We start from the raw sequence: 56792 nt of genomic DNA, 5'->3' as shown, positions 1-56792 counted from the left end.
CCGGACGCAACCGCGCCCACCGGGCCGGGTCCGCCACCATCGCGGCCAGGTGCGGCCCGGACCACTTATAGGCGCTGGTGACCAGGAAGTCGGCACCCGTGGCGGCCAGGTCGGTGGGGCCGTGCGGCACCGAGTGCACCCCGTCCACACAGACCAACGCACCGGCCGCGTGGGCCGTCGCGGCGATCGCCGCCACGTCCGGCATGGTGCCGGTGGCGTTGCTGCCGGCGGTCACCGCCACCAGCCGGGTCCGCGCGCCGACCAGGTCGGCGTACTGCCCGGCGGGCAGCTCACCGGTGGCCGGGTCGAACTCGGCCCAGCGTACGGTCGCCCCCGCCGCCCCGGCCGCCTGCACCCAGGGCCGCACGTTGGCGTCGTGGTCGAGCCGGGAGACCACCACCTCGTCCCCGGGGCCCCAGTCCGCGCCCAGCGTCCGGGCCAGGGTGTACGTCAGCGCTGTCGCGCTCGGCCCGAGCACCACCCCGTCCGGGGTGACGCCCAGCAGGTCGGCCACCGCCGTCCGGGCCCCCGTGACCAGTTCCAGTGACCGGCGGCCGGGCAGGAAGGCGGTGCTGCGGTTGCCCACCGCGATCCGCATCGCGTCGGCCACCGCGTCGATCACCGACCGGGGGGTCTGGGTGCCACCGGCACCGTCGAAGTGGGCGAAACCCTCGGCGAGCGCGGGGTACGCGTCCCGGGTGCGGGTGATGTCGAACGGCATGCCCGGACCCTAGCCCGCGCACCCGACCCGAAGATCCAGCCGGGTGCCGGGGTGGGCGGCGTCTCGTACCCTTGGTCGGGTGACGAAGCGAAGCGCCACCACCCCCACCCCCCTCCGGCGGACCGCCGGCCTGCTGGCCGGCCTGGCGCTCGGCGTGGCGGTGCTGGCCGGATGCAGCTCCGACGGCGCCGACACCGACTGCGGCCTGGACGCCTGCACGGTCACCTTCGACCGGGGCGTGGACGCCCGTGCCTCCATCCTCGGCGTCGAGGCGAAGCTGATCGGCGCGCAGGGCGACCAGGTGACCGTCGAGGTGGCCGGCGAGCAGCTCTCGCTCACCATCGGCCAGCAGGCCACCGAGGTGGGCGGTTTCGCGGTCACCCTGGACAGCGTCACCGACCAGCAGGTGCAGATCCGGGTGGCGCGCAACGCCGGCAGCTGACCTGCCCGGGAGCGCGGCACACCACGTTTGGGGATCTCCGCAAACGGAGATTGTGGCCCCATGTCACTCACCCGGAACGCCGAAGCCACCGCCGCCCGCACCGCGGACAGCCGCTGGCTGGAACTCCTCGCCCGGGCCGGTTTCATCGGCTACGGGATCGTCCACCTGCTCTTCGCCTGGGTCATCCTCCAGATCGCCTTCGCCGGCTCCGGCGAGGAGGGCAACCAGAACGGTGCCCTGCGCGCCCTGGGCGCCCAGCCGATGGGCAAGTTCCTGTTGATCGCGATCGCCGTCGGCCTGATCGCGATGGCCATCTGGCAGGCCCTGGAGGCGGCCGTCGGCCACCACGCCAAGCGCGGCAAGGAACGCCTCTTCGAGCGGATCGCCTCGGGCGTCCGTACCGTCGTCTTCCTCTGGCTCGCCTGGACCTCGATCAAGGTGGTCCAGGACGCCAGCTCCAACAGCGCCGACCAGCAGGAGCAGTTCAGCGAGAAGCTGATGGCCTCCAGCGGTGGCCGTGGGCTGGTCGGGCTCGCCGGTCTGGTGCTCGCCGCCGTCGGCATCGGCATGGTGATCTACGGCTACAAGAAGAAGTTCGAGCGGAACCTCAAGACCAACGAGATGAACGGCAAGACCCGGCAGACGGTCCGCCGGCTGGGCATGGCCGGTTACATCGCCCGGGGTGCGGTGTTCGCCGTCGCCGGTCTGCTGATCGTCGTCGCGGCGATCAACTACGACCCGGAGAAGGCGCGTGGCCTGGACGCCGCGCTGCGTACCCTGCGGGATCAGCCGTACGGGCCGTTCATCCTGGCGCTGATGGCGCTCGGCATCGCCGCGTTCGGGGTCTACTGCTTCTTCCAGTCCCGGTTCCGCAAGATCTGAGCCTGGTCGATACCGGAAACGCCGGGCACCATTGGGCCTTTGCCCGATAGCGATCAGCCCGGCCGGAGGGAGACAACCACGTGCAGGACTACCTCGAGACGATCGCCGCCGCGGCCACCGCGGCGGCGATCGCTCTGTTGCTCGTCGAGGTGGTACACCGGGTGATCAGGCGGCTGGGCCGCCGGTCGCACCTGATGACGGAGCTGACCACGCACGTGCACCGGCCGTTGCAGGTGGCCGGCACGGTGGTGGCCGTCCAGTTCGCGGTCCGCTGGACCACCGGCTACGCGGTGGGCACCGGGTGGCGGCAGGCCGTGCTGCACGTCCTGGTGCTGGGCGTGGTCGCCGCGGTGGCCTGGCTGGTCGCCTCGCTGCTGGTGGTGGCCGAGGACACCGCGCTGGCCCGGTTCCTCCGGGTCGACGTGCCCGACAACCGGCACGTCCGGCGGGTACGCACCCAGGTGGTGCTGCTGCGTCGGCTGACCATCGTGGTGATCGTGGTGCTCGCCGTCGGCGTGATGCTGATGACCTTCCCGGCGGTACGCGGCGTCGGCGCGGGCGTGCTCACCAGCGCCGGTGTGGTCGGCGTGGTCGCCGCGCTGGCCGCGCAGAGCCTGCTCGGCAACGTCATCGCCGGCCTCCAGCTCGCGTTCAGCGACGCCGTCCGCCTCGACGACGTGGTGGTGGTCGAGGGGGAGTGGGGCCGGATCGAGGAGTTGACGCTCAGCTACGTGGTGGTCCAGATCTGGGACGACCGGCGACTGATCCTGCCCACCTCGTACTTCACCAGCACCCCGTTCCAGAACTGGACCCGGACCGAGGCGGCGGTGCTCGGCACCGCCGAGTTCCACCTCGACTGGTCGGTGCCGGTGCAGTCGATGCGGGAGGAGCTACGCCGGTTGGTGGAGGGCACCGACCTGTGGGACGGCCGGGTCTGCGTGCTCCAGGTCACCGACGCCACCGGTGGCGCGATCAAGGTGCGTGCCCTGGTCAGCGCCGCCGACGCGGGCAGCCTGTGGGACCTGCGGTGCCTGGTGCGGGAGCACCTGGTCGGCTGGGTCCGGGACCACCGGCCGACCGCGCTGCCCCGGACCCGCGCCGAGGTGGGCGACGCCGCCGGCAGCCTGCCCTGGCAGTGGGTGCCGCCGCGCCGCCAGGTCAACCGCCGCGCCGAGGGGGAGCTGCCCGACGACGCGCGGGTCTTCGGTGGCAGCGACGACGGCGACGCCCGCAGTGAGGCGTTCGTCGGCCCGGACCAGGACGCCCGGGGCGAGGCCGTCACCGTCGGGGCCGACCCGGGGGCCGACGCCCGCCGCTGAGCCGTCCGCAGCCCGTACGGCCCCCGCGACCGCCGGTCGCGGGGGCCGTGTCGTACCCGCTTCGGCGTTTTGCCGGACGCCCCGGCCCGACCTGCGGTCAGATGTGGTTGGTCACCGTGCGCAGGATTGCAGGATTGACGGACGGCGGCTCCGGGCATACAGCGCGGTGATGACGAAAGGAGGACAGCATGGCTGACGTCGCGAACCACCGCACGTCCCGGACCGGGAGCGAGCCGTCCACCGCCGAACTGGTGCAGCGGGCCACCGAGCAGGTCTCCCGACTGGTCCGGGACGAGCTGGCCCTGGCCCGGGCGGAACTGACCCAGAAGGGCAAACACGCCGGGATCGGGATCGGCCTGTTCGGCGGCGGTGGAGCGCTGGCCCTGTACGGGCTCGGCGCACTGGTCACCGCCGTGATCCTGCTGCTGGCCCTGGTGCTGCCCGCGTGGGCGGCGGCGCTGATCGTGGCGGTGGTGCTCTTCCTCGTCGCCGGGGTGCTCGCCCTGGTGGGGAAGAAGCAGGTCAGCCACGCGGTCCCCCCGATGCCGGAGGCGACGGTCCGCAGCGTCCGTGCGGACGTGGACACGGTCGCCGCCGCGGTGAAGGACAGGGGACGGGCATGACCGGCACGACGGGCAGCAACGGCAACGGCAACGGCACGGGCGACACCGAGGCGCTGCGCGAGGAGATCCGGCGCACCCGGGTGGAACTGGGCGAGACCATGGAACTGCTGGCCGCCAAGGCCGACGTCAAGGCCCGGCTGAAGGACTCGGCGGAACAGGCGCGCGAGCGGGTACGCGAGCAGGCCGCGTCGACCGTGGCCCGGGTACGGGAGCAGGCGGCGCAGAGCGTCGACCGGGCCCGGACCCAGGCGTACGACAGGTCGGTGGCGGTGCGGCGCGATCCGGTGCCGTGGGCGACGATAGCGGCAGGTGCGGTGGCCGCCGTGGTGGTGTTGTTGATCGTTCGGGGGAGGCGCAGGTGAGCAAGGGCATCGGCAGGACCGCGTACAAGCCGGTCGGGGTGGTGCTGGGACTGGCGGCCGGCGCGCTGGCCGGGGCGATCTTCCGGCAGGTGTGGAAGGCGACCGCCGGGGACGGCGAGGCACCCAACCCCACCGACGAGGACCGCCGCTGGGGCGAGATCCTCGCGGCGGCGGCGTTGCAGGGGGCGATCTTCTCGGTCGTCCGCGCGGCGGTGGACCGGGGTGGCGCGGTCGGCGTCCGGCGGCTGACCGGGCGCTGGCCCGACTGACCAGCCGCGACCGGCCGTACCCCTGGTGACCAGCCGCGACGGCTGTCCTACCGGATGGTGATGACGACCTGTGGCCCCTCGTGCGCATCGACGGACGGGGGGCCTTTCGCCCGGGTCGGACGACCCGGCCAGCGTGCGTCGGGCATCCGTCAGGTCACATGTCGGAGAATTTCGTCGATTAGGCTGTGCAAGGTTTTTGGGTACGTGGTTTGCTGATCCCCGCTGTTGCGAGACGGTGTCGGCACGGAGCGTTCTCCCGCTGTGGGGGCCCGCCCGGGTCGTCGCCGCCCGCATACGGCCAATCGGCCGCACAGCGTGCTCGGCCGCCGGTTTTAGAAGGAGATACACATGGCGCAGGGAACCGTGAAGTGGTTCAACGCTGACAAGGGCTTCGGCTTCATCACCGTCGACGGCGGGGGTGCTGACGTGTTCGTCCACTTCTCGGCCATCCAGACCAGCGGCTACCGCACGCTGGAGGAGAACCAGCGGGTGGAGTTCGAGATCGCCCAGGGTCAGAAGGGTCCGCAGGCCGAGCAGGTCCGCCCCCTCTGAGCGAAGCCGGTCGGCATCCGCCGGCCCGGGTGGTCCGGCCAGCCGGATCGACGAGAAGCCCCGTGTCCCCTCAGGACGCGGGGCTTTCCGCATCGGTCGGTCCCGCTCCCCGCCGGGCCGCAGCCCGGCAGGGCATCAGGGCAGCCGGCGGGCCCGCAGGCCGCGCCAGAGCAGCACCAGGCCGGCCAGCATCAGCAGCGGCCCGACGACGGCCCACAACCGCTCGTCGCTCATCAGGCTGCCGTCGACGTACCCGAGGCCCTGGACCGTCCAGACGGCGCCCACCACCACGGCCAACAGGCCCAGGGTGAGCGTGAGCCATCCCCTCACCGGTCCCCCCTCCGCAGGCCGGTCGATCCGACCCGGTCACCAGGATGCCGGCCGGACCGCGCCGAGGCGACGACCCGGCCGGCGTGGCTCACCACCGGTCGTGCACCCGGGGCCGGACCAGCTCGTCGTAGACCGACCGGACGGTGTCCAGTTCGGCCCCGGTGAGCGCGGGTGAGCCGGCCGCGGCGGCGTTGCCCCGGGCCTGCTCCGGGTTGCGCGCGCCGGGGATGACCACCGTCACCCCGGGCTGGTCGATGACCCAGCGCAGGGCGAACTGGGCCATCGTGCGCCCGTCGCCGACCAGCGGGGCGAGCCGGCGCACCACGGTCAGGCCGAGGTCGAAGTCGACGCCGGAGAAGGTCTCGCCGACGTCGAAGCTCTCCCCGTGCCGGTTGTAGGTGCGGTGGTCGTCGGCGGCGAAGGTGGTGTGCTCGTCGTAGCGGCCGGAGAGCAGGCCGCTGGCCAGCGGCACCCGGGCGATGATCCCGACGCCGGCCGCGGCGGCGGCCGGCAGCACCTCGTCGAGCGGCTTGAGCCGGACCGCGTTCAGGATGATCTGCACGCTGGCCACCCCCGGCCGGGCGATCGCGGTGAGCGCCTGGTCGCAGGTCTCGACGCTGACGCCGTACCCGGCGATCCGCTTCTCGGCGACGAGGGTGTCGAGGCCGTCGAAGACCCGGTCGTCGGCGAAGACCTCGGTGGGCGGGCAGTGCAGCTGCACCAGGTCGAGGGTGTCCACGTCGAGGTTGGCCCGGGACCGGTCGGTCCAGGCCCGGAAGTTGTCCAGGGTGTACGCCTGCGGCGTCTGCGGCACCCGGCGGCCCATCTTGGTGGCGACGGTGAGCCCGTGTCCGGGGTTGTCCCGCAGGAACCGCCCGATCAGCTGCTCGCTGCGGCCGTCGCCGTAGACGTCGGCGGTGTCGAGGAAGGTGACGCCGGACTCCACGGCGGCGGCGAGGACGGCCAGGGCGTCGCTCTCGCTGACCTGTCCCCAGTCCGCGCCGAGCTGCCAGGCCCCGAGGCCGACCACACCCACCTGCCGGCCGAGCCGGTCGAAGCTGCGCTGTTCCATGCCGTCGAGCCTAGTGACCTGCTTGCCGGGGCGCAGCGCCGGCCGTACCTTGTAACAAAACGTACGTACGGTTTGGGGGTTGGTCATGTGGGATCCGGGCACGTACCTGCGCTACGACGACGAACGGTCCCGCCCGTTCCACGACCTGCTGGCCCGGGTCGACGCCGACCGGCCGCGCGCGGTGGTCGACCTCGGCTGCGGTCCGGGCACCCTGACCGCGACCCTCGCCCGCCGCTGGCCGCACGCCCGGATCACCGGCCTCGACTCGTCCCCCGAGATGATCGACCGGGCCCGGACCCTCGACACCGCCGTCGACTTCACCGTCGGCGACGTCACCGACTGGCGTCCCGCCCCCGACGTGGACGTGCTGGTCGCCAACGCGGTGCTCCAGTGGGTGCCCGACCACCAGGCCCTGCTGCGCCGCTGGGCGCACGCGCTGCCGCCCGGCGGCTGGCTGGCGTTCCAGGTGCCCGGCAACTTCGCCGGCCCCTCGCACCGGGCGCTGCGCGAGGTCGCCGAAGACCCCCGCTGGGCGGCCACCGTCCGGCCGCTGCTGCGCGAGGACCCCGTCGACGACCCGGTCGGGTACGCCACCGCGCTGACCGCCGCGGGCTGCGCGGTCGACGCCTGGGAGACCACCTACCTGCACCGGCTGCCCGCCCCCACCGACGCCGAACACCCCGTGCTGACCTGGCTGGACGGCACCGCCCTGCGCCCCGTGCGGGCGGTCCTGGACGACACCGCCCTCGCCGGGTTCCGCGCCGCGCTGGAGAACCTGTTGGCCCACGCGTACCCGGTACGGCAGGGTCAGGTGTACTTCCCGTTCCGTCGGATCTTCGTGGTCGCCCGTACGGGCGACCGGCACAAGGAGCAGCAGTGACCGACCTGTCCGCCTTCATCGCCGAACTGCCCAAGGTGGAGCTGCACGTGCACCACGTGGGCTCCGCATCCCCCCGGATCGTCGCCGAACTGGCCGCCCGGCACGAGGGACGCAGCCCCGTACCCGCGGACCCGGACGCGCTCGCCGACTACTTCGCGTTCCGCGACTTCGCCCACTTCGTCGAGATCTACCTCAGCGTCGTCGACCTGATCCGCGACCCCGACGACGTCTGGCTGCTCACCCACGAGGTGGCCCGGGAACTGGCCCGTCAGCAGGTCCGCTACGCCGAGCTGACCGTCACCCCCTACTCGCACGTCCGCCGGGGCATCCCCGCACCGGCGTTCTGCGAGGCCATCGAGGACGCCCGCCGCCGCGCCGAGGCCGACTTCGGCATCGCGCTGCGCTGGTGCTTCGACATCCCCGGCGAGGCCGGCCTGCCGGCCGCCGAGCAGACCCTGCGGATCAGCCTCGACGAACGCCCCGACGGGCTGGTCGCCTTCGGGCTCGGCGGCCCCGAGATCGGGGTGCCCCGACCACAGTTCAAGCCGTACTTCGACCAGGCGCGGGCGGCCGGGCTGCACTCCGTCCCGCACGCCGGGGAGACCACCGGCCCGCAGACCATCTGGGACGCCCTGCGCGAACTGGGCGCCGAGCGGATCGGCCACGGCATCTCCGCCGCGCACGACCCGGAACTGCTCGCCCACCTGGCCGAGCGGCGCATCCCGCTGGAGGTCTGCCCGACGTCCAACGTGCGGACCCGGGCCGTCGCCCGGATCGAGGAGCACCCGCTGCGGCAACTGGTCGACGCGGGCGTCCGGGTCACCATCAACTCCGACGACCCGCCGATGTTCGGCACCACCCTCAACGACGAGTACGCCGTCGCCGCCCGACTGCTCGACGCCGGACCCGAGGGGCTCGCGGCGCTGGCCCGGGAAGCGGTGTCCGCGTCGTTCCTCGATGCGGCCGGGCAGGCCCGGATCATCGCCGAGATCGACGCCTTCGTGGCGACCCGCTGAACCGTCACGGGTGACCGGGAGGATTGGTGTACACGCGGCGGGAGCTGGTGTGGGGGACCGTGCCCCCGCCGCGCGTACCGATCCACCGGCCGGTGGTGTCAGGGGCGACAGGCCGGTGGAACTGATGGGTTCGGGTGCGATCCTGTCAGCCCGCCGGCCCCGGGTGGCCGTCGTTAATCCGGATCTAAGGAAACCTTGCGCCACAGCACAGGCAGCGCCGGTTGCTCAGCCGTCGGTGGGACGCTGCCGGGGCCAGCGGCGGCCCCCGCCCTTCTGCTCCCGGGCCTCCCGCGCCATCCGGCCCACCAGACCGAACCGGTTGACCTGCCGGGGCGTGGCCTGCGGATCGGCCAGCAGCATCACCACGCTCGCCCCGCCCAGCCGGGCCCGGTCGAGGCTGACCGAGCCGTTGGCCTGCAACGCCACCCGCCGCGCGATGTCCAGCCCCAACCCGGTCGAGCCCTGGTCGCTGGCCCCGCGCCGCAACGCCCGGTCCGGGTTCGCGATGCCCGGCCCGGCGTCGTCGATCCGGATCGCCACGTACCCGTCCCGGCGGGAGACGGCCACCTCGAACGCGGTGCCCTGCGGGGTGTAGCGGAAGACGTTGCCGATCACCGCGTCCAGGGCGGCGGCCAGCTCGGCCCGGGGCACCGGCACCGGAATCCGCAACTGCGCGCCGCTGACCCGGTGCGGGCGGTTCTGGTCGCCGGCCAGCGCCGCCCAGAACACCATCCGGTCCCGGACCACCTCGCTGACGTCGCACTCGGCCGGCCCGGCCTCGTGCGCCACCGCTTTACGGGTCGTCTTGATCAGCACGTCGATCTCGCCCTCCAGGGTGACGATCGCCTGCCGGATGCGCCGGATCGTCCGCCGCCGGTCCAGCTCCGCCGGGCTGAACGAGCCGACGCTGGTGTCGTCGGAGTCCAACCCCTCGGCGTCGAGCCGCAGCACCGTCAACGGGGTACGCAGCCGGTGTGACAGGTCCGCCACCAACTCCCGTTCGTCGGTACGGGCGGCGGCCATCCGGTCGGCCATCCGGTTGAACGCGTACCCCGCCTCGGCCAGCTCGCGCGGGCCGCTCGGCTCGACCCGTACCCCCAGGTCACCGTCACCCACGGCGAGCGCGGCGCGGACCAGGGCCCGGGTGGCGTCGACAGCCCGCGCGGCGACCCGGTCCACCACGACCACCGCCGCGCCGACCAACGCCACGGCCACCCCGGTGAGCAGCAGCCAGGTGCCGCCGGCCCCCTCGTCGAGGACGGCGTCGGGCACGAAGACCTCGACCACGGCGACCCGGCCGTCGAGCACCACCGGATCGAGCCGCAGCAGCCCACCGTCGACCTCGACCACCCGGGACTGTTCCCCGGCCCGCGCCCGCGCCAGGTCGTCGGCCGACACCCGGCCGGCCGGCTGCTTCCCGGCCAGGCCGTGCACCACCGGCCGGGTCGCCGGGTCGTCCCCGGTCGCCTCGACCGCGCGGCGGACCGCCGCCGGCTCGGTGCTCACGGCGAGCGCGCCGGTGACCAGCGCCCCGCGGCGCGCCGCGTCGGCCAGCGCCTCCTCGCGCACCTCCTCGCGCAGGGTCAACCCGAGCGGTACGAGGAACGCCGACGCGACGAGCGTGCACATGCCGGCCGTCAACGCGGCCAGCGCCGGCCTCAGTCGGGGGCCACCAGCCGGAACCCCACCCCCCGCACGGTGCGCAGGTAGCGCGGCTTCGCCGCGGACTCGCCCATCTTTCGACGCAGCCAGTACAGGTGCACGTCGATGGTCTGGTCCTCGCCGACCGACGGTTGGCGCCATACCTCCTCCAAGAGTTCCCGCCGGGACACCACCCGGCCGGGCCGCGCCGCCAGATACGCCAGCAGGTCGAATTCCTTACGGGTGAGCGCCAGCGGCTCCCCGTCGAGCACCGCGCTGCGCTCGCCCACGTCCACCCGCAGGCCGCTGACGGTGTGCACGGCCGGCGCGACGGTACGGCTGGCCCGGCCGACCCGGCGCAGCACGGTGGTGATCCGGGCGTCCAGGTGGGCGCCGGTGAACGGCTTGACCATGTAGTCGTCCGCGCCGGCCCGCAGCAGCCGGACCACCGACTGCTCGTCGTCGCGGGCGGTGGCGATGATGATCGGCACGTCGGTGATGCCACGCAGCATCCGCAGCGCGTCCGACCCGTCGAGATCGGGCAGGCCCAGGTCGAGCACGACCAGATCGGGTGTCTCAGCGGCGACCCGGCGCAGCGCGTCCAGGGCTGTGCCGACCGCGTGCACCGCATGCCCCCGTTCGCTGAGCGAGCGCAGCATCGCGCCGCGGACGACGTGGTCGTCTTCGACCAGGAGCACGGTGGCCACGTCAGCACCGTACTGCCCGTGGCAAGTCGGCCGCGTTGCGGCACATCCGCGAACCGGGCAAAATGGTACGACGATGCCGTTCACCCTCTTTCCCGACGCCCGGTTGGCGTTGGCCCGCGACAGCCTCGCCGGGCTGTCCGTCGGCGACGCCCTCGGTTCGCAGTTCTTCGTCCCGGGCCGGCGACCCGACGACCTCGCGGCCGGCCGGTTGCCCCCGCCGCCCTGGCAGTGGACCGACGACACCGAGATGGCCTGCTCGGTGCTGGCCGAGCTGGCCGCCCACGGCGACGTCGACGCCGACCGGTTGGCGCTGGCCTTCGCCAACCGGGCCGAGCCCTACCGGGGCTACGGGCCGGGTGCGGTGGGCATCCTGCGGCTGATCCGTACCGGCACCCCGTGGCCGGTGGCCGCCGCGTCGGCCTTCGACGGTCAGGGCTCCTGCGGCAACGGCGCGGCGATGCGGGTCGCCCCGCTCGGCGTCTGGTACGCCGACTCGACCACCCGCGCGGCGTCCCGGGCCCGGGTCAGCGCCGAGGTCACCCACGCCCACCCGGAGGGGATCGCCGGTGCGGTCGCGGTGGCCGTCGCCGCCTCCCTCGCCGTCCGCACCCGGCTGGACGGGGAGCCCCGCCCCGACGTGAACCGGCTGCTCACCACCGTCGCCGGGGCGGTCGACCCGGCCAGCACGGTGCACCGGGGGATACGCCGGGCGATCGGCCTGCTCGGTCGCGGCCTCGACGAGGCCGTCGCGGTGCTGGGCAACGGGGCCAGGGTGACCGCCCAGGACACAGTCCCCTTCACCCTCTGGGTGGTCGCCACCCACCTGACCGACTACCCGGCCGCCATCCGCGCCTGCGTCGAGGCGGGCGGCGACGTCGACACCACCGCCGCGATCGTCGGCGGGATCGTCGGCGGCCACACCGGGGTCGGCACGCCCGGCGGGGTGCCCGCCGACTGGGTGGCCGCCCGGGAGGCGCTGCCGGACTGGCTGAACTGACTGCCGGTGCGGCCGGGTCAGCCCGTACGTGGTGGGCTGTCGGCCCGGCGGCAGTGCAGGTGGCTGCCGACCCGACGGTGCGGCCGGCCGGGGTGGCGACGGTCGGCGCTCAGCGTGCCGCCACCCGCTCGGGGTCGCTGGCGGCGGGTTCACCCGGGGTCTGCCCGTCGAGACGCCAGCCCCGGGCGGCCGGGACGGAGCCGGTGTCCGACGTCGCCTCGTCGTCCCCGTCGGGCTCCGCGTCGGCGGCGGCCCGACGGCGGGAGCGGCTCGCCACCCAGCCGATCACCGCGCCGCCGCCCAACCCGACCACCAGGCCACCGCCGAGCAGCAGGTCCGCACTGGGACCGCCGTCGTCGTCGCCGGCCGGTGCGGTCTCGGCGTCCGGGGCCGCCTGGGCGTCCGTCCCGTCGGCCGGGCCGCCGTGGTGCCCGGTGGCGGCACCGGGAGCCGGCGGCACCAGCGCCAGCGTCGGGGCGGGATGCCCACCCCCGGCCGGATCGGCCCAGCGCACCACCGTCCCGTCGGAGTACGTCTGCACCACCTCGAAGGTCATCCGGTCGGTCTGCGGCAGCGGGCCCATGGCCACCGACAGCCGGGCCGGACCCGCCACCGCCGGCCCGGCGCCCCGGGTCCAGACCACCGCCGAGGTCACCGTGCTCACCGAGGGGGCGTGGATCCCGGCCACCGGCGCGGCCAGCTCACGGGAGGTGATCAGGGGCGCCCAGCCGTCCACCGACAGCGGGTACACCTCGCCGATCGGGGCGTCCGGCGGCAGCCTGAACTCGATCTTCTCGGTGCGCGCGCCGGGCCGCTGCTCGGGCACCACGAACGTCAGCTCCACCGCGTCGCCCTGCACCGCCTGGCTCGGGCTGGCCGACAGCCCGTCCGCCAGCGCCACGCCCGGGGCACCGAACACCCCGGCCGCCACCGCCGCCAGCACCAGCACGCCCCGACGTCGCCGGACGCCGCCACGGGTCGTCGTCATCTTCCGCCCCCATCCGTCTCGCCGTGGCCGACACCGGCTCCGGCCACACCTGGTAGTTCGGACGGCGAGCCGAAAAGGTTCAACGCCGGTGCGGGTCGACAGCGGGACCGGGCTTCCTTTCCCGGCGACCGGGGGTGACGGCGGGACCGATAGCATCGAAGCAGCCGGCGCGTCCGGCCCATCCGTGCCGCCTGCCGTTGAGGAGTTCACCGTGTCCGCACCCCGTACCCCCGTCGTGGCCGACCCCGTCGTCGTGGCCGCCGGGACGACGGCGGCCGACGCGGTGGCCGCGGCCGGGCTGCCCGCCGCCGGCCCGAAGGCGGTCGTGGTGGTCCGCGACCCGCAGGGCCAGCTCCGCGACCTGGACTGGACCCCCGCCGAGGACACCACCGTCGAACCGGTCGGCCTCGACTCGCCGGACGGGCTCAACGTGCTGCGGCACTCCACCGCGCACGTGCTCGCCCAGGCCGTGCAGGACGTCTTCCCCGAGGCCAAGCTGGGCATCGGCCCGCCGATCGAGAACGGCTTCTACTACGACTTCGCCGTCGACAAGCCGTTCCAGCCCGATGACCTGGCCAAGCTGGAAAAGCGGATGCAGGAGATCGTCAAGTCCGGCCAGCGGTTCCGCCGTCGCCGCTTCGGCAGCCTGGACGAGGCGAAGGCCGAACTGGCCGCCGAGCCGTTCAAACTCGAACTGATCGACGTCAAGGGCGAGGGGCTGGACACCAGCGAGGTGATGGAGGTGGGCGGCGGCGAGCTGACCATCTACGACAACCTCGCCGCCAGCGAGGACAAGGTCTGCTGGTCGGACCTGTGCCGGGGCCCGCACCTGCCGAACACCAGGCTGATCGGCGCGTTCAAGCTGATGCGTTCGGCCGCCGCCTACTGGCGGGGCAGCGAGAAGAACCCGCAGCTCCAGCGGGTGTACGGCACCGCCTGGCCGACCCGCGACGAGCTGAAGGCGTACCTGAAGCTGCTGGAGGAGGCCGCCCGGCGCGACCACCGCAAGCTCGGGGTCGACCTCGACCTGTTCAGCTTCCCCGACGAACTGGGCTCCGGCCTGGCGGTGTTCCACCCCAAGGGCGGCATCATCCGCCGGGAGATGGAGAACTACTCGCGGGTCAAGCACGAGGAGGCCGGCTACTCGTTCGTCAACACCCCGCACATCACCAAGGGCCACCTGTACGAGGTCTCCGGTCACCTCGACTGGTACGCCGACGGGATGTTCCCCCCCATGGAGGTGGAGGGGGCGAACTACTACCTCAAGCCGATGAACTGCCCGATGCACGACCTGATCTTCCGGTCCCGGGGCCGCTCCTACCGGGAACTGCCGCTGCGGATGTTCGAGTTCGGCACGGTCTACCGGTACGAGAAGTCGGGTGTGGTGCACGGCCTGACCCGGGTCCGGGGCATGACCCAGGACGACGCGCACATCTTCTGCACCGAGGAGCAGATGGCAGGCGAGCTGAAATCGCTGCTCGCCTTCGTCCTGGAGCTGCTGCGCGACTACGGCCTGGACGACTTCTACCTGGAACTGTCCACCCGTAACCCGGACAAGTCGGTCGGCACCGACGAGAACTGGGAGCGGGCCACCGAGGCGCTGAGCTCGGCCGCCGAGGAATCCGGCCTGCACCTGGTGCCCGACCCGGGCGGCGCGGCGTTCTACGGGCCGAAGATCTCCGTCCAGGCCAGGGACGCCATCGGCCGGACCTGGCAGATGTCCACCATCCAGGTCGACTTCAACCTGCCCGAGCGGTTCGGCCTGGAGTACCAGGCGGCCGACGGCAGCCGGCAGCGGCCGGTGATGATCCACCGGGCGCTGTTCGGGTCGATCGAGCGGTTCTTCGGGGTGCTCACCGAGCACTACGCCGGGGCGTTCCCGGCCTGGCTGGCCCCAGTGCAGGTGGTCGGCATCCCGATCCGCGAGGACCACACCGACTACCTGCACGGCTTCGTCGCGGCGCTGCGCGCCAAGGGCATCCGGGCCCAGGTCGACGCCGGTGACGACCGGATGCAGAAGAAGATCCGCACCGCCCAGCAGCAGAAGATCCCGTTCATGGTGATCGCCGGGGACGACGACGTGGCCGCCGGCACCGTCTCGTTCCGCTACCGCGACGGTTCCCAGCGCAACGGGGTACCGGTCGCCGAGGCGGTCGACCACGTGCTCGACGTGGTCTCCTCGCGGGCTAACGCCGGCCCGTCCGCAGGTAGCTGACCCCGGCCCGCCACCGGCCGCGTACCCGCGACCGGTGGCGGTCGGCGCGGGAGATCGTAGGATCGGCGTGTGACTGGGGCGGAGCGGCACCTCGACGGCGACACGGACCACGGCCCGGCGGACGACGGCCTGGCGGACGGACTCGACCGGCTCTGGACCCCGCACCGGATGACGTACATCTCCGGGGAGGACCGCCCCGAGGGAGGCTACGAGAAGCCCGCCGGCTGTCCGTTCTGCCTGGCCCCCGGCCTGCCGCCGGAACGCAGCCTGGTGGTGGCCCGCGGCACGCACGTCTTCGCGGTGCTCAACCTCTATCCGTACAACCCGGGGCACCTGCTGGTCTGCCCCTACCGGCACGTGGCCGACTACACCGCCCTCGACCAGGCCGAGACGGTGGAGCTGGCGGCGTTCACCCAGACCGCGATGCGGGTGGTCCGGCAGGTCAGCAGCGCACACGGGTTCAACCTGGGGATGAACCAGGGCGGGGTGGCCGGCGCCGGCATCGCCGCCCACCTGCACCAGCACGTGGTGCCCCGATGGGGCGGGGACATCAACTTCATGCCGGTGATCGGCCGCACGAAGGTGCTGCCGCAACTGCTCTCCGAGACCCGCGAGCTACTCGCCCGCGCCTGGCCGTCCTGACCGCCCCGCCACCTGGAGGACACGACGATGGCGCTGCTGCACCGGGCGGAGATCAGCCCGAGCAAGCTCGAACTCCTGGCCGGCTGGCTGCCCGGCCGGCCGTGGTACGCGGGCCCGGCCGCTGGCGAGCCGGTCCGGGTGGCCGCCTACCGCTTCGACGACCCGGCCGGCGAGGTGGGCATCGAGACGATACTCGTCCGGATCGGTGACTCGCCCGTCTACCAGGTTCCGCTGACCTACCGGGGCGCGCCGCTGGCCGACGCCGAGCGGTGGCTGGTCGGAACCACGCGGCACTCGGTGCTCGGCCCCCGCTGGGTCTACGACGCCTGCGGCGACCCGGTCTACGCCGCCGCCCTGGCCACCGCGATCGGGACCGGCGTCGGCCAGGCCGAGGAGTACTTCGAGACCGACGCGGGACGCGAGCCCCGCCCACCGTCCATGACGGTCGCCGGCACCGGCCGCGCCGTGCTCCCCGTCGTCGGCGCGGTGCGCCAGGTACACGACGGCGACCCGACCGTGATCGGTGCCGACACCGTCGACCTGGCCGTCGCCCGCCGGCTCTCCGGCGTCGGCCCGTCCGGCGTCGGCCCGTCCGGGGCCGGCCTTACCGGCGGTGGCCCGTCCGACGTCGGCATTCCCGGGGCCGGCCTGTCCGGGGGTGGCCTTTCCGGCGTCGGCCTGTCCGGGGGTGGCCTTTCCGGCGTCGGTCTGCCCGGGGCCGGCCTTTCCGGCGTCGGCCTGTCCGGTGGGGGGTCGGAGGGTGGCACGCTGACCGGGTCCTGGCCGGGCCAGTCGACGCCGTTGCCGCTGGCCCGGGTCCTGCCCCGCTGACCGTGGCCCGGGGGCGGTGCGTCCGCCGGGGTGTCGCATGTGGTCGATCGGGCACACTGGGTCAGGTTCGCCCGCCGTACCGCCCGGAAGGTGACACGATGCGTCAATGGCAGTGACGACACGGGTGTTGGGTCGCAGCGGCATCGAGGTCAGCGCCCTCGGCATGGGGTGCTGGGCGATCGGTGGCCCCTGGGCCGAAGGGTCTCAGCCGCTGGGCTGGGGTGCGGTCGACGACGAGGAGTCGGTGCGGGCCGTCCGCCGCGCGCTCGACCTCGGTGTGACCCTCTTCGACACCGCCGACACGTACGGCGCCGGGCACGGCGAACGGGTCCTCGGGCGGGCGCTGGCCGGCCGCCGGGACGAGGCGGTGATCGCCACCAAATGGGGGTACACCTTCGACGAACGGTCCCGGCAGGCCACCGGGGAGGACGCTTCCCCGGCGTACCTGCGGCGGGCGGTCGTCGCCTCGCTGCGCCGGCTGGACACCGACCGGATCGACCTCTACCAACTGCACCTGGGCGACCTGTCGCTGCCCCGGGTGGAGGCACTGGTCGGCACCTGCGAGGACCTGGTCGCCGAGGGCCTCGTCCGGGCGTACGGCTGGAGCACCGACCGAGCCGACCGGGCCGCCGGCTTCGCCCAGGTCGCTCCGCACGCCACCGCGATCCAGCACAGCCTGTCGGTGCTGCGCGACGCCCCGGTGATGCTGGCCACCTGCGACAAACACGACCTGGCCAGCGTCAACCGGGGGCCGCTCGGGATGGGGCTGCTCACCGGCAAGTACACGACCACCTCCACGCTGCCCCGTGACGACGTGCGGGGGGTGGCCCCCGGCTGGCTGGAGTGGTTCCGGGGCGGCCGGCCCGCGCCGGAGTGGCTGCGCCGGGTCACCGCCGTACGCGGCGCGCTCACCGCCGACGGTCGCACCCTGGTCCAGGGGGCGCTGGGCTGGATCTGGGCGCGCAGCGGCCGGGCGGTGCCGATCCCCGGCTGCCGTACCGTCGCCCAGGTGGAGGAGAACGCCGCCACGCTGCGCCTCGGCCCGCTCACCCCCGACCACTTCGCCGAGGTGGAACGTCAACTCGCCGCCCTGCGGACAGCCGCGCTGCGCGACGCCGACCGCCCGCACTGGCCGCTACCCCCCATCCCCGCCGCCCGCCCCTAACCCCGCCCCGCCCCCCACTCCTGTCGATCATGGAGTTGTGGGCCTCCACACAAGTGACATATGGGGCTTAGCCCCCACCACAACTCCATGATCGACGCTGCGGCGGGGTGGGGCAGGGTGGGGGCAGGGGGCGGGGGGCAGGGGGGTGGGGGGTTAGTGGGGGGTGGGGAGGAGGGGGTTGGTGAGGTGGGTGGGTGTCGGGTCGTAGTGGGCGAACTCCCGGCGGAAGGTGCCGGTGCCGGCGGTCAGGGCGCGCAGCTCCACCGCGTAGCGCAGCAGTTCCAGGGCGGGCACCTCGGCCCGGACCAGGGTGCGGCCCTCGGCGTCCGGGTCGGCCTCGGTGCCGAGCACCTTGCCCCGCCGGCCGGACAGGTCGCCCAGCACCGCCCCGACTGCTGAATCGGCGACCCGGACCACCACCTCGTCGACCGGCTCCAGCAGCGTCACCCCGCCCCGCCCGGCGGCGTCGCGCAGGGCGAGCGCGGCGGCGGTCTGGAACGCGGCGTCGGACGAGTCGACGCTGTGCGCCTTGCCGTCGACCAGGGTCACCCGCACGTCCACCACCGGGTGGCCGGCGACCAGCCCCCGCGCCAACTGGGCCCGGACGCCCTTCTCCACCGACGGTACGTAGTGGTGCGGCACCGCCCCGCCGACCACCCGGTCGACGAACTCGACGCCCGCGCCCCGGGGCAACGGCTCCACCGTGAGGTCGCAGACCGCGTACTGGCCGTGCCCGCCGGACTGCTTGACGTGCCGCCCGTGCCCGGTGGCGGTCACCGTGAACGTCTCCCGCAGCGGCACCTGCACCGGCTCGGTGTCCAGCTCCACCCCGCCGGCCCGGAGCCGGTCGAGCACCACGTCGGCGTGCGCCTCGCCCATGCACCACAGCACCAGCTGGTGGGTCTGCGGGTTGCGTTCCAGCCGCAGCGTCGGGTCACCCACGATCAGCCGGCCGAGGTTGCGGGCCAGGGCGTCCTCGTCGGCCCGGCTGCGGGCCACCACCGCCACCGGTAGCAGCGGCTCCGGCATCTCCCAGGGCGCGATCAGCAGCGGCTCGTCGCGCGCCGAGACGGTGTCGCCGGTCTCCGCGCTGCCCGACTTGGTGATCGCGCAGATGTCACCCGCGACGCAGGCGTCCACCTCCCGTAGGGCCGCCCCGAGCGGACGGTAGACGTGCCCGATCCGCTCGTCGGCGTCGTGGTCGGGGTGGCCGCGCTCGATCATCCCGTGTCCCGAAACGTGCACCACCTGGTCGGGGCGCAGCGTGCCGGAGAAGACCCGGACCAGGCAGACCCGGCCGACGTGCCGGTCGACGGTGGTCCGGACCACCTCGGCGACCAGCGGGCCGTCCGGGTCGCAGTCCAGCGGCGGCCGGGGGGAGCCGTCCAGCCCGGTGACCGCCGGCACCGGTCGTTGCAGCGGCGACGGGAACGCCGAGACCAGGGTGTCGAGCAGCACGTCCAGCCCGACGCCGGTGGCCGCGCAGACCGGCACCACCGGGTAGAAGTGACCCCGGGCCACCGCCTTCTCCAGGTCGGCGACCAGCACCTGAGTGTCGATCTCCTCGCCGTCGAGGTAGCGGTCCATCAGGGTCTCGTCCTCGCTCTCGGCGATGATCCCCTCGATCAGCTCACCCCGGGATTCGGTGATCGCCGGCAGGTGCTGCGGGTCCGGGTCGCGCACGGCGGCGGGCAGCCCGGTCGAGTAGTCGTGCACCCGCCGGGTGACCAGCGCCAACAGACCGGCCACCGACTCGCCGTCGTCACCGAGCATCGGCAGGTGCAGCGGGAGCACGTTGTCCCCGAACACCCGCTGGCACAGCGCCACCGCCTCGTCGAAATCGGCGCGTGGATGGTCCAGCCGGGCGACCGCCACCGCACGCGGCAGGTCGACCGCGGCGCACTCCTCCCACAGGGCGGCGGTGGCGGCGTCCATCCCGTCGACGGCGGACACCACGAACAGCGCCGCGTCGGCGGCCCGCAGACCGGCCCGCAGCTCGCCGACGAAGTCGCCGTACCCGGGGGTGTCCAGCAGGTTCACCGTCACCCCGGCGTGCACCAGCGGCGCGCAGGACAGGGCGACGGAACGCTGCTGGCGTACCGCGGCGGGGTCGTGGTCGCCGACGGTGGTGCCGGCGGCGACGCTGCCGGCCCGGTCGATCGTGCCGGTGGCCGCGAGCAGCGCCTCGACCAGGGTCGTCTTGCCGGCCCCCGAGTGCCCGACCAGCACCACGTTGCGTACCGTGCCGGGGTCGGTCACCGCCGGCACGCCGGTGGCTCCCCTGTCGTGGTTCCTCTGCGCCATCGCGGCGCACCTCCCTCAGCCGGTGGTGGATGGCGACCGCCGCGCGCGACGGGAAGCGGGGCCCGGTGCGGGTGCCGCGGCGCTATCCTCCGGTGACCCGTCGGCCGGACGGCGGTCAACGGCCGTGACGGTGAGCTGGCTCACTTTCCACCCCGATCTCACACCCGGCGGGGGGTCGGCACAAGCCTTCCGGGCGGGTCGGGCGACCGGCCGTACCGTCCGCCGCTGCCGGCCGTTATCGTGGGACCGCCATGGCGAAGATCTTCCAAGAGACGGCCCGCGCGGGGATGACCCGCGTCGTGGAGCCGGTCGCGCGCGGTCTGCTCCGCGCAGGTGTGTCCCCCAACGCGGTCACCGTGGCCGGCACCGTCGGCGTGCTCGTCGGCGCGCTCGGTTTCGGCGCCCGCGGCCAGCTCGTCGCCGGAGCGCTGATCGTGACGTTCTTCGCGCTGACCGACATGCTCGACGGGACGATGGCCCGGATGAGCGGCGGCTCGACCCGCTTCGGCGCGTTCCTCGACTCGTCGATGGACCGGGTCGCCGACAGCGCGGTCTTCGGCGCGGTCGCCTACTGGCTGGCCACCGAGGGCAACCACTCCGGCGTGGCCGCCGCGCTGCTCTGCCTGGCCGCCGGCGGCCTGGTCTCCTACGTCAAGGCCCGCGCCGAGGGGTTGGGGATGAGTGGCAACGTGGGGGTCGCGGAACGCACCGAACGGCTGCTGATCGTCGGGGTCGGCGGGCTGCTCACCGGCCTCGGGGTCGGCCCGGCCCTGGAGATATCGCTCTGGCTGCTCGCCGCCGTGTCGATCTTCACGGTCGGCCAGCGGGTGGCCCACGTGTACCGGCAGGCGCAACTGGTCGGCCGCGAGTGAACCTCACCGAACTCGGCTACGTCGCCGGCTGGCGGCTGGCCCGCGCGCTGCCCCGGCCCGTGGTCGCCGCCGCCTTCCGGGCCGGTGCCGACCGCGCCCACCGGGCCGGCGGCAAGGGCGTCACCCGGCTGCGCGCCAACCTGCGCCGGGTGGTGGGCCCCGACCTGCCCGAGCCGGAGCTGGACGCGCTGGTCAAGCAGGGTCTGCGGTCGTACGCCAGGTACTGGATGGAGGCGTTCCGGCTGCCCTCGCGCAGCCGCCAGCAGATCCTCGACGGCTTCCACCTCGGCGGATCGGAGATGCTCGCCGCCGACGTGGCGGCCGGCCGGGGCGCGGTGGTGGCGCTGCCGCACGCGGGCAACTGGGACGCCGCCGGCGCCTGGGTCGCGGCCAACGGCTGGCCGATCACCACGGTTGCCGAGCGACTCCAGTCGGAGGGTGTCTACCAGCGCTTCCTGGCCTTCCGGCGGACCCTGGGCATGGAGATCCTGCCCACCCACGGCGGTGACCGGCCCGCCTTCGACGTGCTGGTGGAGCGGCTGGGCGCGGGTGCCGTGGTGCCGCTGCTGGCCGACCGGGACCTGTCCGCCCGGGGCATCGAGGTGGACTTCTTCGGCGGCCGGACCCGGATGCCGGCCGGGCCCGCCCTGCTGGCCATCGGCACCGGCGCCCCGCTCTACGTTGCCTCGCTGTGGTACGAACCGGAGATGCCGCGCGCGCAGTTGGAGGGCCCGCTACCGGTGCCCGAACCGGACAGCGCACCCCTGGACGAGCGGGTCCGGGTGCTGACCCAGCGGATTGCCGACCGTCTGGCGGCGGGCATCGCCCGTCATCCGCAAGACTGGCACATGTTGCAGCGGATGTGGCTGGACCAGCGGGGCTCCACCGACGGCGGGTCCACCGCGCCGCCGCCCCCGGCCAGCGCCGGTTCGGTCTGAGGGAGGGGACGCCAGTGCGGATCGGCATCGTGTGTCCGTACTCCTTCGACGTCCCGGGCGGGGTGCAGAACCACGTCATGGACCTGGCCGAGGCATTGCTCGGGCTGGGGCACGAGGTGAGCGTCCTGGCCCCCGCCGACGAGGAGTCGACGCTGCCGCCGTACGTGGTCTCCGCCGGGCGGGCGGTGCCGCTGCCGTACAACGGGTCGGTGGCCCGGATCGCGTTCGGGCCGGTCTCCACCGCCCGGGTGCGGCGCTGGCTCACCCGTGGTGACTTCGACGTGCTGCACGTACACGAACCGCTCACCCCGAGCCTGTCGATGCTGGCGGTGCTCTCCGCCAGGGGGCCGGTGGTGGCCACCTTCCACACCGCGATGACCCGCTCCCGGGTGCTCGCCGCCGCCCAGGGGGTGCTCCAGATCCTGCTGGAGCGGATCACCGCCCGGATCGCGGTCAGCGCGCTGGCCCGCAAGGTGCAGGTCGAGCACATGGACGGCGGGGCGGTGGAGATCCCCAACGGGGTGGCGGTGGCGAAGTTCGCCGGGGTCGAGCCGTTGCCCGGCTGGCCGGGGGAGTGCGCCACCGGCAGCGGCGGGACGTTGGGTTTCCTCGGCCGGTTCACCGAGGCCCGCAAGGGCTTCCCGATCCTGCGCGACGCCTTCGTCGCACTGGCCCCGCACCGGCCGGGGCTACGCCTGCTGGTGGCCGGCCCCGGCGACCCGGACGACCTGTTCGGGCGGTTCCCGGCCGAGCTGCGCGACCGGGTGACGTTCCTCGGCCTGGTCTCCGAGGTCGACAAGGCCCGGATGCTGCGCAGTGTCGACCTCTACGTCGCCCCGAACACCGGTGGCGAGTCGTTCGGCATGATCCTCACCGAGGCGCTGGCGGCCGGCGCCACGGTCGTCGCCAGCGACCTGGACGCGTTCCGGCGGGTGCTCGACGGCGGACGGGCGGGCCGGCTCTTCCCGACCGGTGACTCCGCCGGCCTGCGTACCGCCCTGGCGGAACTGCTCGACGACCCGGCGCAGCGGGCCGCGTTGACCGCCTGCGGCGACCAGGTGGTCGCCCACTTCGACTGGCCGGTGGTGGCCCGCCGGGTGGTGGAGGTCTATGCGGCGGCCATCGAGGCCACCGACGGCCGGGTCATCGACCAGGAGTGGGCGGGGCTGGGTGGTCCGGGGTGAGCGGCACGCTGCCGCAGCTGTGGGCGGTGCTGGTCACCGCGGTGGTGGTCGCCCTGCTCGCGGTCTACCTGGTCTGGACTGCCGGCCGGGTCGAGCGGTTGCAGACCCGGGCGGAGTCGGCGGCGCGGGCCCTGGACGCGCACCTGCTGCGCCGGGCCGCCGCCGCCGCGGTGCTGGCCGAGAAGCGGTACGGCGTCGAGTTGTACGCGGCGGCCCGGATCGCCCTGGACGCCGTCCCCGAGGAGCGGGAGGCGGCCGAGAACGACCTGACCCGGCAACTGCGGGCGGTCCGGCTCGACCCGGCCGACCCCGCGTGTGAGGCGGTGATCGCGGCGAGCCGGCGGCTGGCCCTGTCCCGGCAGGTGCACACCGACCTGGTCCGTGACGCCCGCACCGCGCGCAGCCGACCGCTGGTGCGGTTGTGCCGGATGGGCCGCCGTCGCCCGTGGCCGCGCTACTTCGACATCGACGACCCCACCCTGGCCCTGCCCGCCGACGTCCCGACGGGAGGCGGTACGCGGGCGGGGTGACGGGGGCCACAGGGCAGGCCACCGTGGGGCCGATTGGCTGTCGGAACGGCGTCGAACCGGTCGTAGCATCAGCCGGAACCCACCCCCAGCACGTCCGAGGAGTGATGAGCCGTGCCCGAAACGACCTCCCCGAACGCCGGTGACGCCCAGGTCTGGGGCACCGCCCGCGTCAAGCGGGGCATGGCCGAGATGCTCAAGGGTGGCGTGATCATGGACGTGGTCACCGCCGAGCAGGCCAAGATCGCCGAGGACGCCGGCGCGGTGGCCGTGATGGCACTGGAGCGGGTGCCGGCCGACATCCGGGCCCAGGGCGGCGTGTCCCGGATGAGCGACCCGGACATGATCGACGGCATCATCCAGGCCGTCTCCATCCCGGTGATGGCCAAGGCCCGCATCGGCCACTTCGTCGAGGCGCAGATCCTCCAGTCGCTCGGCGTCGACTACGTCGACGAGTCCGAGGTGCTGACCCCGGCCGACTACGCCAACCACATCGACAAGTGGGCGTTCACCGTCCCGTTCGTCTGCGGCGCGACCAACCTGGGCGAGGCGCTGCGCCGGATCACCGAGGGCGCGGCCATGATCCGCTCCAAGGGTGAGGCGGGCACCGGGGACGTCTCCAACGCCACCATGCACATGCGCAGGATCCGCCAGGAGATCGCCCGGCTCAGCTCCCTGCCGGCCGACGAGTTGTTCGTCGCCGCCAAGGAGTTGCAGGCCCCGTACGAGCTGGTCCGGGAGGTCGCCGAGACGGGCAAGCTGCCGGTGGTGCTGTTCACCGCCGGCGGCATCGCCACCCCGGCCGACGCCGCGATGATGATGCAGCTCGGCGCGGAGGGGGTCTTCGTCGGCTCCGGCATCTTCAAGTCCGGCAACCCGGCCCAGCGGGCCGCCGCGATCGTCAAGGCCACCACCTTCCACGACGACCCGGACGTGCTGGCCAAGGTGTCCCGGGGGCTGGGCGAGGCGATGGTCGGCATCAACGTCGACGAGATCCCGCAGCCGCACCGCCTCGCCGAGCGCGGCTGGTGACCCGGGGGCAACGGCGTCGGGAGGGGCGGCCGTGCGCGCACCGGTGATCGGGGTGCTGGCGTTGCAGGGCGACGTGCGGGAGCACCTCACCGCCCTGGCCGGGGTCGGCGCGGACGCCCGCCGGGTGCGCCGGCCGGCCGAGCTGGACGCGGTCGACGGGCTGGTCGTTCCCGGCGGGGAGTCCACCACGATGAGCAAGCTGGTGGACATCTTCGGGTTGCGCGAGCCGGTCGACAAGCGGATCGCCGCCGGGATGCCTGTCTACGGCTCCTGCGCCGGCATGATCATGCTGGCCGCCGAGGTGCTGGACGGCCGCCCCGACCAGCGGGGTTTCGCCGGTATCGGGATGACCGTGCGGCGCAACGCGTTCGGTCGGCAGGTTGATTCGTTCGAGGCCCCGGTGCGCGTCGCCGGGGTCGACGGGCCCGCGTTCCACGCCGTCTTCATCCGGGCCCCGTGGGTGGAGCGGGTCGACCCCGGCGTCGAGGTGCTGGGCCGGGTCACCGGTGGGCCGGCCGTCGACCGGGTGGTCGCCGTCCGTCAGGGCAACCTGCTGGCCACCTCGTTCCACCCGGAGCTGACCGGCGACCTGCGGCTGCACCGCTACTTCGCCGACCTGGTCGCCGCCGCCCGCTGAGCCGGCGCCGGCCCCCGGCGGCTGGGCCGGTCCGCCTCACGGCTGGGCCGGTCCGCCTCACGGCTGGGCCGGTCCGCCTCACGGCTGGGCCGGTCCGCCCGTGAGGCGGGCCGGCCCACCGCGATGAACCGGGTCATTCGTGACGATTTTCCGGCGGGTCGGTGGTGGTGACGCGCCGGGTGTGACGGCCGGGTCGGTGCTCTCGGTAGGATTGCCGCGGTTCGGCGCGGGCACTGCCCGTCGCAGCCCTCCAGCGCGGCCGGTCCTGGTCTGGAGTCGGCGCGGCCAGTCGACGCGGGGCGTGAGTCAACAGACGGAGGTATGAGATGTCCGGCCACTCCAAGTGGGCGACCACCAAGCACAAGAAGGCCGTCATCGACGCCAAGCGCGGCAAGATGTTCGCCAAGCTGATCAAGAACGTCGAGGTCGCGGCGCGCACCGGCGGCGGTGACCCGGCCGGCAACCCGACCCTCTTCGACGCCATCCAGAAGGCCAAGAAGAGCTCGGTGCCGAACGACAACATCGACCGCGCGGTCAAGCGCGGCTCCGGCCTGGAGGCCGGCGGCGCCGACTGGCAGACCATCATGTACGAGGGGTACGGCCCGAACGGCGTGGCCATGCTGATCGAGTGCCTGACCGACAACCGCAACCGGGCCGCCACGGAGGTGCGTACCGCGCTGACCCGCAACGGCGGTTCGCTCGCCGACGCCGGCTCGGTGTCGTACATGTTCTCCCGCAAGGGCGTGGTGATCGTGCCCAAGGCCGACACCACCGAGGACGACGTGATGATGGCGGTCCTCGACGCCGGGGCCGAGGAGGTCAACGACCTCGGTGAGGCGTACGAGGTGGTCTCCGAGCCGACCGACCTGATCGCGGTCCGCACCGCCCTGCAGGAGTCCGGGATCGAGTACGAGTCGGCCGAGTCCTCGCTGATCCCCAGCGTCAACGTGCCGCTGGACGAGGACGGCGCCCGCAAGATCTTCAAGCTGATCGACGTGCTGGAGGACTGCGACGACGTGCAGAACGTGTACGCGAACTTCGACGTCTCGGACGAGATAGTTGCACAACTGGCCTGAGCGTGTCTACTCTGCCGGCCATGTCCGGTAGAAGAGCGCTGCGTGCCAGCCTGTACGTCCGCCTGTCCAGAGCCGCTGATGATCGCAACCTGTCCAAACAAGGGATGGTTGATGATCTTCGGCGGCTCTGCGCGTCTCACGGCTTCCTTGAGGTGGCGCTACACGTGGACGACGGGGCGTCTGGTGGCATCCGTAACCGGCCAGGCTTCCGGGGATGGCTTGCTGATGCCCTTGAGGGCAACGCTGACGTCCTGGTGGCGTGGCACGTGGACCGGCTGTCCCGTGAGGGTCTGAACGTCGCAGCGACGATCCTGGACGTGATTGAGGGCAAAGACCCTGAGACTGGTCAAGTCGTCCGGCCACCGGTTCGGCTGATCGGCTATGACGACAGGCTTGATTCAGCCGATGGGGAAGGGTTCCGGCTGAACTTCGTGATCAAAGCTGAGCTTGCCCGCGCTGAGCTGTCTCGGATGAAGTCGCGCGCACAGGCTCGTGTGCGCCGGATGCGCAAAGAGAAGCGCAACGTTGGTGGCCTCGTGCCCTACGGGTATCAGAAGGCTCTACGGGGAGAGCTGGAGCTAGAGCACGATCCTGTCAGTGCGCCCCTTCTGCAAGAGGCTGTTGCCAGGGTCATTGGTGGAGCCAGCATTGCCAGCGTCGCCAAGGATTTCAACCAACGTGGTGTGCTGTCGCCTCGTGACCACGCATCCGTCCGTGACACCGGAAAGCCGCGTAGGGACAAGGAAACCGGGGAGCCGCTACCGCCACAGGAGTGGACCGATCAGACCCTACGTCGGATGCTGACTAACCCTGTTCTGTTGGGATACCTGACTGTCGACAGGAAGATCGTCAAAGAGAACGGTTCTCCGGTCATGCGAGGCTTGCCGCTGATCTCCGGAGATGATTGGGCAGCCCTGCAAGACGCGATTACCGGTGCCAGGAAGCCTAAGACGAGGAAGGCTCCTGACGCGCTGCTCTCCGGTGAGGCGTACTGCCCTCAGTGTGGCTGCATTCTCCACTACCACTACGCGGTGAAGCCAGAGAGGAAGCAGGTGTACAAGTATTACCGCTGCTCTGGCAGGACTCGTAAGGGCAACGGCTGCACGGAACCGGCCCTGCCGGCTGACGACCTTGACCAGGCCGTGACGGAATTCGTCCTCAGCACTTTCGGTGATCTGGAAATCATGAAGAAGGCTTACGTTCCGGGTGATGATGTCTCGAGTCAGCTTTCTGAAGTGGAAGAGAGCTTGAAAGAGCTGCGTGAGGACAGAAAGGCTGGCCTGTATCGAGGTGAGCGAGGCGCAGCAGAATTCCGGCAGATGTACTCAGAGCTTGAGTCCCGGCGGGAAGAGCTGGAATCCCTGCCGTCCCGGCCGGAAGGTTGGAAGTACATGCCCACGGGACGCACCTACCGGCAGAAGTGGAACAGCGCTGACACCGCTGGACGCAGAAAGACCCTGAGTGAGGCTGGTGTAAAGGTCTGGGCAAGCAAGAGTGAGGGCACCTCAGAGATCCTGACTCAGCTTGCAAAGCTGCCTGATCCTCCGCAGGGGATTGCAGGTGTACGTAATGGCATCGCCATTGTTATCACTGTCAGTGGTGATATTGAGAGCCGCTTGAGCGGCAATCCTGACGCTGTGTCGATGTGGGGAGCTGATTCCGATTGGGAGAATCCGGCTGTGGAGTGGCAGCAGCCAAAGTATTCCAGCTCTAAAGAGCTGTTCGATCCGGCTGGGCACTGAGCCTTTTCAACCTGATCTTGAAGGTCAGTCCGGGTTGGCAGGGGGTGTCGAGCGATGAGGGCGAGGCTCCAGGTAGGACAGCAAATCGACCAAAACCCGATGCCCCGACCGGGAGCCTCGCCATGCTGTCCTACCCTGCCGCGATTCCGTTGTCCAGCCGGACCTTGAACCACCTCGCCGACCGCATCCGCAGCTACCGTCAGCAGCGCAGATCCCGATGGCGGCGACTGAACCCCGGCCATCAGGCTCTGCTGGTCCTGGCCGACGGGGGCGTGTTCCCCGCTGGCCGGCCCGCCGTTCGTGGTGCCGGTCCCGGTCCGGCGTCCCCGTGTGCGTCGGACCGGGACCGGGGCTCAGGCGTCGGCGCGGACGGCGGCCGACCGACGGGCCTTCAGCGTGCTGTCGGCGATGTCCCATACCGTGACCGCCACGATGACCACGACCGTGACCCGGGACGTGAGGCCGAGGCCGTCGCCGTCGTGCAGCCAGCCGAACCGGGCGACCAGGTCCGGGTTGAGCAGCCGGTCGCCGAGCAGCAGCCAGATCATCGGTACGGCGAAGGCCAGGTCGAGCAGGGCGTTGGCCACGACGAGCGGTCGGGTCCAGCGGCCGGTGCGGTACTTGACCAGTTCCAGTGCCATGGCGGCCACCAGTAGGCCGGCGAGCACCGGCAGCCAGGACGTCCACAGCGCCGGGTCGAGCAGGGGGATGCGCGTGCCGTCGGTGTCCCGGGCCCAGGACCGGAAGTGCTGCCAGGGCAGGAAGGCCAGGGTGAGCAGGGTCATCGCCATCGAGGCGCAGGTGTCGGGGAGCCTGATGTCGCGCTCCGCCGGTGCCTCGGGTAGCTGGTCGACGTTCCACTCGGGCAGATCGAGGGAGGCGTTGGTGCGTTCCAGGATCGCGAAGCTCAGGGTCACCCAGAAGGCGATCTGGACCGCGGTCTGGAAGGCCGCGGTGATGCCCGACCCGATGGCCCCGCCGGGGTTGTCGCCGACGGTCGCCTGCGCCACGCCGACGACGACGCCGACCACGCCGGGGATGACGGTCAGCAGCCGGCGCAGCAGCCGTTGCCAGACCAGGTAGTAGGCCGGGCCGATGAGTTGGAGCCGGCGGTCGGCGTAGCGGGCGGCCAGCCGCTCGGGGTGGCCCAGTTCGGTGAGCACGTCGCGTTCGGCGGTGGCCGGGTCCTGCCCGCCGCTGGTCCGGTCGTCGACCATGTCCGCGATGGCGGCCCGCAGCTCGGTGGCGATCTCCTCCCGCCGTGGGGCCGGCACCGCCCGCAGGGTGGCCGCGAGGTAGCGGTCGGTCAGGGTGCTCATCGGTCGACTCCTTCGATCAGCCCGGTCACGGAGGTCTGCACGGCGGCGAGGTCGTCGAGCAGTCGGGCCAGCACCGTCTCGCCGTCGGCGCTGGTCCGGTAGAACTTGCGCGGCCGGCTCTCCTCGGTGTTCCACTCGCTGGTCAGCAGCCCCTGTTCCTCCAGCCGCCGTAGCAGCGGGTAGAGGGTGTTGGCGTCGACCGGGAAGCCGTGCCCGGCGAGGCGTTGCAGCAGCGCGTAGCCGTAGTCGGGGGCGCGCAGGGCCAGCAGGCTGGCCACCACCACCGTGCCGCGGCGCAGCTCCTGGAGATGGGTCCGCAGAACCTCCTCGTTGACCATGTCTCACACCATACTGTGTGGCACACACTAATGTCCATCTCCACAGCAATGTGGGGGCGGCACTATGCGGGCCGGGGTGACGGGATCCCCCGCCGCCCCGGCCCCCTGCCGCGGCTGGTCAGCAGGAACGGCCCTGCCGGAAGTTCCGCTCGACGTGGTCGGCCCTGCCGACCTGGAAGTAGCCCACGCCCGGCCTGATCGGGTGCCCGGTGAACAGCTCGACCCGGCTGCCGAACCGCACCAGGTACGCCGTGGCGTCCCCGGCGTCGTTGCGGATGAACGCGCCCCGCCGGCCGTAGATCCGCGCCACCTCGGCGAAGGACATGCCCACGGACGCACCGGCCGGCGAGCGGGGCGGAGCGGTGGCGGTACCCACCTCGACCAGCCGCCCGTTGCGGAAGGCCACCAGGATCACCCCGGCCCACTCGCCGGTGACGCCGGCCTGGACCACCCCGTCGCACTCGACGACCGTCCAGTCGATCAGGCCGGCCGCGGTGAGCCGGTTCAGCGACGCGCCGATCCGGAACGGGCCGGCCCCCCGCACGTCGAGCAGGTCGGTGCCGGCGGTGGAGCGCCCCGGCGGGCCGCCCGGCCGCCGGTCGGTGGCGACGCCCGACAGGTCGTCCACGGTGGACCCCGACCGGACGCCGGGATGCGCCCCGGCCGGAGCGGCAGGCGCGACGACGGCCAGGGCCAGCGTGCCGGTGAGCAGAATGGTGCGGAGACGACGCATGACAACTCCTTCACGGGTACGGGTCTGTCGTTCTGTTGGTCCCCGCCCGGCCGGAATCCGTTCGTCGGCTTTCCGACCGGGCCGGCATCCGCCGCCGCCGGTTACCGTGCGGTGTGGTTGGGACGATGGGCACTCCGGCGTGGATCGGGCCCTACCGGGTGCGACGGCTGCTCGGTGCCGGCTCCTTCGCGACCGTCTGGCTCGGTCACGATCCCGCTCTCGACTCCCGGGTGGCGATCAAGGTGCTGGCCGAGAACTGGAGCCACGACCTGCGGGTCCGCGAACGCTTCCGGGAGGAGGCCCGGCTGCTGCGGCGGCTCGACCACCCCCGGCTGGTTCGGGTGCACGCGGTCGGCGAACTGCCCGATGGTCGGCCGTACGCGGTGCTGGCCCTGGCCGACGGCGGAAGCCTGCGGGACCGGCTGGCCGCCGGGACGCCACCGGTGCCGCCGGCCCTGACGCTGCTCGACGAGATCGCCGCCGGGGTCGCCGTGCTGCACCGGGAGCGGGTGGTGCACCGCGACCTCACCCCGGGCAACGTGCTGTTCACCTCGACCGCCGACGGGGAACGGGTGGTCATCGCCGACCTCGGGCTGGCCAAGGCGCTGGCCGCCGCGTCCGGGTTGACCGCCCGCGCCGGTACGCCCGGCTACATGGCGCCCGAACAGGACGATCCGCTGGCCGTGGTGGACACCCGCAGCGACGTGTTCGGGCTGGGTCGGCTCGGCCTGCGGTTGCTCGGCGGCCCCGGCCCCCGGCCGCACCTGGCCGGGGTGCCCGCGCCGGTGGTGGCGGTGCTGCGCCGGGCCACCGCGCCCCGTCCCGCCGACCGCTACCCCGACGCGGACGCCTTCCGGGCGGCGCTGCGCCGGGCCGCCGACGCACCCGACGACCCCGCCACCCCGGCCGGCCGGGCGGGGCCGGCTGCCGGTCGCCGGGTGGCGCGCCGGCTGGGCCTGGCCGGGGTCGGTGCCCTGATCCTGGTCGCGGTGGGTGCCACCGCCGGTGATGCCGCCCGGCCCGTGGCCGATGGCCGGTGGGGGCGCAGCGGGCCGGTGAGCGTGCTCCTGCCGGCCGGCTGGCGGGCCGCCGGGACAGGCTGGGCCGGCCGGTACGACGCCCGGGGGCGGCTCGAACCGGCGCTCGTCGTCTCGCCCGACCCGGGCCGGTGGGCGACCGATCCGGCCGTGCCGGGGGCCTTCGTCGGCCTCTCCGCGACCCTGGGCCGGCGGTCCACCCCGGCGGACTTCGTCGCGCAGCGTCCGCACGCCGACTGTGTGGCCGCCCCGGTACGGCGGTTGCGCCGGGACGCGACGGTCTGGGTGGTCGCCCGGTTCGCCTGCCCGCAGGGGCGGCCGGTGCTGGTCGAGGCGGCCAGCCGGGCGGGCCGGTCGGGGCTGCTCTACGTGCAGGTCGTCCCGCCGCCGGGCAGCGGGCCGGAGGTCGTCGACGCGCTGTTGGCCGGGGTGCGGGTCCGACCGGTCTAGACGACCACCACCGTGACCAGGTACGTCGTCCCTTCGTACGGGATGGTCACCACGACGGTGCCGGCGCGCAGGAAGCGGAGGTCGACCACGCCGGCCTCGTAGTTCTGGTCGACCAGGTCCTCCTGGTCCACGGTGACCTCGCCGGGGCCGATCCCCTGGAGCCGGAGCACCCCGCCGACGCCCAGGCACAGCGAGGTCACCAGCGCCAACTCGATGTCGGCGAGCACCAGGTCGTAGCGGACCGGGCCCAGGCAGGCGCTCGGCCGGGGGCTGGCCGACGGGGGCCGGGTGCGCGGGGTCCGGCCGGGAGTGGACGGTGGCGGCGCGGGCCGCGACGGCGTCGCGGCCACGGTGCCGGGGGTCGGGTCGGACCGGGTCGGGGCCGCGCCGGTCGCCGGGGCGTCCGTCGTGGTGACCGGGGTGGCCGTCGGGGGCCGGACCGGGAGCGGGGCGACCGGGGCCGCGCAGCCCGTCACCGGTACGAGCACCAGTACGGCGGCCAGCCACCGCCCGGTCCGTTCAGCCACCGGTCAGCCGTTCCCGGACCTGGCGGCGGGCCTGGTGGACGCGGGACTTCACGGTGCCCTCCGGCAGGTCGAGCAGGGTGGCGATCTCGCGGTACGACAGGCCGAGCAGGTCGCGCAGGGTCAGCGCCTCGGCCGCCTCGGGGCGTACCGCGTCCAGCGCGTCGAGCAGGTCGAGGCGGGTGCCGGCGACCACACTGGTGCGTCGCGGGTCGGGTGGGTCGGGCAGCGGCACCCCGCCGGCCTCGACCTGCCAGCGTCGGCGCAGAGTCCGGTACGTCGACCGGGCCCGGTTGGCGGTGAGCCGGTACAGCCAGGTGTGGAACGACGAGCGGCCCTCGAAGCGCCCGATGCCCCGGGCCACCGCCAGCAGCGCGTCCTGGCAGGCCTCCTCGGCGTCCTCCCGGTGCGGCAGCAGCCGGCCGCACAGCCGCAGCACCTCGGGACGGACCGCCGTCAGCAGCGCGTCCAGCGCCCCCGGGTCGCCCCGGGCGGCGGCCCGGGCCAGCTCGTCGATGTCGTCCGCGAGGAGCATGACCGTCCCCCGAGCGCCGTGGTGTGGTGCCGTCGAGGCTAGGCCGCCGGGACCGGCCGGGCCACCCCGCATCGGCGCGGGACGCCGCCGAGTTTCATGTCACATTACGCAAGTTTGCAGGCACTGCACTTTTGTTCGTAGGCTCCCACCGTGACCAGGGACGAGGGACTCGGACGGCGGGACCGCAAGAAGCGGCAGACCCGCGCCGCACTGGCCGCCGCCGCCCTGCGCCTGGTCGCCGAGCGGGGGCTGGACCAGGTCACCGTCGAGGAGATCGCCGAGGCGGCGGACGTCTCCGCCCGGACCTTCTTCAACTACTTCGCCACCAAGGACGACGCGCTGGTCGGCGACACCGCCGGCGACCGGGAACGGGTGCTGCGGGCGCTGGCCGCCGTGCCGGCGCAGGTACCGGCGCTGACGGCGATCCGGTCGGCCCTGGCCGGCGTGATCGACGACGTGGAGGGCGACGCCGCGCTGTGGCTGCTGCGGATGCAGGTGGTGATGCAGCACCCGATGCTGCTGGCCCGGCTGGTCTCCGGCAACGCGGAGACCGAGCAGGCCATGGTCGAGGCGCTCGCGGCGCGGACCGGCCACGGCCCGGACGACGGCTATCCCGCCCTCGTGGTGGCGGTCACCGGGGCCGCGCTGCGCACCGCGATGGTCCGCTGGGCCACCAGCGGCGGGTCCCGTTCCCTGGCAGACCTGCTCGACGAGGCGTTCGCCGCCGTCGCCGCCGGCCTGCCGGACCCCCGTACCCCCGCCCGGCCCGGCGCGACCGCGCCGGGCGTGCATCGAACCCGGTAAGGAACCGTCCATGACCGCAACTGCCGCGTCGACCCCGCCCGAGGCGGGCCCCGGCCGGATGTCCCGCCGGGAGGTCCTCCAGGCCCTCTCCGGCCTGATGGTGGGCATGTTCGTGGCGATCCTCGCCTCGACGGTGGTGGCGAACGCGCTGCCCCGCATCATCGCCGAACTCGACGGCAGCCAGACCGTCTACACCTGGATCGTCACCACCGAGCTGCTGGCGATGACCGCCACCGTGCCGCTGTGGGGCAAGATGGCCGACCTCTACAGCAAGAAGCTGCTCATCCAGCTCTCCCTCGGCCTGTTCGTGCTCGGCTCGCTGATCGCCGGGCTCGCCCGCAACGTGGAGACCCTGCTGGCCAGCCGGATCGTGCAGGGCGTCGGCGCGGGCGGGATGACCGCCCTGGCGCTGATCGTGATGGCGGCCATGATCCCGCCCCGGGAGCTGGGCCGGTACGCCGGCATCTTCGGCGCGGTGTTCGGCGTCGGCACGATCGCCGGCCCGCTGATCGGCGGCGTCCTGGTCGACACCTCCTGGCTGGGCTGGCGCTGGTGCTTCCTGATCGGCGTGCCGTTCAGCCTGCTGTCGATCGTCCTGCTGCAACGCACCCTGCACCTGCCGGTGGTCCGCCGCAAGGCGCGCATCGACTGGTGGGGGGCGCTGCTGATCACCGCGGGCGTGTCCACCCTGCTGGTCTGGTCGTCGTTGGCCGGGCACCGGTTCGCCTGGGCCTCGGGCTGGACCGCGCTGATGGTCGTCGGTGGGCTGGTGCTGCTGGCCCTGGCGGTGTGGGTCGAGTCGAGAGTGCCCGAACCGATCATCCCGCTGCGCATCTTCCGCAGCCGTACCGTCACGCTGACCACGGTCGCCAGTGTGCTGGTCGGGGTGGCCCTCTTCGGCGGCACGGTGTTCCTGTCGCAGTACTTCCAGACGTCGCTGGGCAAGTCGCCGACCGTCGCCGGCCTGATGAGCCTGCCGATGATCCTCGGCCTGCTGGTCTCCTCCACCGTCGCCGGTCAGCTCATCACCCGGTTCGGCCGGTGGAAGGTCTACCTGGTGGTCGGCGCGGCCGTGATGACCGTCGGGATGCTGCTGCTGAGCACCATCGACGCCGACACCGGTGTGCCGCTGCTGTCGCTCTACATGGCGGTGCTCGGCACCGGCGTGGGCATGCTGATGCAGAACCTGGTCCTCGCCGCCCAGAACGACGTGCCCGCCCACGAACTCGGCGCGGCCACCTCGGTGCTGACCTTCTTCCGCAGCATGGGTGGCGCGATCGGGGTCAGCGCCCTGGGCGCGGTGCTGGCCAACCGGGTCACCGGCCTGATGACCGAGCAGCTCGGCCCGGCGGCCGGCGTCACCGGCGGCGGCACCACCGAGGTGCCCGACCTGTCCGCGCTGCCCGCCCCGGTCCTGGCGATCGTACGGGAGGCGTACGCCACCGCCACCTCGGAGCTGTTCCTCATCGGTGCCCCGATCGCCCTGCTCGCCCTGGTCGCGGTCCTGTTCATCAGGGAGAAGCCGCTGCACGAGGTCAGTGGCGACGAGCGTGCCGAGCAGGAGGCGGCGGCCCTGACCGCGATGCACTGATGTCGACCCGATGGTCCCGGGCCCGGTCTGCGGCCCGGGACCGTCGGGTCGACCAGCGGGACCATCGGGTGGATCTCCGGCGCGGCGACTAGGTGGTTTCTACCGATGCGAGCCTGATGGGCACCTTGGCAGGGTCGGCACCATGAGCGAACCAGCGAACGACAGAAGGTCCCGCAGGAGGATGTGGACGTCGCTGAGCGTCCGGGTCAGGACGGCCCTCGCGGTGGTGGTGGCCGGGGTGCTGCTCGCCCCGGCCGTGCCGGCGACGGCGGCGTCACCGGCCGGAGCGCCGTCGGCGGCGGGCGGCTCGGCGGCGGGGGCCGCCCGGTCGACACTGGTCAGCCCCTGCCAGTTGCCCACCCCGGCGACCGGGTGGCAACACGAGGGACCGACCAACTACGCCACCTGGCTGCCGCCGAGCGGCACCGTCCGGGGCATCGTGCTGTTCGTGGACTTCACCAACGCGGCCCCGGTCGCCGGGGAGCTGGCTGGCCGGACCAGCATGTTCAGCGCCGCCCCGAACGTCTTCACCCAGGCCTCGTACGGCGCGCTGAACCTTCAGTTGACCTTCGACACCGCGTGGCGGCACATCCTGCAGCCCCACGGCAACTTCGCCGGCTACAAGTCGAACTTCACCACCCAGCGGTCGTACGTGGCGGCCGCGGTGGCCGCCGCGAACGCCGCGATCGACTTCAGCTCCTACCAGATCGTCTACGTGGTGCCGCCGAAGTCCGCGACGACCTTCGACATCTCGCCGGCCTGGGTCGCGGCACCCGGTGGCGGGGTGACCGCCGACGGGGTCGAACTGCGCCACGCCGTCACCTTCGGTCAGGACGTCGACTACTGGGGCTACAAGATCCTCAACCACGAGACCGGGCACCTCTTCGGGCTGCCGGACCTCTACTCGTACAACAACGCCGACAGCATCCACCGCGCGGTGGGCGGCTGGGACCTGATGGGCCTCATCTCCGCCAGCGCTCCCGACCTGTTCGCCTGGCACAAGTGGAAGGCGGGCTGGCTCACCGACTCCCAGATCGACTGCCGGACCACGACGGGGAGCGCATCGACGGTCCTGACTCCCCTGGGTACGGCCGGTGGCACCAAGGCGGTGGTCGTCCACACCGGCGGGGACACCGCCGTGGTGGTGGAGAACCGGCAGGTCAGTACGCTCGACGTGGCGTCGGGCTGCTTCCAGGCCGGAGTGCTGGTCTACCGGGTGACCACCGCGGTGTTCAGCGGCGGCGCCTGGCCCGGCGGGAACGTTCCCCCCATCGGCGGACCCTTCCCGGTCGAGGTGGTCGACCGCACCCCCGGCTCGGACGTCACCACGTGCAGTGCGGACGAGAAGGCGCTGGTCAACGCCACCCTCACCACGATCGGCCACACCGTCACCTACGGCGGGGTGACCGTGCAACTGACCAACACCCTCGGAAACGACCGTGAGGTCTCCGTCACCGTCGTCTGATCGCGTCGGTGGATGTCGCAGGGGTGCCCCCGCCCGGCCGGGCGGGGGCACCCCTGTCCGCGTCGGCGGTGGGCTCGCGGGACCGTTCGGTGACCGTCGGTGTACGGCGGGCGGGGCCGTACGACCTCCGCGCGGAGGTGTCCGCGCGGCGGGTGCGGCGGCTTCCCCGGGCGGCGCTATCGTGGACCGGCCTGATCTCGTGACCCATGATCCGATCCGGGGGGATTCCACGCATGGGCGATTCGTTCGCGCATCTGCACGTGCACACCGAGTACTCGATGCTCGACGGGGCGGCCCGGTTGAAGGACCTCTTCGCCGAGGCCAACCGGCTGGGGATGCCGGCGGTGGCGATCACCGACCACGGCAACATGCACGGCGCGAACGACTTCTACAAGCAGGCCATGGCGGCCGGCGTCACCCCGATTCTCGGCGTCGAGGCGTACGTCGCGCCGGAGTCGCGCTACCACAAGGCCCGGGTCAAGTGGGGCCGGCCGGAGCAGAAGAGCGACGACATCTCCGGTAACGGCGCGATCACCCACAAGACCATGTGGGCGCGCAACGCGCAGGGCCTGAAGAACCTGTTCACCCTCAACTCCCGGGCGTCCATGGAGGGGCACTACGTCAAGTGGCCCCGGATGGACATGGAGCTGATCGCCGAGCACGCCGAGGGCATCATGGCCACCACCGGCTGCCCGTCCGGCGCGGTGCAGACCCGGCTGCGGCTCGGCCAGTTCGACGAGGCGCTCAAGGTCGCCGCCGCCTACCAGGACATCTTCGGCAAGGAGAACTACTTCCTGGAGATCATGGACCACGGGCTGTCGATCGAGCAGCGGGTCCGCGACGATCTGATCACCATCGCCCGCAAGCTGGACATCCCGCCGGTGGTGACCAACGACTCGCACTACACCCACGAGGCGCAGGCCGAGGCGCACGACGTGCTGCTCTGCGTGCAGACCGGCAGCAACGTCGCGGACCCCAACCGGTTCCGGTTCGACGGCGGCGGCTACTTCGTCAAGTCCGCCGACCAGATGCGCGCGGTCGACTCCTCGGAGTTCTGGCAGCAGGGCTGCCGCAACACCCTGCTGGTGGCCGAGAAGGTCGACCCGAGCGGGATGTTCGAGTTCCACAACCTGATGCCGCGCTTCCCGGTGCCCGAGGGGGAGACCGAGGAGTCCTGGTTCCGCAAGGAGACCTTCAAGGGGCTGGCCCGCCGCTACCCCGGCGGCATCCCCGAGGGCCACGTGGTGCAGGCCGAGTACGAGCTGGGCGTCATCAACCAGATGGGTTTCCCGTCGTACTTCCTGGTGGTGGCCGACTTCATCCAGTGGGCCAAGAACCAGGGCATCGCGGTCGGCCCGGGGCGTGGCTCGGCGGCCGGTTCGCTGGTGGCGTACGCGCTGGGCATCACCGACCTGGACCCGATCCCGCACGGCCTGATCTTCGAACGGTTCCTCAACCCCGAGCGGGTCTCAATGCCGGACGTCGACATCGACTTCGACGAGCGTCGGCGCGGCGAGGTGATCAAGTACGTCACCGACAAGTGGGGCGAGGACAAGGTCGCCCAGATCGCCACCTTCGGCACGATCAAGGCGAAGGCCGCGATCAAGGACTCGGCCCGGGTCCTCGGCTTCCCGTACGCGGTCGGCGACCGGATCACCAAGGCGATGCCCCCGGCGGTGATGGGCAAGGACATCCCGCTCACCGGCATCTTCGACCCCAAGCACCCCCGGTACGCCGAGGCCGGCGAGATCCGCGGCCTCTACGAGACCGACCCGGACGTCCGCAAGGTGATCGACACCGCCAAGGGCATCGAGGGGCTGATCCGGCAGACCGGTGTTCACGCCGCCGGCGTGATCATGTCCGCCGAGCCGATCATCGACCACATCCCGCTGATGCGCCGGGACGCCGACGGGGTGATCATCACCCAGTTCGACTACCCGACCTGCGAGTCGCTCGGGCTGTTGAAGATGGACTTCCTCGGCCTGCGCAACCTGACGATCATCGACGACGCGGTCAAGAACATCCAGCTCAACCACGGTCGGGAACTCGACCTGCTGGGCCTGCCGCTGGACGACAAGCCCGCCTACGACCTGCTCGCCCGGGGCGACACCCTCGGGGTGTTCCAGCTCGACGGCGGGCCGATGCGCTCGCTGCTGCGGCTGATGAAGCCGGACAACTTCGAGGATATCTCGGCCGTGCTGGCGCTCTACCGGCCCGGCCCGATGGGCGTCGACTCGCACACCAACTACGCGCTGCGCAAGAACGGCCTCCAGGAGATCACCCCGATCCACCCGGAGCTGGAGGAGCCGCTGCGGGAGATCCTGGCGCCCACCCACGGCCTGATCGTCTACCAGGAGCAGGTGCAGCGCGCCGCGCAGATCCTCGCCGGCTACACCCTCGGCCAGGCCGACCTGCTGCGCCGGGCGATGGGCAAGAAGAAGAAGGAGATCCTCGACAAGGAGTTCATCCCGTTCCGGGACGGCTGCCGCGAGCGCGGCTACTCCGACGAGGCCATCCAGGCCGTGTGGGACGTCCTGGTGCCGTTCGCCGGGTACGCCTTCAACAAGGCGCACTCGGCGGCGTACGGGCTGGTGTCGTACTGGACGGCGTACCTCAAGGCGCACTACCCGGCCGAGTACATGGCGGCGCTGCTGACCTCCGTCGGTGACGACAAGGACAAGATGGCGCTCTACCTGTCGGAGTGCCGCCGGATGCGCATCCAGGTGCTGCCGCCGGACGTGAACACCTCCGCCGGCCCGTTCACCCCGGTCGGCAAGGACATCCGGTTCGGCCTGGCCGCCGTGCGCAACGTCGGGGCGAACGTGGTCGCGGCGATCATGCGGTGCCGCGACGAGAAGGGCGAGTACGCCGACTTCTACGACTTCCTGTCCAAGGTCGACGCGGTGGTCTGCAACAAGAAGACCATCGAATCCCTGATCAAGGCGGGTGCGTTCGACTCGCTGGGGCACACCCGCAAGGGCCTGCTCGCCGTGCACGCCGACGCCATCGACGCGTTCGCCGACGTCAAGCGCAAGGAGGCCGTCGGCCAGTACGACCTGTTCGGGGCCGGCTTCGGTGACGCCGACACCGGCAGCACCACCGTGATGCCGACCATCGGCGACGCGGAATGGGACAAGCGGGACAAGCTCGCCTTCGAACGCGAGATGCTCGGCCTCTACGTCTCCGACCACCCGCTGTTCGGCCTGGAACACGTCCTCGGCGCGGCGGCCGACACCACCATCGCCGCGTTGTCGGAGGAGGGCACCGTGCCCGACGGCGCGGTGGTCACCCTGGCCGGCATCCTCTCCGGCGTGCAACGGCGGGTCACCAAGCAGGGTCGGGCCTGGGCCTCGGCGGCGCTGGAGGACCTGGCCGGCGGGGTGGAGACGCTGTTCTTCCCGAACACCTACGAGGTGATCGGCCAGTACATCGCCGAGGACGCGATCGTGGTGGTCAAGGGCCGGGTGGACCGGCGCGACGACACCCCCCGGATCATGGCGATGGACATGTCCATGCCGGACGTCAGCAGCACCCCCGGCAGCAAGCCGGTGACGCTGACCATCCCGGTGCACCGCTGCACCCCGCCGCTGGTGGAACGGCTCAAGGAGACCCTGGTGCTGCACCCGGGCGACACCGAGGTGCACGTCAAGCTGCTCAACGGCGGCAAGGTGACCACCCTGCGGCTCGGCCCGTTCCGGGTGGCCGCCACCACCGCGCTGATGGGTGACCTCAAGAGCGTCCTCGGCCCGGCCAACGTCAGCTGACCCGCCGGGCGGTGGTCACCACCGCCCGGCGCACCGGTCACTTGCCACCGGTGACGATCCCCGGGTTGATGCACAGCCCGGGGGTGGAGCCGTTCTTCTCGGCGATCTCCAGGCAGCGGGACACCTTGTCGACCTTGGCGTTGGTCTCGGTGATCTGCTTCTGGATCTCGGCGTTCTTGCGGTCCTGTTCGAGGTTGCGGGTCTGGGCGAGCTTGTCCTGGAACGCCTTGATGTTGCCCTCGGTCTTGTCGTCGTGGTTGACCCGGGTGATGGTGACGGACAGGATGTCGACGTCGCCGGAGAGCCGGCCCTCGGCGTTGCCCCGGATGCTCTCGGCGAACGGCTTCAGGTCGACGTTCAGGTTCCCCGTCCGGGCGTCGATCTTCTCCAGCGGGTTGTACGTGGCGAAGGCGTCGTTGACCGCGCTGTCGAGCTGCACCCCCACCCGCTGGCCCCGGAAGCTCTCGAAGTCGCCCTTGTAGTCCATGAACTGCTTCGGCGCGTTCTCCGGCTTGACCTGCCACTCGATCAGCACCTCGACGCAGGCGTCGGCGAGGGTCCCGGTGCGGACCCGGACGCACTTGTCGCCGCCGATGTGGTCGTACTTCTGCCGGCCGGCGTCCCACTCGCCGACCTTCTGCCAGGGGGCGACCCACTTGAGCCCGGAGCCGGTGACCTCGCCGGTCGGCTTGTTGAAGCTGGTGACGATGCCGACCGAGCGGATCGGGACGGAGTGCGCGCTGGCGCCGATCCCGAACAGCAGCGCGCCGGCCAGGCAGCCGAACGCGACCAGCGTGCTGGTGCGCTTGACCGCCGGGTACCGGGCGAGGAGCCGGACCGCTCCGGCGACCAGCGCCCCGATGGCGAGGATGACGGCGAACGTGAAGCCGACGGGCACGGGGCATCACCCTTCCGAGGGAGCGTCGCTGTGTGGATCACCAACCTAGGCCAGCAGGTCAAAACGGGGCCGGTCGGGTGCGGGCCACCACCGGCGGATTGGTGCTGACCGGGCGCGCGGGTGTGTCACTAGCCTCGACGCATGGAGTTGGCGCAGGCACGCGAGCTGTGGCAGCCGGAACCCGGCTGGTTGAACACCGCCAGTTACGGGCTCCCGCCCCAGCCGGTCTGGACGGCGGTGCAGGAGGCGTTGGCCGACTGGCGGGTGGGGCGTACCTCCCATGAGGTGTGGGAGGAGGCGACCGGGCGGTCCCGGGCGGCGTTCGCCGGCCTGGTCGGGGTGCCGGTGACCGACGTCGCGGTCGGCGGCAGTGTGTCGCAGTTGCTCGGGCCGATCGCCGCCGCCCTGCCCGCCGGGGCCACCGTGGTCGTCCCCGAGGTCGAGTTCACCGCCAACCTCTTCCCCTGGCTGGTGCAGGAGGAACGCGGGGTGCGGGTGCGCACCGTGCCGCTGGCCGGCCTGTGCGACGCGATCGACGCCGACACCGACCTGGTCGCGTTCAGCCTGGTGCAGTCGGCCGACGGGGCCGTCGCCCCGTACGCGGAGATCGTGGCCGCGGCCCGCGCGTACGGCGCGCTGGTGGTGGTGGACGCCACCCAGGCGTGCGGGTGGCTGCCGTTCGACGCGGCGCTGGCCGACGCGGTCGCGGTCGGGACGTACAAGTGGCTGGTGTCGCCGCGCGGCTCGGCGCTGGCCTACCTGGCCCCGGAGCTGCGCGAGCGGATGCGTCCGGACGCGGCCGGCTGGTTCGCGGGCAAGGACCCGCTGTCCACCTACTACGGTCCGCCGCTGCGGCTGGCCGACGACGCCCGCCGGTTCGACAGCTCCCCGGCCTGGTTCAGCTGGGTGGGCACCGCCCCGGCGCTGGAGCTGGTCGCGGCGCTCGGCCCGGCGACGATCGGGGCGTACGACGTGGCCTTGGCCAACCGGTTCCGGGCCGGGCTGGGCCGGCCGCCGGGGCACAGCGCGATCGTCACCGTGGAGGTGCCCGACGCAGGGCAGCGGCTGGCCCGTGCCGGGGTCCGGGCGGCGGTGCGCGCCGGGCGGGTCCGGGTCGCGTTCCACCTCTCCACCACCGAGGCGGACGTGGACTTGGCGCTGGAGGCGCTCACCGGCTGAGCCGTCACAGTTTTTCCCCGGCGGCGCATCCGAACCGCCCCGTCCGGGCGAATCCCCTGGTAACGGTGTCCTACCCGGGGGGTGCGTCTGGTGTTGTCGGATCCGATGCCGGTCGAGGCCGTCGAGACGGCCCACAAGCGGTTCTCGGCCGCCGCCGAGGACCTCGACGCGAACCTGGTCGCCGCGCTGGTGCTGGAGTACGCCGCCGATGCCGGGGTGGCGGCGGTGTGGGAGGCGGTGTGCGTGCCGCTGCTGGCCGGGCTGCGCGGGCGCGACGCCGCCGGGATCGCCGTCGAGCACGCCCTGTCCGAGGGCATCCGGATCGGGTTGGACGTGCACCGACGGGTTCCCGGCCGGCGGTTGCGCACCGACGGGGTGCTGCTCGCCGGGGCCGAGAACGAGGCGCACTGCCTGGGCCTGCACGCGGTGGCCGCCGCGCTGCGCGAGCAGGGGCGGGGCTGCTTGCACCTGGGGCCGGCGCTGCCGTGGGTGGCGCTGGGATCCGCCGTGCTGCGGGCCCGACCGCGGGTCGTGGTGGTCTGGTCGCAGACCCCTGTCACCGGCCGCGCGTACCGCCTGGTCCGGTTCGGCCGTGATTTCCCGGGGGTACGGGTGTTCGCCGCCGGGCCGGGCTGGATCGAGCCCCTCGCGCCCCCGGCGACCCGGCTGACCAGCTTCGCCGCCGCCCTGGCCGCCTGCGCCCTCCCGGCCTGAGCCGGGTGACCCGTACCACAACCGATACGAACCGGTGTCGTATCGAAACATGCGGCTCGTAAGGTGAGTGTCGTTACGAGTCTGACCCGTTCCGTATCTGGGGGACGGGTGCAACCGGGGGGAGCACCGGAGCATATGCAACCGCACGAGAACACCGGACATCCGAGACGATGGGCGATCCTCGGCGTGCTGGTGGTCAGCCTGCTCGTCGTCGTCCTCGACAACACCATCCTCAACGTCGCCCTGCGCACCCTGGCCGACCCGGTGCACGGCCTCGGGGCCAGCCAGGGCGAGCTGGAATGGGCGATCAACTCCTACACCCTCGTCTTCGCCGGACTGCTGTTCACCTTCGGCGTCCTCGGCGACCGGGCCGGCCGACGCCGGTTCCTGCTCATCGGCCTGGTCCTGTTCGGCCTGTCGTCCCTGCTCTCGGCGTACGCGCAGAGCCCCGGCCAGCTCGTCGCGGCCCGCGCCGTGATGGGCATCGGCGGCGCGGCGATCATGCCGGTCACCCTGTCGATCATCTCCAACGTCTTCGACCCCCGGGAACGCGGCCGTGCCATCGGCGTCTGGGCCGGCGCGGTCGGCCTGGCGGTAGCGATCGGCCCGATCCTGGGCGGCGCGCTGCTGGAGCACTTCTGGTGGGGCTCGGTCTTCCTGATCAACGTGCCGGTGGTGGTGGTCGGCGTGCTGCTGGTCGCCCTGCTGGTGCCCGAGTCGCGGGACCCCAGGCCGGGCCGGGTCGACATCCTCGGCGTGCTGCTCTCGGTCGTCGGGCTGGTCGCGCTGACCTACGGCATCATCGACGGCGGCGAGCACGGCTTCGGCCGGCCCACCGTCTGGGCCGCGATCCTGGGCGGAGTGGCGGTGCTGGCCTGGTTCGTCGCGCACGAACGGCGCAGCGACCACCCCTCGCTGGACGTACGGCTGTTCCGGGTGCCCCGGTTCGCCGCCCCGGTGGCGATCGTCGGCCTGGTCTTCTTCGCCGCCATGGGCGTGATGTTCTTCAGCTCGTTCTACATGCAGCTCGTCCGGGGCTACAGCCCGCTGGAGACCGGCCTGCTCTTCCTGCCGTTCGCCGGGGCGCAGCTGGTCTTCGCGCCGCGCAGCGCCGCCATGGTGCGCCGGTACGGGGGCCGGGCGGTGGCCACGGTGGGACTCGTGCTGACCGCCGTGGCGCTTGCCGCGTTCGCCTTCATCGACGCCAGCACGCCGATCTGGGTGGTGCTGGTGGCCTTCTTCCTCCAGGGCGTCGGGATGGCGAACATCATGCCGCCGGCCACCGAGTCGATCATGTCGGCGCTGCCCCGGGAGAAGGCCGGCGTCGGCTCGGCGGTGAGCAACACCGTCCGCCAGGTCGCCGGTGCGTTGGGCGTCGCGGTGCTCGGCTCGGTGCTCTCCGCGGTCTACCGCCAGGACATCGCCACGGCCACCGACGCCCTGCCCGCGCCGGCCCGGGAGGCGGCCACCGAGTCGGTCTCCGGGGCGTACGCGGCGGCGGCCCAGCTCGGCCCGGCGGCCCCGAAGCTGATCGCGGCGGCCAACGACGCCTTCGTCTCGGCCATGCACTGGGCGGCGGCGATCTCCGCGGTGGTGGCGGCCCTCGGCATCATCATCGTGCTGCGCTGGATGCCGGGCCGCGCCGCCACGGCCGCCGACGCGACGCCGGTGGCGGAGCGGGAACTGGCCGCGACCACGTAGGTCCGGGAACAATGTCTGCCATGAACCCCACCGCCGATGCTCCGCGGTCGCCCGGGCGACCGCGGAGCATCCGCGCGGACGAGGCCATCATCGAGGCCACCCTGGACCTGCTCGCCGAGGGCAGCACCATCGAGACGCTGTCGATCGAGGCGATCGCCACCCGCGCCGGGGTGGGCAAGGCCACCATCTACCGCCGCTGGCCCGGCAAGGACGCCCTGTTGCTGGACGCGCTGCGCCGGCTCAAGGGGGTGGTCGCCCAGCCGGCCGGGCACTCCGTCCGCGACGACCTGGTGCTGCTGGTCGGGGCCGTCGGGCACAACATCGACCCCCGGGCCGAGCGGATCATGCCGTGCCTGGTGCCCGAGGTGAACCGTAGCCCGGACCACTTCCAGCTCTACCAGAACATCATCGAGCCGCGGCGGAAGATCATGCGGGAGGTGCTCCGCCGGGGCGTGGCCGCAGGCGAGCTGCGCGCCGATCTCGACATCGAGGTGGCGATGGCGCTGCTCACCGGCCCGATGCTGGTCCAGCGGCTGATGCGCTGGCACCCGGAGCTGGACGACCGGCTGCTCCCCGAGAGGGTCGTCGACGGCGTGCTCGACGGGCTGCGGGCCCGCTGAGCCCCACCGCCGGGCGGCGTGTCCGCCCACCGGCGTGTCGGGGCGGACCAGTAGGGTGTCGAACACCCGTACTGTCGAGGGGCCTGGAGGAGACGGCGTGCGTGTGCTGGGCGTCGACCCGGGGCTGACCCGGTGCGGGGTCGGCGTGGTCGAGGGCGTGCCGGGCCGCCCCTGCACGCTGGTCGCCTACTACGTCGTCTACACCGACCCCGCCGACGACCTGTCGCTGCGCCTGCTGCACCTGGACCGGTCGCTGACCGACCTGGTGGCCGAGCACCGGCCCGACGCGGTCGCCGTCGAGCGAGTGTTCAGCCAGCACAACGTCCGCACCGTGATGGGCACCGCCCAGGCCAGCGGGATCGCCGTGCTGGCCGGGGCGCGGGCCGGGCTGCCGGTGCAGACGTACACGCCGAGCGAGGTCAAGGCGGCGGTGACCGGGTCCGGCCAGGCCGACAAGAAGCAGATGACCGCCATGGTCACCCGGCTGCTGCGGCTGGCCGAGCCGCCCAAGCCGGCCGACGCGGCGGACGCCCTGGCCCTGGCCATCTGCCACGTGTGGCGGGGCGGCACCCGGTCCAAGCTGGCCGAGGCCGCCGACCGGGCACGACGAGGAGGAGCGCGATGATCGCCAGCGTGCGCGGCACGGTGACCGCGACCGGTCCGGACCACGCGGTGGTGGAGGTCGGGGGGATCGGTCTGGCGGTGCAGTGCGCCCCGGGCACCCTGGCCGAGCTGCGGGTCGGCCAGCCGGCCCGGCTCGCCACCAGCCTGGTGGTCCGGGAGGACTCGCTCACCCTCTACGGCTTCGCCGACGACGACGCCAAGCAGCTGTTCGAGCTGCTCCAGACGGCCAGCGGGGTCGGCCCGCGGCTGGCCCAGGCGGTGCTGGCCGTGCACACCCCGGACGCGGTCCGCAAGGCCATCGCCAACGCCGACACCGCCGCCCTGACCCGGGTCCCGGGGATCGGCAAGAAGGGTGCCGAGCGGCTGGTCCTGGAGCTGCGCGACCGGATCGGCCCGGTGCCGGTCGGTGCCGACGGCGCGGCCGGGGTGACCGCCGGGGCGTGGCCGGACCAGGTCCGTCAGGCGTTGGTCGGGCTGGGCTGGACGGCCGGGCAGGCCGATCAGGCGGTGGCCGCCGTGGCGGAGACCGTGGAGGGGCCCACCCCGCCGGTGCCGGTCCTGCTCAAGCAGGCCATCCGACTGCTCGGCCGGATCCGGTGACCGGCGTGGCACGGTCGCGGCCGGGGTGGCCGGCATGAGCGGCGACGGCCTGGTCTCGGCGTACGCCGACGACGCGGAGCGGGACGCCGAGGTCAGCGTCCGGCCGAAGCGGCTCGACGAGTTCATCGCCCAGCACCGGGTCCGCGACCAGCTCGACCTGCTGTTGCAGGGGGCGATGCGGCGCGGCGCCCCACCCGACCACATCCTCCTGTCGGGGCCTCCTGGCCTCGGTAAAACGACGTTGGCCAATATCGTGGCGGCCGAGCTGGGTTCCGGTATCCGGGTGACCAGCGGGCCGGTGATCGAGCGCTCCGGTGACCTGGCCGCCATCCTGACCAGCCTCGCCGAGGGCGACGTGCTGTTCATCGACGAGATCCACCGGATCGCCAAGCCGGCGGAGGAGCTGCTCTACAGCGCGATGGAGGACTTCCGGGTCGACGTGATCGTCGGCAAGGGGCCGGGGGCCACCGCGATCCCGCTCGACGTGGAGCCGTTCACCCTGGTCGGCGCGACCACCCGGTCCGGTCTGCTGACCGGCCCGATGCGGGACCGGTTCGGCTTCGTGGCGCACCTCGACTTCTACTCCCCGGCCGACCTGGAGGCGCTGCTGCACCGCTCGGCGCGGATCCTGGGCGTGCCGATCACCCCGGAGGGGGCGGTGGAGGTCGCCGGCCGGTCCCGGGGCACGCCCCGGATCGCCAACCGGCTGCTGCGCCGGGTGCGCGACTACGCCGAGGTCCGGGCCGACGGCGTGGTCACCCTGGAGACCGCCCGCGCCGCCCTGACCGTCTACGACGTGGACGCCCTCGGCCTGGACCGGCTGGACCGGGCGGTGCTGACCGCGCTGGTCGACTCGTTCCGGGGTGGCCCGGTGGGCCTGTCCACCCTGGCGGTGGCGGTGGGGGAGCAGCCGGACACGGTGGAGGAGGTCTGCGAGCCCTTTCTGGTGAGGGCCGGCCTGCTGGCCCGGACCCCCCGGGGACGGGTGGCGACGGAGGCCGCCTGGCGACACCTCGGCCGCACCCCGCCAAATGGTACATTTGGCGTTGAAGCCCCCGCCGTGCCCGATCTCTTCTCGAACGCGCCCGATCCACCGTGATCTGAACGTGATCTGCGCCGCATTCGGCGTTCCCAGGTGCAGGGATTAGACTCGCCGCGGTCTGTACAGGATGTGAATATCCGCCTCCGCTCCGGCACGCATGTGCCGCGACGGGGGCCAATGGGAAGGTCGCACACCGTGCTTTACGCAGCACAGTCCGGCGGAGGCGCCGGCAGCCTGACGCCGATCCTCATGATCGCCCTGCTCTTCGGGGTCATGTACTTCATGATGATCCGGCCGCAGCAGAAGCGCCGCCGCGAGGCTGAGGCCATGCAGTCCGCGCTCGGCCCCGGTGACGAGGTCGTCACCATCGGCGGGCTCTACGGCACGGTCGTGGGTGTCGAGGACGACACCGTGCTGCTGGAGGTGGCCCCCGGTGTGCAGTCCCGCTACGCCCGTCCGGCCATCGCCCGGGTGGTCACCCGGGCCGAGCGCACCGAGGCTGACGAGCCGGTCACCGAGGACGCGGAAGTCGTCAAGGAGTGAAGCCGCCTCCCGCCCGGCACCACGGGCGGGTAGCGGCGGGACAACTGGATAGGTGGGCCGGTCCCCAGGGTCGGCACCCGCACCGTCCGCCCGACGCCACCACGTCGGCGGTGGTGCGCCGTGTCGTCGGTCGGGAGTGGCCCGCGCAGAGCACGTCGGGGCGGGAACCCCGCTCCGACCTCGTCGCCGCTGCGCCGGCGGCGCGACCGTTACAGGGAGACAGACAGCCGTGGCACCACCTCAGGGACAGATGCGCCCCGGGCGGCAGCTCGCCGTGCTCGGGTTCATCTTCGTCGTCCTCTATTCCTTGGTGTTCTTCTCGGGCGGCGCCAGCGGCGGCTGGAAGGACCGGCTGGAGCCACGGCTCGGCCTGGACCTGATCGGTGGCACCCGGCTGACGCTGGAGGCGACCAACAGCATCGACGGCAGGCCCCCGACCTCGGCCAACCTGGAGGAGGCCCGGCAGATCATCGAGAGCCGGGTCAACGCCTACGGCGTGGCCGAGGCCGAGGTGGTCACCGAGGGCAACCGGAACATCGTCATCTCCCTGCCAGGTGAGAACCGCGACCTAACCGACGTCGGCAGCGCCGCGGAACTGCGCTTCCGCAAGGTGCTCAAGGCCGCCGACGGCAGCGGCGCGGTCGCCGCCCCGGCCCCGTCGGGCAGCGCGTCGCCGGCCCCGTCCGGTAGCGCCTCACCGACCCCGTCGGGCAGCGCGTCGCCGAAGGCCTCCGGCAGCGCGTCGCCGAAGGTGACCGGTTCGCCGAGCGCCGGTGGCCAGGGCGGCGGCGCCCCCGCGCCGAGCGCCAGCGCCACCCCGTCCGGGTCGGCCTCGCCGAGCGCCCCGGCCGCCTCGCCCAGCGCCAGCGAGGCTCCGGTGCCGCAGAGCATCGAGGAGCAGCGCAAGGCCGTCGAGAAGAAGGTCGGCGCAGCCGCCTGGGCCGCCGCGAGCGGGCTGCAGGCCCCGGCCGACCTGGCCACCAACCCGGCCCTGGCGGAGACGTTCAAGCCGTTCGGCGCGCTCTCCCCGCAGGAGGTCGCGGTACTGACCCCGCAGATGCAGTTCAACGTGCCGACCATCACCTGCGCCCAGCTCGACAAGCGGCCCCCCGCGTCGATCAAGGACGAGAAGCAGCAGGCGGTCGCCTGTGAGGGTGGCGCGGCGAAGTACCTGCTCGACCAGGCCAAGGTGGTCGGCACCGACGTCAAGGACGCCAACGCGGTCCTCGACCAGGCCAGCACCTGGGTGGTCAGCCTGAACTTCACCGGCGACGGCCAGTCCAAGTGGACCGAGCTGACCCGGGAGGCGTTCAACAACACCGGTGGTGCCTGCGACCAGACCGCCCTCGGCCAGGACGGCAAGTGCCGGGTGGCCGTGGTGCTGGACAACGAGATCGTCTCCTCGCCCGAGATCCAGGGCGTGCTGACCGGCGACTCGCAGATCACCGGCAGCTTCGACAACACCTCGGCCAACGCGCTGGCCAGCCAGCTGCGCTACGGCGCGCTGCCGGTCACCTTCGTGCCGCAGGAGCAGCAGAACGTCACCGCGACGCTGGGCGACAGCCACCTGCGGGCCGGTCTGCTGGCCGCCGGCATCGGCATGCTGCTGGTCATCATCTACTCGTTCTTCTACTACCGGCTGCTCGGCTCGGTCATCTTCCTGAGCCTGGTGCTCTCCGCGTTGCTGGTCTTCGGCGCGCTGGTGGTGCTCGGCCGGTCGATCGGCTTCACCCTCACCCTCGCCGGCATCGCCGGCATGATCGTCTCGCTCGGTGTGGCGGCGGACTCGTTCGTCATCTACTTCGAACGGCTCAAGGACGAGATCCGGGAAGGGCGCAGCCCGCGTAGCGCGGTGCCCCGAGCCTGGATCCGGGCCCGCCGGACGATCATCTCGGCCAACGCGATCACCCTGATGTCCGCCGTGGTCCTCTACATCGTCTCGGTCGGCACGGTGAAGGGCTTCGCCTTCGCCCTCGGCCTGGCGACCGTGCTCGACCTGGTGGTCGTCTTCCTGTTCCGGCACCCGATCATGACGATGTTCGCCCGGACCCCGGCGTTCCTGTCGCCGCGGGTCAGCGGCCTCGGTCGGGCGCTGCCACCCCGTTCGGCCGAGCCGGGCACCGCCCGCAACCCGCGCGTCAAGGAGGCCTGAGATGGCTAAGAGTGGTCTGGCGTCCCGGCTCTACCGGGGCGAGGCCGGTCTCAACATCGTCGGCCGGCGCAAGCTGTGGTTCACCGTCGCCGGGGTGCTGGTGCTGATCGCCGTGCTCAGCTTCGCGGTACGCGGCTTCAGCCTGGGCATCGAGTTCGCCGGCGGCAACTCGTTCCAGGTGCCGGCCAGCGTCGGCACCCTCGACCAGGCCGAGGACAAGGTCAACGAGGCGCTGGCGGCCGAGGGCGGCGGCGCCGAGGTGGTGACCGCGCAGAAGGTCGGCAGCACCAGCGGCGAGTACTACGAGCTGCGCACCTCGCAGCTCGACGCCGAGCAGGCCAACGCGGTCAAGGCCAAGATGGCCGACGAGTTCGGCATCAACGCCGACCAGATCAGCGGCAGCCAGGTCAGCGAGGCCTGGGGCAGCCAGGTGACCTCCCGGGCGCTGCTCGGCCTGGTCATCTTCGTCCTGGTGGTGGCGGCCTACCTGGTGCTGCGGTTCGAGTGGCGGATGGCGGTCGCCGCGATCATCTCGCTGTTCATGAACCTGATCCTCACCGCCGGCATCTACTCGCTGGTCGGCTTCGAGGTCACCCCGTCGACCATCATCGGATTCCTCACCATCCTGGGCTTCGCGCTCTACGACGTGGTGGTGGTCTTCGACAAGGTCCAGGAGAACACCCGGGGCATCACCGCCAACAACAACCAGACCTACGGCGAGGCGGCCAACCTGGCGCTCAACCAGAGCCTGATGCGGTCGCTGAACACCTCGGTGGTCGCCCTGCTCCCGGTCGGCGGTCTGCTCTTCATCGGTGCCGGTCTGCTCGGCGCGGGCACCCTGAAGGACCTCGGCCTGGTGCTGTTCGTCGGTATGGCGATGGCGTTCCTCACCTCGATCCTGCTCTCGACCCCGCTGCTGGTGCTGCTCAAGAACCAGGACCCGCGGATCGACGCGCACACCAAACGGGTGCTGGCCCGCCGGGGCGCCATCGCCCGGGGCGAGATCACCCCGCGCGGTGCGGCCCGGCAGGCCGCCGCCGAGGAGGCCACCGACGAGCCGATCGACCCGGAGGCGGCGGCCCTGGCCGGCAGCGCGCCGAAGGTCGGCGCACGTCCGGCGGCCAAGCGGTCGGCCGGCGCCCGGGGCGGCCGTCCCGCCGGGGGCGGCGGCAACCGGCCCGGTGGCGCGAAGCGGCGCTGACCGACGGGCGACCCGCCCCACGTCGAGTCGACGGCGTCCGCCATGCTGTGCGAGCAGCGTGACGGACGCCGTCGTCGTATCGAAGGAGAGCCGACCACCGTGACGGAGACCCACAGCACCGGTGTACGCGGAGACAGCGGCCCGCAGGTGGCCCGGCTGGTCGCCAGCCGGGTGCTGGACGTGCCGGACTTCCCCAAGCCCGGGGTGATGTTCAAGGACCTGATGCCGTTGTTCGCCGACGGCGACGTGTTCCGCGAGGTGATCGACGGGATCATCGACCACCACGGGCGGGACGGCTTCGACATCGTGGTCGGCATCGAGGCCCGGGGCTTCGTGATCGCCGCCGCCATCGCGTACGCGACCGGGTTGGGGGTGGTGCCGGTGCGCAAGGCGGGCAAGTTGCCCCGGCCGGCGTACTCGGCCTCCTACGCCCTGGAGTACGGCGAGGCGACGCTGGAGGTGCACCAGGACGCCTTCACCGCCGGGCACCGGGTGCTGGTGGTCGACGACGTGCTGGCCACCGGCGGCACCGCCGAGGCGACCCTCGACCTGGTGGAGCGGGCCGGCGGCACGGTGGCCGGTTTCACCGTCCTGCTGGAGTTGGGCTTCCTGGGCGGGCGGGAGCGGCTCGCCGGGCGTCCGGTCCATGCCCTGCTGACCGTTTGATTCCTGGGTCGTCCCGCCGACCTGGGACGGACCGTCCGGCGGAGCGGCACGGCACCTACCGTACGGGTAGCATTGCCCATTGCTGACCGGACGGTCACCCGTCCGGGCGGTGGTCAGGTGTCGGCCTCGGGGCCGGCGGGCAGTGCCATCGGCCCGACGGCGGCCGGCGGGAACACGCCGGCGTGACGGCCGGTTCGGCAAGACAGGCGTCGGCCGTACGGCCGGCGTGGTCCCGGCGATCGGTGAGGAGGCCGGTGTCCCACGATGTCGTTCCTCCGGTGGAGGGCACGGTGCACCCGACAGGCGACGCTGACGGCGCGGTGACCGCTCGGAACAACGATCCGGCGGCCGGCCCGACGGGGGCCGGCGACGACGTCGGCGGTACGCCCGACGGCCTGGCGGTGGGGGCGTCGTTCGACGACGACCCGTCGCCGAGCGGTGGTTTCGCGCTCTCCAACGCCCCGACCGGCCGCCGGGTCCGGGCGCGGCTGGCCCGGTTCAACGCCCCGTGGCAGACCTCCCAGGTCAGCGAGGTGCTCGAACCGCTGATCGCCAGCCACCGGGAGAACCATCCGAAGGCCGACGCACGGCTGCTCCAGCGGGCCTTCGACACCGCCGCCCGCTGGCACTCAGGCCAGTACCGCAAATCCGGTGACCCGTACATCACCCATCCGCTGGCGGTGGCGACCATCCTGGGCAACCTGGGGATGGACACCACCACGCTGGTGGCGGCCCTGCTGCACGACACGATCGAGGACACCGAATACACCCTCGACCAGATGAAGGTCGACTTCGGCCCCGAGGTCACCCTGCTCGTCGACGGCGTGACGAAGCTGGACAAGGTCAAGCTGGGCGACGCGGCCAAGGCGGAGACGATCCGCAAGATGGTCGTGGCGATGGCGAAGGACCCCCGGGTCCTGGTGATCAAGCTGGCCGACCGGCTGCACAACATGCGCACGCTGTCCTTCCTGCCGGCCCCGAAGCGGGAGCAGAAGGCCAAGGAGACGCTGGAGATCCTGGCGCCGCTGGCCCACCGGCTCGGTATGAACACGATCAAGTGGGAGCTGGAGGACCTGGCCTTCGGCACCCTGTTCCCCAAGCGCTACGAGGAGATCCTCCGGCTGATCGGGGAGCACCAGCCGCAGCGGGAGTCGCTGCTCAAGCAGGTCACCCAGAAGGTCGGCACCGACCTCAAGGCCGCCAAGATCAAGGCGGAGACGACCGGCCGGCCGAAGCACCTCTACTCGATCTACCAGAAGATGATCGTGCGGGGGCGGGACTTCAACGACATCTACGACCTGGTCGGGGTGCGCATCCTGGTCGACACGGTGCGGGACTGCTACGCGGCGCTGGGGGTCATCCACGCCAACTGGCAGCCGGTGCCGGGCCGGTTCAAGGACTACATCGCGATGCCCAAGTTCAACATGTACCAGTCGTTGCACACGACTGTCATCGGGCCCACCGGCAAGCCGGTGGAGATGCAGATCCGCACCTACGCGATGCACCGGACCGCCGAGTTCGGCATCGCCGCGCACTGGAAGTACAAGGAGCACAAGGGCACCCAGATCGTCGGCCCGCCGGCGCACATCGACGAGATGACCTGGCTGCGGCAGTTGCTGGACTGGCAGCGGGAGGCGGCCGACCCGTCGGAGTTCCTCGACGCGTTGCGGTTCGACCTGTCCAGCCAGGAGGTGTACGTCTTCACCCCCAAGGGTGACGTCATCCCGCTGCCGACCGGGTCGACGCCCGTCGACTTCGCGTACGCGGTGCACACCGAGGTCGGACACAAGTGCATCGGGGCGCGGGTCAACGGCAAGCTGGTGCCGTTGGAGTCGACGCTGTCCAACGGTGACGTGATCGAGATCTTCACCTCGAAGTCCGACACGGCGGGCCCGACGCAGGACTGGCTGAGCTTCGTCAAGAGCCCCCGGGCGCGTACCAAGATCCGCCAGTACTTCAACAAGGAGCGCCGCGAGGAGGCGATCGAGGCCGGCAAGGACTCGATCGTCAAGGCGATGCGCAAGCAGGGCATGCCGTTGCAGCGGATGCTGACCTCCGACGCGTTGATGGCGATCGCCCGGGACCTGCACCTCGCCGACGTCGCCTCGCTCTACGCGGCGGTCGGCGACAGCCAGGTGTCGGCGCAGTCGGTGGTGCAGAAGCTGATGGCCGCGTACGGCGGCGAGGAGGGCGCGGCGGAGGACATCGCCGAGACCGCCGTCGCCACCCGTCCGCCGCACAGCCGGCAGAACAGCAGCGATCCCGGGGTCGTGGTGCGGGGCGTCAGCGACGTCTGGATCAAGCTGGCCCGGTGCTGCACGCCGGTGCCCCCGGACTCGGTCTTCGGGTTCGTCACCCGTTCCGGCGGGGTCAGCGTGCACCGCGACGACTGCGCCAACGCCGAGGATCTGCGGGCCCAGGTCGAGCGGGTGGTGGAGGTCAGCTGGAAGCTCACCTCCGCCTCGACGTTCCTGGTGGCCATCCAGGTGGAGGCCCTCGACCGGCACAAGCTGCTGGCCGACGTCACCCGGGTGCTCTCCGAGGAACGGGTCAACATCCTGTCGGCGACGGTCACCACCACCCGGGACCGGGTGGCGGTGAGCCGGTTCAGCTTCGAGATGGCCGACCCGAAGCACCTGGGGCACCTGCTGGCCGCCGTCCGTAAGGTCGACGGGGTCTTCGACGCCTACCGGGTCACCTCCGGCGCCTGACCGTCAGCCGCGTCCCACGGTCGCCTGACACGAGAAGCGCCCGCCGGCTCAGCCGGCGGGCGCTGCGTCGTACGTGCTGGTCAGCTCTCGATGTCGCTCATCGTCAGTTTGGTGATGGTGACCTCCTTCTTGGGGTGGCCACCCCCCGCCTGCTGCGCGAACGCCTTGTCGTCACCGGCCGCCCCGACCTGCTTGACCAGGTCCATGCCGGAGGTGATGGTGCCCAGCACGGTGTAGTTCGGGTCGAGCTGCGAGTCGCCGTAGACGATGAAGAACTGGCTGCCGGTGCTGCCCGGCTGCCCCGAGTTGGCCATCGCGATGACGCCCTCCGGGTAGGGGGGACGCTTGTCGGTGGGCAGGTTCTCCTCGGCCATGCCGTAGCTCGGCCCGCCGGTGCCGTCGGTCTGCCGCCAGCCCTTGCCGGTCGCGCTCGGGTCGCCGCACTGGAGCACCTTGATGCCCTCGGTCACCAGCCGGTGGCACTTCGTGTTGTCGAAGAAGCCCTTGCTGGCCAGGTGGGTGAAGCTGCCGGCGGTGCAGGGCACCTTGGTCCGGTCGATCTTGGCGACGATCGGGCCCAGGTTGGTGTCGATCGTCATCGTCTGGGTGCCCTTGTTGGCCTGCTGGTTCGGCGGCAGCCCGACGTCCTTGACCTGTGCCGGCCGGCCCTCCTTGGGCGTCTCGGTGTAGGTGCACTGCGAGAAGCCCTCGGTGCCGGCGGCCTGCTGCGTGCTGTCGTCGTCGTCGCCACCGAGGCTGGTCGCCAACCAGACGGTGCCGGCGACCACGAGCACCAGGATCGCGGCGGCCCCGACGATCGCCTGCGTCTGCCGGCGCTTGCGGGCCTTGGCCGAACGCTCGGCCATCTCCCGCTCAAGTCGGGCCCGCGCCGCCGCGCGCTGCCGCTCTCTCGTGGACGTCACGGTCACTCCTCCTGGGCTGTCTCTGGCGCGGCGGGGCCGCAGGTACGGGTTGTGTGGGCCGGCTCAGCCGGCGCTCGGGCTGGCCGCCGGGGACGCGGCCGGGGAGCCGGTCGCCGGTGCCGGGGCGGCCTGTGCCTCGCCGACGGTGAGCTTGCGGATCACCACGTCGGTCTTCGGCTTGATCTTGGCGCCGGCCCCGTTGTCCACGGTCGGCAGGGCGCCGATCTTCTCGACCACGTCGAGGCCGCCGGTGATCCGGCCGATGATCGGGTACGCGGGCTGGGCCGGGCTGGAGTCCTTGAAGAAGAGCAGGAACTGGCTGCCGTTGGCGCCCGGCGGGTTGCCGATCATCGCGACCGTGCCCTTGGGGTAGGTCGGTGGCTGTCCGGGCTGCGGGCTGGCCGAGGGGCTCGCCTCGGGCGCGGTCGGCACGTTCTCGTTGTAGAACGAGTAGGTGGGGCCGCCCAGGCCGGTGCCGCTCGGGTCGCCGCAGCGCAGCGCGCCCTCGGTGGTGATCTCGTGGCACTTGGTGTTGTCGTAGAACGACGCCCCGGCCAGGTGGGCGATGCTCGCCCCGGAGCAGGGGGCCCCGGCGAGATCCAGCTCGGCGGTGATCGGGCCGCCCTGGTCGGTGTCGATGGTCATCGTGCGTACCCCGGTGGTGGGCAGATCCTTGCTGGCCGGGGTGCCGA

53 protein-coding genes and 2 pseudogenes (2 of these 55 cut by a window edge) are annotated in these 56792 nt (G+C 72.4%); 40 read left to right on the top strand and 15 right to left on the bottom strand.

What is annotated here, in order from left to right; genetic code table 11:
* Window positions 1-721, bottom strand: partial view of a cysteine desulfurase-like protein gene (locus ACWCHM_RS17190; RefSeq protein ID WP_281898988.1) — the 5' portion only. 506 nt of this gene lie to the left of the window's left edge; 721 of the gene's 1227 nt are visible here — the first part of the coding sequence; its start codon is at window positions 719-721; its stop codon lies off the left edge, out of view.
* A gap of 79 nt (window positions 722-800) precedes the next feature.
* Between ACWCHM_RS17190 and ACWCHM_RS17185 the strand changes: the two genes are divergently transcribed.
* The 7 genes from ACWCHM_RS17185 (at window position 801) to ACWCHM_RS17155 (ending at window position 5170) form a co-directional block, all read left to right on the top strand.
* Window positions 801-1163, top strand: coding sequence for a hypothetical protein (locus ACWCHM_RS17185; protein ID WP_204961317.1), 363 nt, complete (start codon window positions 801-803; stop codon window positions 1161-1163).
* A 60-nt stretch (window positions 1164-1223) separates the two neighbouring features.
* Window positions 1224-2045 carry a DUF1206 domain-containing protein gene (locus tag ACWCHM_RS17180; RefSeq protein WP_204961318.1) on the top strand — a complete coding sequence of 274 codons (822 nt, stop codon included), beginning with the start codon at window positions 1224-1226 and terminating at the stop codon, window positions 2043-2045.
* Between the two features lie 80 nt (window positions 2046-2125).
* Entirely contained in the window at window positions 2126-3364 is a 1239-nt protein-coding gene (locus ACWCHM_RS17175; RefSeq protein WP_204961319.1) for a mechanosensitive ion channel family protein, read from the top strand.
* Window positions 3365-3552: 188 nt separating this feature from the next.
* The gene (locus ACWCHM_RS17170) at window positions 3553-3987 is read left to right on the top strand and encodes a phage holin family protein (RefSeq protein ID WP_145918853.1); all 435 of its coding nucleotides are present in this window, start codon (window positions 3553-3555) and stop codon (window positions 3985-3987) included.
* Window positions 3984-4349, top strand: a complete 366-nt coding sequence (locus ACWCHM_RS17165) for a DUF3618 domain-containing protein (RefSeq protein ID WP_281898983.1) — start codon at window positions 3984-3986, stop codon at window positions 4347-4349. Before ACWCHM_RS17170 ends, ACWCHM_RS17165 begins: the two co-directional genes overlap by 4 nt.
* Window positions 4346-4618, top strand: coding sequence for a DUF4235 domain-containing protein (locus ACWCHM_RS17160; RefSeq protein WP_281898981.1), 273 nt, complete (start codon window positions 4346-4348; stop codon window positions 4616-4618). The genes ACWCHM_RS17165 and ACWCHM_RS17160 overlap by 4 nt, the downstream gene beginning before the upstream one ends.
* Window positions 4619-4966: 348 nt before the next feature.
* A complete protein-coding gene (locus ACWCHM_RS17155) occupies window positions 4967-5170 on the top strand; it encodes a cold-shock protein (RefSeq protein ID WP_011905669.1) in 204 nt (67 codons plus the stop codon).
* A gap of 135 nt (window positions 5171-5305) precedes the next feature.
* Here ACWCHM_RS17155 and ACWCHM_RS17150 read toward each other — a convergent pair whose 3' ends face one another.
* Together ACWCHM_RS17150 and ACWCHM_RS17145 are read right to left on the bottom strand one after the other, a co-directional pair.
* Window positions 5306-5500, bottom strand: coding sequence for a hypothetical protein (locus tag ACWCHM_RS17150; RefSeq protein ID WP_281898976.1), 195 nt, complete (start codon window positions 5498-5500; stop codon window positions 5306-5308).
* Between the two features lie 88 nt (window positions 5501-5588).
* Window positions 5589-6572 (bottom strand): aldo/keto reductase, encoded by a 984-nt coding sequence (locus tag ACWCHM_RS17145; protein WP_281898974.1) that lies wholly within the window; start codon window positions 6570-6572, stop codon window positions 5589-5591.
* Between the two features lie 85 nt (window positions 6573-6657).
* Here ACWCHM_RS17145 and ACWCHM_RS17140 point away from each other — a divergent pair, with 85 nt between their 5' ends.
* Window positions 6658-7452, top strand: a complete 795-nt coding sequence (locus ACWCHM_RS17140; protein ID WP_454223097.1) for a trans-aconitate 2-methyltransferase — start codon at window positions 6658-6660, stop codon at window positions 7450-7452.
* A complete protein-coding gene (locus ACWCHM_RS17135) occupies window positions 7449-8468 on the top strand; it encodes an adenosine deaminase (RefSeq protein ID WP_454219017.1) in 1020 nt (339 codons plus the stop codon). Before ACWCHM_RS17140 ends, ACWCHM_RS17135 begins: the two co-directional genes overlap by 4 nt.
* 225 nt (window positions 8469-8693) lie before the next feature.
* On the opposite strand, the gene ACWCHM_RS17130 is transcribed toward ACWCHM_RS17135, so the two are convergent.
* Both ACWCHM_RS17130 and ACWCHM_RS17125 read right to left on the bottom strand, forming a co-directional pair.
* Window positions 8694-10097 carry a HAMP domain-containing sensor histidine kinase gene (locus ACWCHM_RS17130; RefSeq protein ID WP_204961324.1) on the bottom strand — a complete coding sequence of 468 codons (1404 nt, stop codon included), beginning with the start codon at window positions 10095-10097 and terminating at the stop codon, window positions 8694-8696.
* A 29-nt stretch (window positions 10098-10126) separates the two neighbouring features.
* Entirely contained in the window at window positions 10127-10816 is a 690-nt protein-coding gene (locus ACWCHM_RS17125) for a response regulator transcription factor (protein ID WP_204961325.1), read from the bottom strand.
* A gap of 73 nt (window positions 10817-10889) precedes the next feature.
* On the opposite strand from ACWCHM_RS17125, the gene ACWCHM_RS17120 reads away from it, so the two are divergent.
* On the top strand, window positions 10890-11813 hold the full coding sequence (locus tag ACWCHM_RS17120; protein ID WP_454219016.1) for an ADP-ribosylglycohydrolase family protein: 924 nt from the start codon (window positions 10890-10892) through the stop codon (window positions 11811-11813).
* A gap of 109 nt (window positions 11814-11922) precedes the next feature.
* On the opposite strand, the gene ACWCHM_RS17115 is transcribed toward ACWCHM_RS17120, so the two are convergent.
* Entirely contained in the window at window positions 11923-12801 is an 879-nt protein-coding gene (locus ACWCHM_RS17115) for a DUF1775 domain-containing protein (protein WP_454219015.1), read from the bottom strand.
* Between the two features lie 211 nt (window positions 12802-13012).
* On the opposite strand from ACWCHM_RS17115, the gene thrS reads away from it, so the two are divergent.
* From thrS to ACWCHM_RS17095, 4 genes are all read left to right on the top strand, one after another.
* A complete protein-coding gene (thrS, locus tag ACWCHM_RS17110; RefSeq protein ID WP_454219014.1) occupies window positions 13013-15016 on the top strand; it encodes a threonine--tRNA ligase in 2004 nt (667 codons plus the stop codon).
* Between the two features lie 69 nt (window positions 15017-15085).
* Window positions 15086-15658, top strand: a complete 573-nt coding sequence (locus ACWCHM_RS17105; RefSeq protein WP_454219013.1) for an HIT family protein — start codon at window positions 15086-15088, stop codon at window positions 15656-15658.
* 27 nt (window positions 15659-15685) lie between these two features.
* Entirely contained in the window at window positions 15686-16489 is an 804-nt protein-coding gene (locus ACWCHM_RS17100; protein ID WP_454219012.1) for a CG0192-related protein, read from the top strand.
* Between the two features lie 106 nt (window positions 16490-16595).
* On the top strand, window positions 16596-17654 hold the full coding sequence (locus tag ACWCHM_RS17095) for an aldo/keto reductase (RefSeq protein WP_421488857.1): 1059 nt from the start codon (window positions 16596-16598) through the stop codon (window positions 17652-17654).
* 153 nt (window positions 17655-17807) lie between these two features.
* Here the strand turns inward: ACWCHM_RS17095 and ACWCHM_RS17090 are convergent, their stop codons facing one another.
* On the bottom strand, window positions 17808-19958 hold the full coding sequence (locus ACWCHM_RS17090) for an elongation factor G-like protein EF-G2 (RefSeq protein WP_454219011.1): 2151 nt from the start codon (window positions 19956-19958) through the stop codon (window positions 17808-17810).
* Window positions 19959-20209: 251 nt separating this feature from the next.
* On the opposite strand from ACWCHM_RS17090, the gene pgsA reads away from it, so the two are divergent.
* From pgsA to ACWCHM_RS17045, 9 genes and pseudogenes are all read left to right on the top strand, one after another.
* Window positions 20210-20830 carry a phosphatidylinositol phosphate synthase gene (pgsA, locus tag ACWCHM_RS17085; protein WP_204961332.1) on the top strand — a complete coding sequence of 207 codons (621 nt, stop codon included), beginning with the start codon at window positions 20210-20212 and terminating at the stop codon, window positions 20828-20830.
* Window positions 20827-21768: a phosphatidylinositol mannoside acyltransferase gene (locus tag ACWCHM_RS17080; RefSeq protein WP_204961333.1), complete on the top strand. Its 942-nt coding sequence runs from the start codon at window positions 20827-20829 to the stop codon at window positions 21766-21768. Before pgsA ends, ACWCHM_RS17080 begins: the two co-directional genes overlap by 4 nt.
* A 14-nt stretch (window positions 21769-21782) precedes the next feature.
* On the top strand, window positions 21783-22952 hold the full coding sequence (locus ACWCHM_RS17075) for a glycosyltransferase family 4 protein (RefSeq protein WP_204961334.1): 1170 nt from the start codon (window positions 21783-21785) through the stop codon (window positions 22950-22952).
* Entirely contained in the window at window positions 22949-23482 is a 534-nt protein-coding gene (locus ACWCHM_RS17070) for a hypothetical protein (protein WP_374760036.1), read from the top strand. Before ACWCHM_RS17075 ends, ACWCHM_RS17070 begins: the two co-directional genes overlap by 4 nt.
* Window positions 23483-23593: 111 nt before the next feature.
* Window positions 23594-24511 (top strand): pyridoxal 5'-phosphate synthase lyase subunit PdxS, encoded by a 918-nt coding sequence (pdxS, locus tag ACWCHM_RS17065; RefSeq protein ID WP_204961335.1) that lies wholly within the window; start codon window positions 23594-23596, stop codon window positions 24509-24511.
* 31 nt (window positions 24512-24542) lie between these two features.
* The gene (gene pdxT, locus ACWCHM_RS17060; protein ID WP_204961336.1) at window positions 24543-25148 is read left to right on the top strand and encodes a pyridoxal 5'-phosphate synthase glutaminase subunit PdxT; all 606 of its coding nucleotides are present in this window, start codon (window positions 24543-24545) and stop codon (window positions 25146-25148) included.
* Between the two features lie 326 nt (window positions 25149-25474).
* Window positions 25475-26224: a YebC/PmpR family DNA-binding transcriptional regulator gene (locus ACWCHM_RS17055; RefSeq protein WP_454219010.1), complete on the top strand. Its 750-nt coding sequence runs from the start codon at window positions 25475-25477 to the stop codon at window positions 26222-26224.
* A 20-nt stretch (window positions 26225-26244) separates the two neighbouring features.
* Window positions 26245-27966, top strand: a complete 1722-nt coding sequence (locus ACWCHM_RS17050) for a recombinase family protein (RefSeq protein ID WP_454219009.1) — start codon at window positions 26245-26247, stop codon at window positions 27964-27966.
* A 122-nt stretch (window positions 27967-28088) separates the two neighbouring features.
* A pseudogene (locus tag ACWCHM_RS17045) lies at window positions 28089-28229 on the top strand (IS5/IS1182 family transposase); the annotation flags it as partial.
* A gap of 90 nt (window positions 28230-28319) precedes the next feature.
* On the opposite strand, the gene ACWCHM_RS17040 reads toward ACWCHM_RS17045, so the two are convergent.
* The 3 genes from ACWCHM_RS17040 to ACWCHM_RS17030 all read right to left on the bottom strand — a co-directional run bounded on the left by ACWCHM_RS17040 (window position 28320) and on the right by ACWCHM_RS17030 (window position 30356).
* Window positions 28320-29285, bottom strand: coding sequence for a permease prefix domain 1-containing protein (locus tag ACWCHM_RS17040; protein WP_454219008.1), 966 nt, complete (start codon window positions 29283-29285; stop codon window positions 28320-28322).
* The gene (locus ACWCHM_RS17035) at window positions 29282-29623 is read right to left on the bottom strand and encodes a PadR family transcriptional regulator (protein WP_204961339.1); all 342 of its coding nucleotides are present in this window, start codon (window positions 29621-29623) and stop codon (window positions 29282-29284) included. Before ACWCHM_RS17035 ends, ACWCHM_RS17040 begins: the two co-directional genes overlap by 4 nt.
* A 118-nt stretch (window positions 29624-29741) precedes the next feature.
* On the bottom strand, window positions 29742-30356 hold the full coding sequence (locus ACWCHM_RS17030; protein WP_454219007.1) for a hypothetical protein: 615 nt from the start codon (window positions 30354-30356) through the stop codon (window positions 29742-29744).
* A gap of 125 nt (window positions 30357-30481) precedes the next feature.
* On the opposite strand from ACWCHM_RS17030, the gene ACWCHM_RS17025 reads away from it, so the two are divergent.
* A complete protein-coding gene (locus ACWCHM_RS17025; RefSeq protein WP_454219006.1) occupies window positions 30482-31843 on the top strand; it encodes a protein kinase domain-containing protein in 1362 nt (453 codons plus the stop codon).
* Here the strand turns inward: ACWCHM_RS17025 and ACWCHM_RS17020 are convergent.
* The gene (locus tag ACWCHM_RS17020; RefSeq protein ID WP_454219005.1) at window positions 31840-32370 is read right to left on the bottom strand and encodes a hypothetical protein; all 531 of its coding nucleotides are present in this window, start codon (window positions 32368-32370) and stop codon (window positions 31840-31842) included. The two genes, ACWCHM_RS17025 and ACWCHM_RS17020, sit on opposite strands and share 4 nt — an antisense overlap.
* Window positions 32363-32902 (bottom strand): RNA polymerase sigma factor, encoded by a 540-nt coding sequence (locus tag ACWCHM_RS17015; RefSeq protein WP_421488852.1) that lies wholly within the window; start codon window positions 32900-32902, stop codon window positions 32363-32365. The genes ACWCHM_RS17020 and ACWCHM_RS17015 overlap by 8 nt, the downstream gene beginning before the upstream one ends.
* A 150-nt stretch (window positions 32903-33052) precedes the next feature.
* Between ACWCHM_RS17015 and ACWCHM_RS17010 the strand changes: the two genes are divergently transcribed.
* The 4 genes from ACWCHM_RS17010 (at window position 33053) to dnaE (ending at window position 40526) form a co-directional block, all read left to right on the top strand.
* Entirely contained in the window at window positions 33053-33706 is a 654-nt protein-coding gene (locus ACWCHM_RS17010; RefSeq protein WP_421488851.1) for an acyl-CoA-like ligand-binding transcription factor, read from the top strand.
* A gap of 10 nt (window positions 33707-33716) precedes the next feature.
* The gene (locus ACWCHM_RS17005) at window positions 33717-35297 is read left to right on the top strand and encodes an MDR family MFS transporter (protein WP_421488850.1); all 1581 of its coding nucleotides are present in this window, start codon (window positions 33717-33719) and stop codon (window positions 35295-35297) included.
* A 142-nt stretch (window positions 35298-35439) separates the two neighbouring features.
* On the top strand, window positions 35440-36762 hold the full coding sequence (locus ACWCHM_RS17000) for a M6 family metalloprotease domain-containing protein (protein ID WP_454219004.1): 1323 nt from the start codon (window positions 35440-35442) through the stop codon (window positions 36760-36762).
* A gap of 233 nt (window positions 36763-36995) precedes the next feature.
* On the top strand, window positions 36996-40526 hold the full coding sequence (dnaE, locus tag ACWCHM_RS16995) for a DNA polymerase III subunit alpha (protein ID WP_421488848.1): 3531 nt from the start codon (window positions 36996-36998) through the stop codon (window positions 40524-40526).
* A gap of 37 nt (window positions 40527-40563) precedes the next feature.
* On the opposite strand, the gene ACWCHM_RS16990 is transcribed toward dnaE, so the two are convergent.
* Entirely contained in the window at window positions 40564-41424 is an 861-nt protein-coding gene (locus tag ACWCHM_RS16990; RefSeq protein ID WP_454219003.1) for an SPFH domain-containing protein, read from the bottom strand.
* Window positions 41425-41565: 141 nt separating this feature from the next.
* Between ACWCHM_RS16990 and ACWCHM_RS16985 the strand changes: the two genes are divergently transcribed.
* The 12 genes and pseudogenes from ACWCHM_RS16985 to ACWCHM_RS16930 form a co-directional block, all read left to right on the top strand.
* A complete protein-coding gene (locus tag ACWCHM_RS16985; protein ID WP_454219002.1) occupies window positions 41566-42603 on the top strand; it encodes an aminotransferase class V-fold PLP-dependent enzyme in 1038 nt (345 codons plus the stop codon).
* Window positions 42604-42693: 90 nt separating this feature from the next.
* Window positions 42694-43317, top strand: a complete 624-nt coding sequence (locus ACWCHM_RS16980; RefSeq protein WP_307821448.1) for a transcriptional regulator — start codon at window positions 42694-42696, stop codon at window positions 43315-43317.
* Between the two features lie 135 nt (window positions 43318-43452).
* Entirely contained in the window at window positions 43453-45018 is a 1566-nt protein-coding gene (locus ACWCHM_RS16975) for an MFS transporter (RefSeq protein ID WP_204961349.1), read from the top strand.
* A gap of 11 nt (window positions 45019-45029) precedes the next feature.
* Window positions 45030-45638 (top strand): TetR/AcrR family transcriptional regulator, encoded by a 609-nt coding sequence (locus ACWCHM_RS16970; protein ID WP_281898933.1) that lies wholly within the window; start codon window positions 45030-45032, stop codon window positions 45636-45638.
* 97 nt (window positions 45639-45735) lie between these two features.
* The gene (ruvC, locus tag ACWCHM_RS16965) at window positions 45736-46263 is read left to right on the top strand and encodes a crossover junction endodeoxyribonuclease RuvC (protein WP_204961351.1); all 528 of its coding nucleotides are present in this window, start codon (window positions 45736-45738) and stop codon (window positions 46261-46263) included.
* Window positions 46260-46862 carry a Holliday junction branch migration protein RuvA gene (gene ruvA / locus ACWCHM_RS16960; protein WP_421488845.1) on the top strand — a complete coding sequence of 201 codons (603 nt, stop codon included), beginning with the start codon at window positions 46260-46262 and terminating at the stop codon, window positions 46860-46862. Before ruvC ends, ruvA begins: the two co-directional genes overlap by 4 nt.
* Window positions 46863-46896: 34 nt before the next feature.
* Entirely contained in the window at window positions 46897-47961 is a 1065-nt protein-coding gene (gene ruvB / locus ACWCHM_RS16955) for a Holliday junction branch migration DNA helicase RuvB (RefSeq protein ID WP_204961353.1), read from the top strand.
* Between the two features lie 120 nt (window positions 47962-48081).
* Window positions 48082-48447: a preprotein translocase subunit YajC gene (gene yajC / locus ACWCHM_RS16950; protein ID WP_239486215.1), complete on the top strand. Its 366-nt coding sequence runs from the start codon at window positions 48082-48084 to the stop codon at window positions 48445-48447.
* A 229-nt stretch (window positions 48448-48676) separates the two neighbouring features.
* Window positions 48677-50599: a protein translocase subunit SecD gene (secD, locus tag ACWCHM_RS16945; RefSeq protein WP_454219001.1), complete on the top strand. Its 1923-nt coding sequence runs from the start codon at window positions 48677-48679 to the stop codon at window positions 50597-50599.
* Window position 50600: 1 nt separating this feature from the next.
* Window positions 50601-51800 (top strand): protein translocase subunit SecF, encoded by a 1200-nt coding sequence (secF, locus tag ACWCHM_RS16940; protein WP_204961356.1) that lies wholly within the window; start codon window positions 50601-50603, stop codon window positions 51798-51800.
* Window positions 51801-51899: 99 nt separating this feature from the next.
* Window positions 51900-52466: an adenine phosphoribosyltransferase gene (locus tag ACWCHM_RS16935; RefSeq protein WP_281898925.1), complete on the top strand. Its 567-nt coding sequence runs from the start codon at window positions 51900-51902 to the stop codon at window positions 52464-52466.
* Between the two features lie 431 nt (window positions 52467-52897).
* A pseudogene (locus ACWCHM_RS16930) lies at window positions 52898-55177 on the top strand (RelA/SpoT family protein); the annotation flags it as partial.
* Window positions 55178-55257: 80 nt separating this feature from the next.
* Here the strand turns inward: ACWCHM_RS16930 and ACWCHM_RS16925 are convergent.
* Together ACWCHM_RS16925 and ACWCHM_RS16920 are read right to left on the bottom strand one after the other, a co-directional pair.
* Window positions 55258-56100: a peptidylprolyl isomerase gene (locus ACWCHM_RS16925; protein ID WP_454219000.1), complete on the bottom strand. Its 843-nt coding sequence runs from the start codon at window positions 56098-56100 to the stop codon at window positions 55258-55260.
* Window positions 56101-56163: 63 nt separating this feature from the next.
* Window positions 56164-56792: the 3' portion of a peptidylprolyl isomerase gene (locus ACWCHM_RS16920; RefSeq protein WP_454218999.1), read on the bottom strand. Its footprint extends 256 nt past the window's final position; 629 of the gene's 885 nt are visible here — the last part of the coding sequence; its start codon lies off the right edge, out of view; it ends in the stop codon at window positions 56164-56166.

The sequence above is a fragment of the Micromonospora sp. SCSIO 07396 genome (assembly GCF_053667945.1).
Note: the sequence above shows the minus strand (reverse complement) of the source record. Positions and strands in the feature narration are given on the sequence as shown.

Bases quoted from the DNA above. Each gene is read 5' to 3' on its own strand.
- ACWCHM_RS17180 (WP_204961318.1), top strand. From the start codon at position 1,224: ATGTCACTCACCCGGAACGCCGAAGCCACCGCCGCCCGCACCGCGGAC.
- ACWCHM_RS17170 (WP_145918853.1), top strand. From the start codon at position 3,553: ATGGCTGACGTCGCGAACCACCGCACGTCCCGGACCGGGAGCGAGCCG.
- ACWCHM_RS17165 (WP_281898983.1), top strand. From the start codon at position 3,984: ATGACCGGCACGACGGGCAGCAACGGCAACGGCAACGGCACGGGCGAC.
- ACWCHM_RS17155 (WP_011905669.1), top strand. From the start codon at position 4,967: ATGGCGCAGGGAACCGTGAAGTGGTTCAACGCTGACAAGGGCTTCGGC.
- ACWCHM_RS17145 (WP_281898974.1), bottom strand. From the start codon at position 6,572: ATGGAACAGCGCAGCTTCGACCGGCTCGGCCGGCAGGTGGGTGTGGTC.
- ACWCHM_RS17140 (WP_454223097.1), top strand. From the start codon at position 6,658: ATGTGGGATCCGGGCACGTACCTGCGCTACGACGACGAACGGTCCCGC.
- ACWCHM_RS17130 (WP_204961324.1), bottom strand. From the start codon at position 10,097: ATGTGCACGCTCGTCGCGTCGGCGTTCCTCGTACCGCTCGGGTTGACC.
- ACWCHM_RS17120 (WP_454219016.1), top strand. From the start codon at position 10,890: ATGCCGTTCACCCTCTTTCCCGACGCCCGGTTGGCGTTGGCCCGCGAC.
- ACWCHM_RS17115 (WP_454219015.1), bottom strand. From the start codon at position 12,801: ATGACGACGACCCGTGGCGGCGTCCGGCGACGTCGGGGCGTGCTGGTG.
- ACWCHM_RS17100 (WP_454219012.1), top strand. From the start codon at position 15,686: ATGGCGCTGCTGCACCGGGCGGAGATCAGCCCGAGCAAGCTCGAACTC.
- ACWCHM_RS17095 (WP_421488857.1), top strand. From the start codon at position 16,596: ATGGCAGTGACGACACGGGTGTTGGGTCGCAGCGGCATCGAGGTCAGC.
- ACWCHM_RS17090 (WP_454219011.1), bottom strand. From the start codon at position 19,958: ATGGCGCAGAGGAACCACGACAGGGGAGCCACCGGCGTGCCGGCGGTG.
- pgsA (WP_204961332.1), top strand. From the start codon at position 20,210: ATGGCGAAGATCTTCCAAGAGACGGCCCGCGCGGGGATGACCCGCGTC.
- ACWCHM_RS17055 (WP_454219010.1), top strand. From the start codon at position 25,475: ATGTCCGGCCACTCCAAGTGGGCGACCACCAAGCACAAGAAGGCCGTC.
- ACWCHM_RS17050 (WP_454219009.1), top strand. From the start codon at position 26,245: ATGTCCGGTAGAAGAGCGCTGCGTGCCAGCCTGTACGTCCGCCTGTCC.
- ACWCHM_RS17040 (WP_454219008.1), bottom strand. From the start codon at position 29,285: ATGAGCACCCTGACCGACCGCTACCTCGCGGCCACCCTGCGGGCGGTG.
- ACWCHM_RS17035 (WP_204961339.1), bottom strand. From the start codon at position 29,623: ATGGTCAACGAGGAGGTTCTGCGGACCCATCTCCAGGAGCTGCGCCGC.
- ACWCHM_RS17030 (WP_454219007.1), bottom strand. From the start codon at position 30,356: ATGCGTCGTCTCCGCACCATTCTGCTCACCGGCACGCTGGCCCTGGCC.
- ACWCHM_RS17025 (WP_454219006.1), top strand. From the start codon at position 30,482: ATGGGCACTCCGGCGTGGATCGGGCCCTACCGGGTGCGACGGCTGCTC.
- ACWCHM_RS17015 (WP_421488852.1), bottom strand. From the start codon at position 32,902: ATGCTCCTCGCGGACGACATCGACGAGCTGGCCCGGGCCGCCGCCCGG.
- ACWCHM_RS17005 (WP_421488850.1), top strand. From the start codon at position 33,717: ATGACCGCAACTGCCGCGTCGACCCCGCCCGAGGCGGGCCCCGGCCGG.
- ACWCHM_RS17000 (WP_454219004.1), top strand. From the start codon at position 35,440: ATGAGCGAACCAGCGAACGACAGAAGGTCCCGCAGGAGGATGTGGACG.
- dnaE (WP_421488848.1), top strand. From the start codon at position 36,996: ATGGGCGATTCGTTCGCGCATCTGCACGTGCACACCGAGTACTCGATG.
- ACWCHM_RS16985 (WP_454219002.1), top strand. From the start codon at position 41,566: ATGGAGTTGGCGCAGGCACGCGAGCTGTGGCAGCCGGAACCCGGCTGG.
- ACWCHM_RS16975 (WP_204961349.1), top strand. From the start codon at position 43,453: ATGCAACCGCACGAGAACACCGGACATCCGAGACGATGGGCGATCCTC.
- ACWCHM_RS16970 (WP_281898933.1), top strand. From the start codon at position 45,030: ATGTCTGCCATGAACCCCACCGCCGATGCTCCGCGGTCGCCCGGGCGA.
- ruvA (WP_421488845.1), top strand. From the start codon at position 46,260: ATGATCGCCAGCGTGCGCGGCACGGTGACCGCGACCGGTCCGGACCAC.
- ruvB (WP_204961353.1), top strand. From the start codon at position 46,897: ATGAGCGGCGACGGCCTGGTCTCGGCGTACGCCGACGACGCGGAGCGG.
- yajC (WP_239486215.1), top strand. From the start codon at position 48,082: ATGGGAAGGTCGCACACCGTGCTTTACGCAGCACAGTCCGGCGGAGGC.
- secF (WP_204961356.1), top strand. From the start codon at position 50,601: ATGGCTAAGAGTGGTCTGGCGTCCCGGCTCTACCGGGGCGAGGCCGGT.